Genomic DNA, 57,671 nt, shown 5'->3' with positions numbered 1-57,671 from the left:
CCGGCGGACCGCAGGCCTGAGGACCGCAGGCCCCCGGCCGGTCCGGCCACCGGTTCACCGCCGGGCCGCTCCGCCTGACCCATGGCGGGTGGTCCGCAAGCAGGCGGCCCGGGTTCGTCGGCCCACAGGCCGGTCGAGCCGTCAGGCCGGTGGTCCGCAGGTCGTCGGCTCACCGGTCCGGCCGTCCACGGTCGACCGGGCCACCAGCCCGGTGGTCTGCGGGTCCCGACGGCCGGTCGGCGGTCCGGCCCGGGGCGGCGACCCGCGGACCACCGGTTCGCCGGACCGGGGACCCTCCGCGACCTCGGTCCGACGTCCCGCGGCGCAGCCCATACCCGACCCGAAGTCGTATCCGCACAGCTCAGCGCAGCGCAACGGCTCGTCCGACCCTTCGCACCTCCATTTCTTCCGCTGCGGAAATAACCACCGCAGCCGCACCCAGGAGTCACCATGGCCACTGCCACCCGCACCGACACCACCCTCACCGTCACCAAGATCGGCGGCCGCATCGGCGCCGAGATCGGCGGCGTCCGGCTCGGCGGCGACCTGCCCGAGGCCGACGTCGCCGGCATCCGCGCCGCCCTCCTCGCCCACAAGGTCGTCTTCTTCCGCGGCCAGGAACACCTCGACGAGGCCTCCCACGAAGCCTTCGCCGAGCTGCTCGGCGCGCCGGTCGCGCACCCCACCGTCCCCTCCGCAGACGGCCGGTACGCCCTCGGCATCGACTCCCACCACGGCGCCCGCGCCAATCAGTGGCACACCGACGTCACCTTCGTCCCCGCCTACCCCGCCTTCTCCATCCTCCGCGCCGTGACCATCCCCCCGTACGGCGGCGACACCCTCTGGGCCAACACGGCCACCGCCTACAGCAACCTCCCCGAGCCGCTCCGCGTCCTCGCCGACGGCCTGCGCGCGGTCCACTCCAACGAGTACGACTACGCCGCCCTGCGGCCCGACGCCCTCCCCGAGGCCCTGGCCCAGTACCGCGAGGTGTTCACCTCCACCAAGTTCCTCACCGAGCACCCGGTGGTCCGCGTCCACCCCGAGACCGGCGAACGCACCCTGCTGCTCGGCAACTTCGTCCAGCGGATCCAGGGCCTCACCGGCCGCGACTCCCGCGCCCTGCTCGACCTGTTCCAGGCCCACATCGAGAGCCCCGAGAACACCGTCCGCCGGCAGTGGCAGCCCGGCGACGTCGCGATCTGGGACAACCGCGCCACCCAGCACTACGGCGTGGACGACTCCGACGACCACGAGCGCACCCTGCGCCGGGTCACCGTCGACGGCGACGTCCCGGTCGGCCCCGACGGAGTCCCGTCCCGCCTGCTCAGCCCGGAGAACGTCCCGGACCCGGCCTTCGGCATCGCCTCGGGCGCCTCCACCTCCGACGCCCCCGCCGCCTGATCCGGCAGAAGCCTGATCCGGCCGAAGCCCGATCCGGCAGAAGCCCGAGCCAGCAGAGACCGTACGCCGCCCAAGGAGCCACCGTGCCCAAGCTGCTCGCCCTCACCGGCAGCCCCTCCGCCCACTCCCGCACCGACGTCGTCGCCGACCACGCCCTGCGCCACCTGACCCGTTCCCACCCCGGCTTCGCGACCGCCCGCCTCGCCGTGCGCGAGCTCCCCGCCGCGGACCTGCTCGCCGCCCGCCGCGGCGAGCCCGAGATCCGCCGCGCCCTCGAAGCCGTCGCCGAGGCCGACGGCCTGATCATCGCGACCCCGGTCTACAAGGCCTCCTACACCGGCCTGCTCAAGGCCTTCCTCGACCTGCTCCCGCAGGACGGCCTCGCCGGCAAAACGGTTCTGCCGCTCGCCACCGGCGGCAGCCTCGCCCACGTCCTGACCATCGACTACGCGCTGCGCCCCGTGCTCGCCGCCCTCGGCGCCCGGCACGTCACCGCCGGCCGGTTCGTCCTGGACTCCACCGTCGAGCGCGGCTCCGGCCCCGACCGGCTGCGGCCCGAGGCGGAGCTCGACCTCCTCCAGGCCGTCGACGAGTTCGCGGACGCCCTGCGCACCACCGGCACCCCGCCGACCGCCGCCACTCCACTGACCCCCGCCACCGTGCTGACCGCCACCGACGCGCTCACCGCCACCGCCGCCCCGTAAGCCCGTCCCCGCCCCTCAAGAACCGCACCGACAAGGATCCGCCATGCCCGCAGCACTCACCTCGACCACCACCTCCCGGCGCCAGTTCCTGACCCTGCTCGGCATCTCGGCGGCCGCGGTGAGCTGCGGCACGGCCACCGCCGGCGGCGGATCCGGCTCCGGTTCCGCCGGCCAGGTCACCACCCTCAAGTACCAGGGCAGCGTGGGAGCCGTCACGCTCCCCGAACTCGCCGCCGACCTCGGCTACCTCGGCGACGTCAAGCTGGAGTGGATCGGCAACACCATCAGCGGCCCGCAGGACATCCAGTCCGCCGCCACCGGCCAGATCCACTTCGGCGGCGCCTTCAACGGCGCCGTGGTCAAACTGGCCGCCAGCAAGGCCCCGATCACCTCCGTCATCTCCTACTACGGCTCCGACCAGCACTCCTACAGCGGCTACTACGTCCTTGAGGACAGCCCCATCCGGACCGCCCGCGACCTGATCGGCAAGAAGGTCGGCATGAACACCCTGGGCGCACACGCCCAGGCCATGCTGGAGATCTACCTGAAGCGCAACGGGGTGTCGAAGACGGACTCGGCCAAGGTCGAATCCCTGGTGGTCCCGCCGGTCAACACCGAACAGGTCCTGCGGCAGAAGCAGATCGATGTCGCCGTGCTCGGCGGGGTGCTGCGCGACAAGGCCCTCGCCGCCGGCGGGATCCGCCCGCTCTTCACCGACTTCGAGCTGCTCGGCCCGTTCAGCGCGGGCAGCTACGTGATGACGAAGCGCTTCATCAAGGAGAACCCCGACACCGTCCGGACCTTCGTCACCGGAGTGGGCAAGGCCATCGAGTGGTCCCGCACCACCCCGCACGAGCAGGTCATCGCCCGGATGACGGAGATCGTCACCAAGCGCGGCCGCAACGAGGACACCGCCACCCTCAAGTACTGGCGCTCCTACGGCGTCGCGGAGGCCGGCGGCCGGATATCCGACAAGGAGTTCCAGGTCTGGCTGGACTGGCTCGCCGAGCGCGGCGACGTCAAGGAGGGCCAGCTGAAGGCCACCGACCTCTACACCAACGAGTTCAACGGAAACGGGAAGGGGTGACGACGGCCATGGCGAAGATCGTGTTCGAGGGCGTCCGCAAGACCTTCGGGGACTTCACTGCCCTCGACGGCATCGACCTGGAGATCCAGAGCGGCGAGTTCCTCGTGGTCGTAGGCCCCAGCGGCTGCGGCAAGTCCACCCTCCTGGACCTCCTCGGCGGACTGTCCACCCCGACGGCCGGCCGGATCCTGCTCGACGGCAAGCCGGTCACCGGGCCGGGCCTCGACCGGGGCATCGTCTTCCAGCAGTACGCGCTGCTGCCGTGGCGCACGGCGCTCGGCAACGTCGAGTTCGGCCTGGAGGCCACCGGCGTCCCGCGCCGCGAACGCAAGGCCCGCGCCCGGGAGTTCCTCGACCTCGTCGGCCTGACCGGCTTCGAGGACCGGCACCCGCACCAGCTCTCCGGCGGCATGCGCCAGCGCGTGGCCATCGCCCGCTCGCTGGCGTACGACCCGGACGTGCTCCTGATGGACGAGCCGTTCGCCGCCCTCGACGCCCAGACCCGCGAGTCCCTCCAGGACGAGCTGCGCCGCATCTGGCAGCGCACCGGCAAGACCGTCGTCTTCATCACGCACGGCATCGAGGAGGCCGTCTACCTCGGCCAGAAGGTGGCCGTCATGACCTCCCGGCCGGGCCGGATCAAGGAGATCGTCCCCGTCGCCTTCGGCGAGCGCCCCGGAACCGGAACCGGAATCGGCACGGGGACGGGCACCGCCATCGGCCCCCAGGGCGAGGAACTGCGCTCCAGCCCGGAGTTCGCCCGCTACCGCCACGAGATCTGGACCCTCCTCCACGACGAGGTGGCCCGCGCCCAGCAACTGGAGAAGGAGGAGGCCTCCGTATGACCACCGGAACCGACACCGCTGCCCCCGCCGTGCTGCCCGCCGCCCCGGCCCCCGCCGAGGAGGTACGGGAATCCGCGCCCCCGCCGCGGCCGGCGCCCGATACCGGGCACGCGGAACGCCCGGCCCGGCAGCCCCTCAGAGCGTTCGGACGCCGGCTGCGCGCCGTCGCCCTGCGGTCGGCCGCGATCCTCGCCCTGCTCGCCGTGTGGGAGGTCGCACCCCGGCTGGGCCTGGCCGACCCCACCTTCCTGCCCCCGGTCAGCGAGGTGGCCGCCGCCTGGTGGGAGCTCCTGCTCAACGGCCAGCTCGGCGAGCACACCTGGGCCAGCCTGGTCCGCTCTTTCGGCGGCTTCGCCATCGCCGTCGTCGTGGCCGTCCCGCTGGGGCTGCTCATCGGCTGGTACCGGCCGGTCGCCGCCCTGCTCGGCCCGCTGCTGGAGGTGTTCCGCAACACCGCCGCGCTGGCCCTGCTGCCGGTCTTCGTGCTCCTGCTCGGCATCGGCGAGACCTCGAAGGTGTCCATCGTCGTCTACGCCTGCGTCTGGCCGATCCTGCTGAACACCATCAGTGCCGTCGGGAACGCCGACCCCACCCTCGTCCGGCTGGCCCGCTCCATGGACCTGTCCACCCCGAGGCTCTTCCAGAAGGTGATCCTCCCGGCGTCCGTACCGGCCGTCTTCACCGGCGTCCGGCTCGCCGGCGCCATCTCCATCCTCGTCCTCGTCGCCGCCGAGATGATCGGCGCGAAGGCGGGCCTGGGCTACCTGATCAACGCCTCCCAGTTCAACTTCGCGATCCCGCAGATGTACGCGGGCATCGTCACCATCTCCGCCATCGGCGTGGCCTTCAACCAGCTCCTGGTCACGATCGAACGCCGCCTGAGCACCTGGCGCGTCCCCTCCTGACGCCCACCCGGCCCGCCCGGACGGACACGCACCGCCGCCCGGGCGGGCCGGCACCCCTTCCCACCCCACCTCATGCCACGCCACGACCCAGAACCACGAGGACCCGCCATGACCGCTCCCCGGACCCTCCACCTCAACGCCTTCCTCATGAACGCCGGGCACCACGACGCCGCCTGGCGCCACCCCGCCAGCGCACCCGAACGCGTCACCGACCTGAAGTACTTCCAGGAACTGGCCCGCACCGCAGAGCGCGGCAGGCTCGACTCCATCTTCTTCGCCGACGGGCTCGCCCTCTGGGGCAAGGCCCGCTACAACGCCCTCGGCGGGTTCGAGCCGCTCACCCTGCTCTCCGCCATCGCCGCCGTCACCGAACACATCGGCCTCATCGCCACCGTCTCCACCACCTTCAACGAACCCTTCAACCTGGCCCGCAAGTTCGCCTCCCTCGACCACATCAGCGGCGGCCGGGCCGGCTGGAACATCGTCACCTCCGGCACGCTCGACGAGGCGCGCAACTTCAACCGGGACGAGCACCTGGAACACAGCCTCCGCTACGACCGGGCCCGCGAGTTCCTCGACGTCGCCACCAAGCTCTGGGACAGCTGGGAGGACGACGCGATCGTCCTCGACAAGGAAGCCGGCATCTACGCCGACACCGACAAGCTGCACCCCGCCGCGCACCGCGGCGAGTACTTCGGCGTCGCCGGCCCGCTCAACGTCCCGCGCTCCCCGCAGGGCTACCCGCTGCTCGTGCAGGCGGGATCCTCCGAATCCGGGAAGGAGTTCGCCGCCCAGTACGCCGAGGCCGTCTTCACCGCCCAGCAGACCCTCGCCGACGGCCAGACCTTCTACAAGGACCTCAAGTCCCGCCTGGCCGCGTACGGCCGCGCCGAGGACGACCTGCTGGTGCTGCCCGGCATCGCCCCCGTCATCGGCTCCACCGAGGCCGAGGCGAAGGCCCTGGAGCAGGAGCTCACCGACCTCCAGGTGCCGGAGTACGGTCTCGCCCAGCTCTCCGGCATGCTCGGCGTGGACCTCACCGGCCTGCCCCTCGACGGCCCGCTGCCCGACCTGCCCGAGGAGCGGGACATCAACGGCAACAAGAGCCGCTTCACGCTCGTCGCCGAACTCGCCCGCCGCGACGGCCTCAACCTGCGCCAGCTGATCGCACGCCTCGGTGCCGGCCGCGGCCACCGCGTCTTCGCCGGCACCCCCGAGCAGATCGCCGACCAGCTGGAGCAGTGGTTCACGCAGGGCGCCGCCGACGGCTTCAACATCATGGCGCCCGTACTGCCCACGGGCCTGACCGACTTCGTCGACCAGGTCGTGCCGATCCTCCAGCGCCGCGGGCTCTTCCGCACCGAGTACACCGGCCGCACCCTGCGCGAGAACTACGGCCTGCCCCGCCCGGCCAACCGGTACGCGGGAGCCGCCTCATGACGGACCTCGCCACCGACGTCCTGGTCGTCGGCGGCGGACCGGCCGCCACCTGGGCCGCCCTCGCGGCGGCCCGGGCGGGGGCCGACACGGTCCTGGCCGACAAGGGCTACTGCGGGACGAGCGGTGCGACGGCCGCCGGCGGCACCGGCGTCTGGTACGTCCCGCCCGACCCGGCCGCGCGCGAGGCCGCCATGGCCGGCCGCGAGGGTCTCGGCGGCTACCTCGCCGACCGGCGCTGGATGGCCCGCGTCCTCGACGAGACGTACGCGCGCATGAACGAGCTGGCCGTCGGGGCCGGCCGGTACCCCTTCCCGGCCGGCCCCGACGGGACACCGCTGCGGGGCGGCCTCCAGGGCCCCGAGTACATGCGGCGGATGCGCATCCGGATCCGCCGCGCCGGGGTCCGCATCCTCGACCACAGCCCGGTCACCGAACTGCTCACCGACGCGGACGGCGCCGTCGCGGGCGCCGTCGGCCACCGCCGCCAGGCCCGCGAGGACTACCGTGTCCGGGCGGGTGCCGTCGTCCTCGCCACCGGCGGCTGCGCCTTCCTCAGCGGCGCGCTCGGCACCAACACCAATACCGGCGACGGGGCGCTGTTCGCCGCCGAGGCCGGCGCTGAGCTCTCCGGCATGGAGTTCTCCAACGCCTACGGGATCGCCCCCGAGGGCACCTCGGTCACCAAGACCGCGTTCTACTCCTTCGCCACCTTCTACCAGGAGGACGGCAGCGTGCTGGAGGGCGCGGCCAGCCAGGGCGGCCGCTCGGTCATCGCCCGCACGCTCCTCGACGGCGCCAAGGTCTACGCCCGCCTGGACCGCGCCGGCGAAGCCGCCCGGGCAGCGATGCGCCTGGCACAGCCCAACTTCTTCCTCACCTTCGACCGGCTCGGCATCGACCCGTTCACCGACCGCTTCTCCGTGACCCTGCTGGCCGAAGGCACCGTCCGCGGCACCGGCGGCATCCGGATCACCGGAGACGACTGCGCCACCGGTGTCCCCGGCCTGTACGCCGCCGGGGACGCGGCCACCCGCGAGGAGATCTGCGGGGGCTTCACCGGAGGCGGCAGCCACAACGCCGCCTGGGCCATCTCCTCGGGCAGCTGGGCCGGAGCCGGCGCGGCCGCCCACTCCCGCTCCCTCGGCCCGGGCCGGGCCGCCTCCCGGCCCGTCACCGGGGCCGGCGGAGCGGGCCTGCGCCCGACGGGGCGGCCGGCCGCGGCCGACGGCCACCGCGCGGCCGTGGAACTCGTACAGCGGGAGGTCCTCCCGTACGACAAGAACTACCTGCGCCGCGGCGACCGGCTGGCCGCGTCGCTGCGGGCGCTCGACGCCGGCTGGGCCGAACTGCGATCCGGCCTCCACGGCGAGGGAACCGACCTGGTCAGGGCCCGCCAGGCGGCGGCGATGACGGCGCACGCGCGGTGGATGTACGCGGCCGCGCTGGCCCGCCCGGAGACCCGCGGGATGGCCAAGCGCCTCGACCACCCGGACCCGGACCCCCGCCTGCACCACCGGATCCTGGTGGGAGGGCTGGACCGGGTGTGGACCCGGCCGGCTCCGAAGGCCGGGGTGACGGCGTGATCGAACTGGTCTCGGCACAGCGGTGCATCGCCTGCGACAAGTGCGTGGAGGTGTGCCCGACCGATGTGTTCGAACGGGGACCCGAGGGGATCCCGCTGCTCGCGCGGCAGGAGGACTGCCAGACGTGCTTCCTGTGCGAGGCCAACTGCCCGGTGGACGCGCTGTTCGTGGCGCCGCTGACCAGGCCCCTGCCCGACGAGCCGGCCGTGCACGACGAAGCCGGGCTGGTCCGCAGGGGGCTGCTCGGCAGCTACCGGCGCGACATCGGCTGGGGCGAGGGGCGCACCCCCGGGGCGCTGCGGGCGATCGGCCCGCCGCTGGGCTCGACGGCGGCGCCGATCACCTCCTGAGGCGTGCGGTGCCGCCGGAGTCCGGACTCCGGCGGCACCGCACGTTGCCGGCACCGGCGGGCCGAGGGTCAGACCGTCAGGACGATCTTGCCGCGGGTGCGGCCCGCGGCGCTCAGCTCCCAGGCCTTGGCCGCCTCGGCGAGCGGCAGCGCGTGTTCCACGTTCACCGCGAGCTTCCCCGCGTCGGCCAGCTCCGCGAGGAAGGTCAGGTCGGCGGTGTCCGGACGCACCCACAGCTGGTGGGCGCCCTTCGCGGCGGCCTCGTAGTCGGCGATGGACACCACCCGGTCGCGCCGGCGGACGAGCGACTGGAGGGTTTCGATGACGCCGTCCCCGAAGAAGTCCAGGCCCGCGTCCACGCCTTCGGGCGCGAGCTCGCGGACCCGGTCCGCCAGTCCCTCCCCGTACAGCACCGGCTCCGCGCCGAGCGAACGCAGGTAGTCGTGGTTGTGCGCGCCGGCCGTGCCGATGACCCGCAGGCCGAGGGCGACCGCGATCTGCACGCCGAAGGATCCCGTACCGCCGGCCGCGGAGTGGATGAGGACGCTCTCGCCGGCCCGGACGCCGACGCGGGTCAGCGACTGGTAGGCGGTGAGGCCGGCCAGCGGGAGGCCCGCGGCCTGCTCGAAGGTCAGCGCGCGCGGTTTGCGGGCGAGGGTGCGGACGGGGGCGGCGACCAGTTCGGCGTAGGTGCCGAGCTCCACCCATTCCTTGCGGACGTAGCCGTAGACCTCGTCGCCCACGGCGAAGTCGAAGGTGTCGGGGCCGACCGCTTCGACGACACCGGCCACGTCCCAGCCGGGTATGACCGGGTGGCGGACTTCGAGGATGGGGTCGAGGTAGCCGGCGGCGAGCTTCCAGTCGACCGGGTTGACCCCGGCGGCCTTGACGCGGACGAGCACCTCGCCCGGCCCCACCTTGGGCTGCGGGACGTCAACGACCGTGAGGGAGGCGGGAGTTCCGTATGCGCTGTATGCGATGGCCTTCATGATCGTCCCCAACGCGGCCCCCGCCCGGGGTATTCCGGACCGCTCAGGCCGGAAGCGTGTTGCGGTGCGAGCGCCTGCGCGCCGCGCTGAACAGCGCCTGGATCTGCGCGCCCGACTGCTCGACGTCGTCGAGGGGCGAGGGGAAGGGCAGCCGCACGTCGCGGTGGCCGCGCCGCTCCTCCAGCCGCAGGGTGATCCCGTAGCGGTCCATGGCCAGCGGCAGGGCGCGCACGACCGCGGCGGTGGGCTGCGGCTGGACCAGGCGCAGCAGCAGCGTGACGAGGTCGTGGTGGTCGTCGAGGAGGTGCGTGAGCATGCCCGCCTCGTGGGCGGCGAGCGGGTCGGGGCCGGCCTCGTCCAGCTCCTCCAGGCCGACGTACGCGATGCCCTCGGCGGTCTCGAGCTCGGCCCGCTCGAACTCCATGCAGGTGGACTCGGCGCCGGACCCGGCGGACAGGTCCGAGTAGGGGGTGAGCAGCCGGCCCAGCACGGTGACGCGGGCGCGCACGCGGTCCCGTACGGGGGTGGGTGCGACGTCGGTGAACTCCAGCCGGATCGCGGGCCGGTGCTCGGCGTGGCCGCCGGGCTCGGCGGGGTGCAGGTGCAGCCGGCCCATGGGGTCGCCGCCGTCGAGGTGGCGGACTTCGGAGCGCAGCCGGTCGGTGATCACCGTCATGGAGTGGGCGGCGGCCAGGATCGACCGGATCCGCTCGGCTGCGGTGGGCAGGGCGGCCGAGGTTGCGGGGTCACCGAACAGGCGCATGCGGATCTCTCCATCGTCCGTGTGGGTTAGGTATGCCTAACCTAACCCATCTTGGTCCCGGAGAGTACCCGGCACGGTTCGTGTCGTTGTTGGGCTGAACGGGTGAAACACGAGAGGATGGGGGGATGCACAAGAAGCGCGCGGCCGAGGCGGCCCGGTGAGCAGGTATGACGTCACCGACGAACAGTGGGAGGGGCTCGCGCAGGTGGTACCCCTGCGCAGTCGCAACGAATGGCCCTCCCGGGTGGACCACCGCACGATTCCCAAGTCGCCCGGGGCGACGGCGGCGGAGCAGCGGCGCTTCGTGGTGATCAGAGTCCAGATCTTCGCGGACGCGCGGGAGGTGGCCGAGTACCTGATCGCGCAGATCCCGGTCCTGCTCGACCTCACCGGCGCGGACAGCGAAGTGGCCAAGCGGATCCTCGACTTCAGCAGCGGGGTGGTCTTCGGGCTGGGCAGCGGGATGCACCGGGTGGACCGGAACGTCTTCCTGCTCGCGCCCGTGGGGACCGAGGTCGAGGGGATCGCGGCCGCGGCCGTCCCCCGATCGTAGGAAGGTTCGTACGAAGGAACGGTTCGCCGGGGCCGCGGGGGGCCCGGCGGCCCGTACCGTCCGCCGCATGGACGCCACCGACGTCGCGTTAGGCGACGCCCGTACCGATTCCCCCGAGACCGGACCGCCCGGCGGGCCCTCCGCCGACCCGCGACCGACCGAGGCCCAGGCTTCGGCCCCGGCCTCGGTCCCGGCCCAAGCTCCGGTCCAGGCCCAGGCCCAAGCCCCGGTCCAGGCCTCGGCCCAGGCCTTGGCCCCGGCCATGCCCGCGCCGCCCGGCGGGCCGGCCGCCTCCGCAGCTCCTGCCCCTGCCGTGCGGACCGATCCGGCAGCGGCGCTGCCTGGCCCCGGCCCGGCTTTCACAGCCACCGCGAGTACGGGTGCGGCGGCGCTGTTCACGGGCCCCGCCGCGGCTTCGGCGCAGGGCGCGGTGGCGGCCGGTTCTCCCGCCGCGCGGAGCGCACCGGTCGCCCCGGCAGCCGGCGCCGGGCCGGACCCGGCCGTGGCGACGCCCGCGGCCCCGGGGCTGGAGCCGCCGAAGCCTCCCGCGCCGTCGGCCGGTTCCACGAGCGGCGCGCCGTCCGCGCCCGCGCCCGGCGCGCTGCCGGCTCCCGGCGGGACGGACGTCGCGGCCCCAGGGGCACCGCAGACTCCCGCAGGGCCGGCCACCTCCCGGGGCGGGGTCGCGGACGGCTCCGGGCGGGCCGGTGCCGCGGCGGTGTCCGCGGTCCGGGCTGCGGGCGCCGCTCCTGCGGCACCGGCCGGGGCGGCAGGCCGGGAGGCCGTGCCGGCGCAGGCGGCCCGCCGCGGCAGCGCCCCTCCTGCCGAGCCCGCGCAGCGACACGCGCGCCCCGTGATCACCGAACTGCGGCTGTCCGCCTTCGGGCGGCACCGCGGCGCGGCCTTCCCGATCGGGCCCGTCACCCTCTTCGCCGGGCCGAGCGGCAGTGGCAAGTCCCAGGTCCTGGCCGCCTACGAGGCCCTGGCCGGGCTGGGCGCGGGCGCCACCCTCGACGAGGCCTTCCCCGACCCCGCCGCCCGCATCCCCGAACGGGCCGTCCCCGACGCGCAGCGGCGGCGCGGGTTCCGCCTCGGCTGTACGGTCGACGGCCCCGCCGGGCCGGTCCGGCTCGACCTCGCCGTCCAGGCCGAACCCGCCCTGCGAATCGCCGGCGAACGGCTCTCGCAGGACGGGCAGATCCTGTTCGCCACCGCCCTGCGCGACCCCGGCCGGCGCTCGGTGCAGGCCACCTGGCTGACCGGCGGCGCCGTCGGCGTCACCCGGGCCCCGCTGCCCGACGACCGCCTCGGCACCGCGCTGCTCCCGCTGCGGGTCGCGGGATCCACCGCCGGCCAGCGGAAGGTGCTGACCGCCGCCGAGCAGGTCATCGTGGCCCTGCGCTCGGTGTTCGCCTGCGACCCCCGCCCGGACCGGATGCGCGCGCCCGTCCCGCAGGGCGAGGGCCGGCTGCTGGGCGACTGCGCCAACCTGGCCGACGTACTGCGCCGGACCCGCCACGAATGCGGGACGCGCCACGCGCTGCTGGCCGAGGCCGCCCGTACCGGCTGTGCGGGACCCGTCGCCGCCCTGGACGTACGGGCTCCCGACGGCGGAACCGTCACCGCGGTCCTGGACCGCGGACCCGGCCGGCCCGCCACGGAACTGGCCCGGCTCGGCGCGGGCGAACTCCGCTTCCTGGCCCTGGCACTGGTCCTGCTCACCGGGCCGGGGGTGCTGGACATGGACCCGGCCGCCGAACTGCTCTCCGCGCAGCAGGCGCTGACCGTACTGGCCGACGGCCTCGACCGCGGCCTCGACGGCGGGCAGAGTGCCGAACTGCTGCGGCTGGCGCTGCTGTCCTGCGGCCGCGGCCACGTCCGGCTCGTGGCGGCCGTGGGGGAGGGGACCGCGGCCGCCGCCCGCCGACTCGAGGGCGTGTCGGTGGTAGACCTGTCGTCATGAACGAGACGCAGGAGCCCCGGCAGCCGGAGCGTCGGCCCGAGGAACGGCTGGACCTACTGCAGCGCAGGCTCGCACAGTTCGCGGCGGCGCGCGGCTGGGAGCCGTACCACACGCCCAAGAACCTGGCGGTGGCGCTGAGCGTGGAGGCGGCCGAACTGGTCGAGATCTTCCAGTGGCTGACACCGGAACAGTCGGCGAGGGTCATGGAGGAGCCGGGATCCGCCCACCGCGTGGCCGACGAGGTCGCCGACGTACTCGCGTATCTGCTGCAGTTCTGTGAGGTTCTCGGGGTGGATGTGCTGGATGCGCTCGCCGCGAAGATCGAGAGGAATGAACTGCGCTTCCCCGTAACGGGTGGTCCGACACCGAATCGTCACTCTTCGGAGTGATGGACTCTTCCACAATCACGTTTCTGTCCACATTTTCCGAATACCCCTGGCTTTACTGGCTCGTTGCCCTCACTCTGGGTAGTGGTGAGGACGGCGGGATGTCGTGCGGACGGGGGACGGCATATGGATGCGGTACGGCTCATCGCGGCCGGCCGGCACGCTCTGGCACAGAGTGGGGCTGCGTGGGACATCGTGGGCGAGGCCTGGCAGGCCCAGGCGCTCACACAGGGGATCGGGAGCTGGCTGGCGGTCACCGGGCCGCCGGAGCTGAGATCGGAGGCACGGGGACTGGGGGAAGCGGGAGGCAGAGGATGCGGGGTACTGGACCGGGCGGCCCTGCGCGGCGAGGGCAGCGCGCCCGAGTACCCGCCGCGAGCCGCACAGCTGAGCGTGGTGGCGGATGTCCGCCAGGCGCTGCTCGGACTCCAGGCACTGCTGGGCGAAGTGGGGATAGCCCTGGTCGGGGTGGCCTGCGGCACGGACGACGAGACCCTGTACTGGCAGTGCATAGAGTCGATCGACGCGGCTGACGAGTCGAGCGACCGGGTACGGGCGATCCTGCGCCGCATGGTGGTGCGCGAGAGGGGATCCGCCTCGGGCGTGGCCTGAGCCGGGCGCGGCCCGGTAGGTCGGCCGGGTGGTACGGGCGGCCGGGTGGTACGGAGAGCGGCACGGGGCCGGGTCCCGCCGTGCCCGACGGGACCCGCACGGTCAGGAGGACCGGTGGGACGGGCGCTCGCTCTCGGCGGTGCGGTCCGCTGAGGACTGGAGATCGGCGTCGAGCTGGGAGAGGTCGGCGTTCAGCGCGGCCATCAGCTCCTCCATCTGCTGCAGCAGGCCCTTCGGTGCGCCGCCGCTCGGGGCGGGCATCGCGGCGGACCCCTGCTGTGCGGTGTCGTGTGCTGCCTGTCCGGTCCAGCCGGTCTGTCGGGGGGTCTCCGGCACGGCCTCGTGGGACATGGCGGCCTCCTCGGCCCTGGCCCTTCCCAGGGGAAGGGGGCGGTGGACGCACCGGCGGGAAGCCGCCGGCGCGCGGGCCGGCGGTCCGGCTCCGTCCGGGCAAACGATCCCCGTCCGGGCCGGTCACTGGCGGCCCCGGGCCCCGACACGTCCGGTTGACGAAGATTCACCCCGGCGGGGCGGGAGGGGCAGGATGGGAGGTATGGATCTTCGCATTTTCACCGAGCCCCAACAGGGTGCGAGTTACGAGACCCTCCTGAGTGTCGCCAAGGCCACCGAGGACCTGGGCTTCGACGCGTTCTTCCGATCCGACCACTACCTGAGGATGGGAGCCGCCGACGGCCTGCCCGGCCCCACCGACGCCTGGATCACCCTGGCGGGCCTGGCCCGCGAGACCAGGCGGATCCGCCTGGGAACCCTGATGACGGCGGGTACCTTCCGGCTGCCCGGCGTCCTCGCCATCCAGGTGGCCCAGGTCGACCAGATGTCCGGCGGCCGCATCGAGCTGGGCCTGGGCGCGGGCTGGTTCGAGGAGGAGCACAAGGCCTACGGGATCCCCTTCCCGGCGGACCGGATGTCCCGGCTGGAGGAGCAGCTGGCCATCGTCACCGGGCTGTGGGCCACCGCGCCCGGCGCCGCCTTCGACTACGCGGGCGACCACTACCGCGTGGAGAACTCGCCCGCACTCCCCAAGCCCGTCCAGGCCAGGATCCCGGTCCTCGTCGGCGGCCACGGGGCCAGGCGCACCCCGCGGCTCGCCGCGCGGTACGCGGACGAGTTCAACATGCCCTTCGCGTCGATCGCGGACAGCGAGCGGCAGTTCGGCCGGGTCCGGGCGGCGGCCGAACAGGCCGGCCGGGGGCCCGACGACCTCGTCTACTCCAACGCCCTCGTGGTGTGCGTGGGCAAGGACGACGCCGAGGTGGCCCGCCGGGCCGCCGCCATCGGCCGGGACGTGGACGAGCTCAAGGCCAACGGCCTGGCCGGCTCGCCGGCCGAGGTCGTGGAGAAGATCGGCGCCTACGGCGCCGTCGGCTCCTCCCGCGTCTACCTCCAGCTGCTCGACCTCGACGACCTGGACCACCTGGAGCTGATCTCCGCCCAGGTGCTCTCCCAGCTCCGCTAGCGGCCGGGGGAAACGATGCCACGAGCAACCGGCCCGCTCGCCGAGGCCCTGGCCCAGCGGACCGTCGTCCTGGACGGCGGGCTCAGCAACCAGCTCGCCGCCCAGGGCTGCGACCTGACCGGAGGCCTCTGGACCGGCCGCGTGCTCGACGAGCGGCCGGTCCAGGTCGAGGCCGCCCACGCGGCGTACGCGCAGGCCGGCGCAGAGGTCCTGATCACCGCCAGCTACCAGGTCGGCTACGAGGCCTTCGCCGCGCAGGGCCGCGACCGCGACGCGACCACCGCCCTGCTGCACCGCAGCGTCGCACTCGCCGCCCGGGCGGCCGAAGCCGCCGACCACGACGTATGGGTCGCCGCCTCCGTCGGCCCGTACGGAGCGGTGCTCGCGGACGGCTCCGAGTACCGCGGCCGGTACGGCCTGGGCGTGCGCGAGCTCGCCGCGTTCCACCGCCCCCGCATCGAGGCCCTGCTCGCCGCGGGCCCGGACGTACTGGCCGTGGAGACCCTCCCCGACCCGGACGAGGCCGAGGCCGTGCTCACCGTCCTCGCGGAGACGGACGCCCCGGCCTGGCTCGCCTACACCGTGGCCGGGGGCCGCACCCGGTCGGGACACCCGCTGCCCGAAGCGTTCGCGCTCGCCGCGCAGGCCCCGCAGGTCATCGCCCTCGGGGTCAACTGCTGCGACCCCGCGGAGGTCCTCCCGGCCCTGGAGGCGGCGGCCGCCGTCACCGCCAAGCCCCTGCTGGCCTACCCCAACGACGGCTCCGTCTGGGAGGCGGCCACCGGCACCTGGCGGACACCCGGGGCCATGCCCCCCTGGCCGACGGCCGCCTGGCGCCGCACCGGAGCCCGCCTCGTAGGCGGCTGCTGCCGCATCGGCCCCACCCGCATCGCGGAACTGGCCCGCGAGTCCCGAGAGGATGACCGACCCGACGAATCGATCATGTGACTGGGTGTCAACTCAAGTCATTTGTCGATGAGTTCCAGTCAAAGACCACTCCATCCGCAGTCGCGGCGGCTGACAGGCGCCACCTGTGAGTGCACGATGCTCCGACACTGGACGGGGGGTCGGGATGAGCGCTGCCGAAATCGGAACGGAACTCGAAGACCAGGGGGGCCCGGGGGGCCGCGGAGACCGGGAGGGTGAGGGGACCCAGGGCGACCCGGTGAACGAGGCCGGAGCGGAGCTGGCGCTGCGCGTCTTCCGCGGGGACGAACGCTGGGGCTGGGAGTTTGTCCAGCCCCCCGAACCGCCGGCGCACCCCGAGGCCGGCAACCCGCCCGTCCACACCGAACCCTCCGACGCCGAAGTGCGCTCCGCGCAGGAACGCGCCATGAGCGGCCGCAACACCTCCGGCTTCGGCTGCCTGACCCTGATCGCGGGCGGCGCGGCGCTGATCGCCGCAGGTGCGGGGGCCGCGGCCGTCGTCGTGGCCCTCATCCTCGCCCTGATCATCGCGACCTCCCCCCAGGCCAGGCTGCGGGCCGCCCAGCGCCGCCTGCAGGCCGCCCGGGAACACGCCCGCCGCGACTACGAGGCCCGCAGGCGGGCCTGGCAGAACCGGCTCGAAGCCCACCGCGCCGAGCACCTGCGCCACAACGAGACGCTGGACACCTGGTACCCGATCTCCCTCGCCTCCGGCCCCAGCCGGATCGACGTCTTCGGCGGCACCGGCAACGGCTGGGCGAGCCTCCTCGCCACCCTCGGCGGACCGATCCTCGGCAGCGGCCGCCCGGTCGTCGTCCTGGACCTCACCCAGCAGGCCGTCGCCCTGGAACTGGCCGGCCTCGCCGCCCGGCGCGGAGTGACCGTCGCCCACGTCCCCATGCCCGGCGCCCTGCTCGGCATGGACCTGCGCGAGGAGTTCACCTCGGAGGAACTGGCGGAGACGTTCGCCGAAGCCCTCGCGAGCATGCGCCCGCCCGGCTCGGACATCGACCTCCACACCATCGACGTCGACGTGATCCAGACCGTCACCGACCTGCTCGAAGGACCGGTGACCCTCGCCCGCCTCGCCGCCGGACTGCGCGTCCTGCTCCGCGTCTACGATGCGGACCCGTCGTCGCCGGGCCTGCTCAGCCCTGCCGAGGTCGAGTCGATCACCCGGGCCATCGACCTCGTGGGCCAGAGCGAGCGCGTCCAGAACGAGCTCCGCTACGTACGGGCCCAGACGGAACTGCTGACGAAGGCCGAAGCGGCCGACATCACCGACACCCCCGCGTCCGCCTGGTGGAAGCCCGGCAGCCTGACCGTCGTCACCACGGAGGACCGCGTCCACCGGCGCAAGGACCTCACCGACCGCTTCATCTTCTTCCGCCTGCTCCACACCCTGCGGGGGCGCGCGGTCGCCGCCGGCGCGGGCACGCTCGTCGTCGCGGGAGCCGACCACCTGGGCCGCGAGGCCCTCGAAGCGATGGCTCGCCAGGCCCGGACCGCGGGAGTCCGGCTGGTCTTCCTCCTCGAACACCTTCGGGAGGCCGCCGTCCAGGTCGCCGGCGGCTCCGACAGCGCCACGGTCTTCATGCGCATGGGCAACGGCGAGGAGGCCAAGGCGGCAGCCCAGTTCATCGGCCAGGAACACAAGTTCCTCGTCAACCAGCTCACCCGGCAGATCGGCGAAACCCTCACCGAGGGCCGCGGCACCAGCTACAGCTACCAGCGGGGCGTCTCCGACACCGAAGGCTTCAACCGGGGCGGCGGAAGCAAGTCGGGCAGCAACTGGGGCAGTTCCAGCTCCTTCTCCACCTCGCTGTCCCGCAGCTGGCAGGACTCGACCAACACCTCCACCGCCCGGACCACCACGACCGGCGAGAACCTCAGCCGCGTCTACGAGTTCACCGTCGAGCCCACCCAGCTCCAGGCCCTTCCGGTCACCGGACTGGTCCTCGTCGAGGCCGGGCCGGGCGGCCGCCGCGTCGTCTTCGGCGACTGCAACCCGGGCATCAACTTCCTGCCTCGCCTCTCCACCCGACCGCGCCCGAGCCTGCCGTGACACCGGCCGACGGTGCCCCCGCCGGGCCCGCCGGGCTCCCCGCCCACCGCTTCCACCGGCTGCTCACCGTGCCCCGCCGGCCCGAGGACCCGCACGCGGACGACCGTACGGCCGCGCAGCTCACCGCTGCGGTGACCGCCGCCCACGCGGTGCTAGGCCACCACGCCGAAGGAGGCCCGACCGGCCTCGCCGCCGCCTGGATACGCCCGGGCCCGCACCGGCCGATGCACTTCCTCGTCGGCGGAGCCCCCTACTTCCCGCCCGCCGGGGACGCGCCGCGCGGAGCCGCGGCGCGCCCGCTCAGCTACCCGCCCGGAGCCACCGCCCAGGACGTCCCGTCCGGCGAGGTCGCCGCACTGCTGCAGGAGATGCCGTACTGGCTGCCCTGCCTCGGCTCCCACGACGCGCTGCGCATGGGCGACGACGAGCGCGCCCTGCCGTCGGAGCGCCGCGGCTCGTTCGACGACGCCGTGGCCCACCTGCCGGACGCCTTCGCCTGGCTGGTCCTGGCCGAGCCCGTCCCGTACGAGCGACTGGAACAGGAGCGCGCCGCACTGGCCGTACAACTCCCGCGGCTGCGGCAGCGGGAGAACTCCGCGGCGGACCGGGTGGCCGCCGAACGGGCCGAGGCCCGCTACCGCGAACTGACGCGGGCGCTCGCCACCGGCGTGTGGAACGTACGCGTCCTGGTCGGCGGACGCAGGCCCGAGTCGGCGCTCGCCTCGGCGGCCCTGCTCTGCGGCTCGGGCGACCTCGACGACCTGCCGTACGTCCTCGTACCGGCGCGGCGGCCCGTACCGCTCGCCGAGGCACTGACGGCCGCAGGCCCGCAGGGCCCCGGATCGCCCGGGGCATCGCCCTTCCTCGCCCCCGCCGAACTCGTCGCCGCGCTCGCCCGCCCCCCGGCGCGGGAACTGCCCGGCATCCGCACGGTGGCCCCCAACCGCTTCGACGTCACGGCCGACGACACCGGCTCGGGCTCCGACGGCTTCCTCATCGGCGACATCCTCGACGAGTCCCTCTCGGCCGCGGACCGGCTGCACGTCTCGCGCTCCACCCTCAACCGGCACGCCTTCGTCTGCGGCGCCACCGGCTCCGGCAAGTCCCAGTCCGTACGCAGCCTGCTCACCGCCCTGTCCACGCACGAGCGGCCCGTCCCGTGGCTCGCCATCGAGCCCGCCAAAGCCGAGTACGCACGCATGGCGGGCCGCCTCGCCGCGGCGGACGGGCCCGAGGCCGCGCGCCGGGTCACCGTCATCCGGCCGGGGGACGTGGACGTACCGCCGGCATCCCTCAACCCGCTGGAACCGGAACCGGGCTTCCCGCTGCAGAGCCACGTCGACCTCGTACGGGCCCTGTTCCTGGCGGCCTTCGAGGGACACGAACCCTTCCCGCAGGTGCTCGCCCGGGCCCTGTCCCAGTGCTACACCGACGCCGGATGGGACCTGGTCACCGGCGAGCCACGCCCGGCCCACAAACCGAAGTTCGTGCGGGACGAGCCCGACGAACCGCGCTCGGCGGTCTACCCCACCCTCGGGGCGCTCCAGGCGACGGCCCGCCAGGTCGTCGAGATGATCGGCTACGGCAAGGAGGTCACCGCCGACGTACGGGGCTTCGTCGACGTCCGCATGGGCTCACTGCGCGAAGGCACACCGGGCCGCTTCTTCGAGGGCGGCCACCCGCTGGACATCGCCGGCCTGCTCTCCGGCAACGTCGTCCTCGAACTGGAAACGATCACGAACGACCAGGACAAGGCCTTCCTCATCGGAGCGGTGCTCATCCGCCTCGTCGAACACCTGCGCGTCCACCACGGCGCGGGCGGGGTTCCGCTGCGCCACGTGCTGGTGGTGGAGGAGGCACACCGACTCCTGAAGAACGTGGAGGACGGCCCGGCGGCGGCAGCCGTCGAACTCTTCGCCTCGCTCCTCGCGGAGATCCGCGCGTACGGCGAAGGCGTCGTCATCGTCGAGCAGATCCCCAGCAAGATCCTCCCGGACGTCATCAAGAACAGCGCGCTGAAGATCATGCACCGGCTCCCGGCCGCGGACGACCGGCAGGCGGTCGGCGCCACGATGAACCTCCAACAGGACCAGAGCGAGAACGTCGTCGCCCTGCCACCCGGACGCGCCGCCGTCTCCTCCGACGGCATGGACAGGCCGGTCCTCACGGCCGTCCCGCACGGCGAACACGACGAGAGCACGAAGGAGGCGTCCGCGGAACCACCGCTGCTGGGCAGCCGCAGCCCCCTCTGCGGCGCCGCGTGCCACCGCCGGCCGTGCACCCTGCGCACGATGAACGACTCCCACCACCGCTCCCTGGAACCGCTCCACCTCATCTGGGTGGAAGCGGCCGCCTCCGCCCAGGCGATGGGCATGGTGGCTCCCGCCCCGGCCGCCGGCTTGGGGAAGGCCCTGCAGGCACTCGCCCCGCGCGACCTGGAGTGCACCCTGGTGTACGCGGTGGAACGCGCCGTCTCCGCGCGGGCCGCCCTCATGCGCGACGAGGTGGACCCGGCGGACTTCGCGGAACGCCTGCACGCCGTCCTGTCCGACCTGCTGCTCGGAGCGGAACCGCGGTCGGCGGACCGGCGCCGCTACACATACGCCAACTACCGCTTCCGGGACGTCCTGGAAGCCGTTCAGCGCGCACGCACGGCGGCCCCGGACGGCCCGCACACCTACCCGGAGGACCGGACGGCCGAGTGGGCGTCCCGCGGGCTGCTCCTGACCGGCACCTCGGGCGCCGACCACCGTCTCCAGGTCCGGGCCCTGCCCGGGTACGGGCCGGAGAAGGTCCACGCCCGGATTGGCGACGTCGACCGCAGCGGCCTGCGCGACGCCGTGACGGCCGTGACGGGAGGTACGACGGAGGAACACGTCAGGCGGGCCTTCGCCCTCGCGTGCGCGGAGGGCCCGAGGCTCCGCGCGGTGGTGGCGGAGACGGCGATGCGGGTGGCGCAGGTGTGCGCCGAGGGAACGGGGACACGCCGGTGAGCGAACTCCACGGCGCCACGGACGCGCCCCCACCTCCACCACCCCCACCCCCGCCGACCGATGCGCAGGCACCGTCGGACGGAGACAAGCCGGACGGCCCCGAGCGGACGGCGGAAGCACCGCAGGAGACCGGCCAGGAGGAGACGGACGGCGAGACCGAGCAGGACAAGCCGGAGCCGGAACCGAACGAACCGCTCCCGCCTGCAACCGAAGTCCCGGAGGACGGCGACGCCGCCCCGGACGGCATCCCGACGGACCCACCCGGCCCGCCGGACCCACCGAACGACGGGGGCGACCCGCCAAAGGGTCCGGAGGACGGAAGGGGTGACCCTCCGAAGGGCCCGAACGACGGCGGCGACCCGCCAAGGGGTCCGGATGATGGAAGGGGTGACCCGCCGAAGGGTCCGGACGGTGGGAAGGGCGATCCGCCGAAGGGTCCGGACGGTGGGAAGGGCGATCCGCCGAAGGGTCCGGACGGTGGGAAGGGCGATCCGCCGAAGGGTCCGGACGGTGGGAAGGGCGATCCGCCGAAGGGTCCGGACGGTGGGAAGGGCGATCCGCCGAAGGGTCCGGACGACGGAAGGGGCGGCCCTCCGAAGGGTCCGGACGACGGAAGGGGCGGCCCTCCGAAGGGTCCGGACGATGCAAGGGGCGGCCCGCCGAAGGGTGGGGACGACGGGAAGGGCGGCCCTCCGAAGGGTCCGGATGACGGGAAGGCCACGCAGCCCCAGGCGTCGGACGGTTCGAGGGGTGGTGACCAGCCGGCGCTCCGGCCCGAACGAGGAGGCGAAGGCCCGGCGGCACAGCGCCCGGAGGGGGCACCGGCCCGGGTCGAACAGCCGCAGGAGGGCGGGTCCGGCACGGCCGAGCGTCGGGAACCCGCAGCGCCGGCGGGCGCCGATCCCGCCCGTCCGGGGTCCGCCGACGCGCCGACCCAGCCTGCCCGGCCCGATCAGGCCCACGCACCCCGCGCCGCCGCGCAGCCGGACCGGCAGGCAGAGCCCGGCACCCCGGCCGGATCGGCGGCTCCGGGCTCGTCACCGGAGCAGCCGAAGGGAGACGGCCAGGACGCGCGGCCTTCGGGCCGGGACGGCCGGACGCAGACCGGGAGCGGCGACGGCAGTGGCGCGGCCAGCGGCGTCGAGAATCCCAACGACGAACTTGCCGACACCGTAGGCGTGTTGGCGCAGGGTGCGGTCAAGGTGGCCGAGGCCGCGATCGACGCCGCCGTCGACCTCGCTGGGCAGGCCGTGAACGCCGTGGACGAGGCCGCCGCGAGCGCGTCGTTCGACGCTCGCGCCGATGCCGTACGCGCCGGAGCGGACGGCGAGCGGATGCCGGATGCCCGGTCCGAGACCGGACAACAGCCTGGCAACGACACCCCATCGGGCGACGAATGGCAGGACGGCGACCCCCTGCCGACCGACGAGCCGGTCGGCACCGCCGAGGAGCGACCCGCCAACCCGTGGTTGAACCTCGGTCGTCCGTCGGCGGACGCCGGGACGGGTGGGCCGGACGGCCCCGATGACCCCGACGACCCGGGTGCGGCGGCTGCCGCGGACGATCCGGACCCGGACCCGGACGACGACGGCGGTACACGGGGCGACAACCCCTGGCTCAACCTCGACCGGCCCCCGGGAGCCGCGAACCCGACGGACACTCCCGACACCTACAGCAAGGAGCTGAAGATCAGGGGGCTTGAGCTAGAACCCGACGTCGATCGCATGCGTGCCGCCAACATGGCCAAAGCGGTCGAGGCCCAACAGGCCTACGAGGCCTCGCCGGAGACCCCGCAACAAGCCGGCGTCGACCAGGACCGCGGCGCCCGCCCGGAGACGGGCCCACGAGCCACCGAGGCGGCGCGCGCCGCGGACATCGCCGCCCAGGGGTTCACGAGCATCCGCGACGTGAACCGGGCCGACGTGAACCACGTGCGCAACGTGCCCGACGTGACACCGCGGCTGACGCAGGACCTGCGCCAGAACCTCGAACAGCGCCGAGGCCTGGGCCTCGGCAAGGACTTGAGCCTGTAGGGGGAAGCCAGACATGAACGGTGGGAACGTGCGGTCCAGGCGGCGTGGGCATGCGCCCGGCGGAGCGGGGAGGCGACGTCCATGAGTGAGGTCAACAACGTCTCCGACGCGCCACCACCCCCTCCGCCCCCACCGCCTCCGGCCGACGCACGGGCCTCCGGCGACGGGGACGTGCCGAACAGCGGCCCCGCGGACGCCGGTGCGCCGAACACCGGCGACCAGGGGCGCGACGAGATGACCGACGGGGACCTCCCGGAGCTCGAACACATCACGGAGGAACAGTCCGACACCCCCGCCGAAGACCTGACGGACGGTGACGTCGGCACGCAGGAAACACCGGCGGACCAGCCCGCAGCGGAACCGCTGCCCGCGGGACAGGCGCCTCCGGGCGGCAAGGAACCACCAAAGGGTCCGGTGACCCCCGCGGACCCGCCGGACACCCACGAACCAGCGGATCTGGTGGTCATCGAGGAATCCTCGCGCTCAACTCTGAAGACAGATACGAATCCTCCGCCGGAGTCGCCCATGGAGGTACAGGTACCGCCGGCCGAGGAACCCAGTCGGCAGGGGGCGGGCGCACAGAGTCAAGAGACGGAGCATTCGGAATCAGTCGAGGCCCATCAGGTGGGAAGTGGCACGGAACAGAGCCGCGATGACGAGCTGGGCGAAGTGGCGGGAGACCCTGCCGAAGGCAACGAGGTCGAGGCCGAGGCCGAGATCGGCACGGACCCCGTCGAGGAGGGTCCGAGCGGCGGCGTGGAGGAGACTGCCACCTTCGAGGCTGGTGACGAAGCTCTCTCTCCGGGCCCCGTCGACGGCAGACCGGCGGACGTGACCCCGGGCACCTTGGGCGAGGGCACTGACGCGGCGGATGAGGGGGCGTCGGCCGAGGTTCTCGCAAATGGGGTCGAGCAACCAGAGGTGGCGCCCGGTCGCCCTTGGGAAGCCCCGCTCACAGAGGAGCAGATTGCCGATCGCATCAGTGAGCTGGCGAACGAGGGGCATGCGACGGGACGTCATCTCGATGTCTCCGACGAGGCTCTGCAGAAGAGGCTGGGTGAGGTCCGCTACAAGGACGGCAGTCCTGTGATCTACGGCCCGAATGCCGACTACAGCGGTCTGTTCAAAGGCGTGGATCAGGTAGATCCGTTGACAGGTAACACCACGGACGGAGAGAACCCTGCGAAGAAGCACTATTGCGGCCCCTACTCCACGCGCTTCGACAAGGCGGAAGACATGGTGCGGGCAGATATGTATTTCCGGGTGAAGCTCGACGGTGGCGAAGACGTTGGGCCGACGGCGATCGCCGACATACTGGGACCCGACGCCCATCGCAACTTCACCGGCTTTTACCGTGATCCGGCAAACCCTGGAGAATTCAAGCCTGTTGATTTCGAGGGCGGAACGATCCGTCCCCAGTATCGTCTGGATGACGCTACCGGGGCGTGGAAGTTGCACACTATGATGATCGATCCCGCTCCACGTCGTCACCCGTAAAGGAGAAAGTGAATGGATGCGCGCTTCGAAGGATTTCTCAAGATGTATCTGGATGACGAGACGGGGCGTGATACCAGTGGATATCTGAGGTCGACGCTCAAGGGGTTCGGTGAGTCTTATGTCGAAGCCGTTCGTGAAGGCTTCATTCAAATTCTGGAAGACGAAGCGTTCGGGCCGCCGGATTACGAGCGTCTGACCAACGTCGACTTCCCGGACGCGGATAGCTTGCGTACCTACCTGCGCGACCTCTATGCGTACCTCTTTGAAGGGGCTCAGCAGCAACCTGAGCTGCCCGACTAGACCGCGTTGGAACGCGGGTGCCGCTGTCCGTCCGAGCGAAGGAGCAGGTGTGACTGGAGGGGGGCGCCGGGGTGGTGGAGATTCGGCCGACGGGGTGTTCGGGGGTGGGGAGCGGTGGGGGTGGGAGTTCGTCGTGCCGGCCGGGCCCGTTGCGCATCCTGCGAGCGGGAGTCCGCCCGTGTGGTTCGAGCCGTACTTCCCGGAGCTGGCCGAGCTGGAGAACCGGCGTGCGCTGCGGCTGACCGGGCCCCAGAGCGCGGGGGTGGTGCTCGTCATCCTCTTCTGCGGGTTGCTCACCGTCGGCCTGATCGGTGCGGCCGTTCTGGCCGTCGTGTTCGTGGCCGTCATGGCGGCCACCCATCCCGCGCGTCGGCGCGACCGGGCGCGGCAGCGGGTGCTGCGCGAGCACTGGCAGGCGGAGATGCGGCGGCGGGCCGCGGCCGACACCTGGTTCCCGCTGGTGCTCGGCTCCGGATCGGCCCGGATCGATGTCGTCGGCGGGACCGGCGACGGCTGGGCCGGTCTGCTCGCCACCTTCGGCGGGCCGGTGCTCGCCGGCGGGCAGGCGCTGCTCGTCGTCGACCTGACCGAGCAGGCCGTGGCCGTCGAGCTGGCACAGCTCGCCGGACTCCGCGGCGTCCCGGTCGGGCACGTGCCTTTCCCGGGGGCGGCGTTGCGGACGGATCTGGGTGACGAGTACGCGCCCGAGGACCTCGCCGACTCGCTCGCCGCGGCGCTCGCCACGATGAGGCCGCCGGGCACCGACACCGACTTCGTCACCATCGACGCCACGGTGATCCGTACCGTCGCCCGCCGCCTCGACGCCCCGCTCACCTACCCCCGGCTCGCCGCGGGCCTCGCCGTCCTGCTCCGCCAGGACGAACGGCACGCACAGGCGGCGGAGCTGGCGCCCCACGAGGTCGCCCGGCTCACGGAGGCCCATTACTCGGTGGGCCGGGGCGAACGCCGCCAGAACCAGCTGCACTACGTGAAGGACCAGCTCGACTCCCTCTCCGAGGGCGTGGGCGACTACGCACGGGACCGGCCGGCCGCCGAGTGGTGGCGGCCCGGGCAGCTCACCGTGGTCTCCACCGACGGCCTCGGTCCCCGGCGAAAGGACCTCGCGGACCGGGTCCTGTTCTTCCGGGTGCTCCATGCCCTGCGCACCCGTGCCTTCCCACCGGGCACGGGCACGCTCGTCGTCGCCGGCGCCGACCACCTGGGGCGCGACGCCCTGGAGGCCCTGGCCCGCCAGGCGCGCACCGCGGGTGTGCGCCTCGTGCTGCTGCTTGAGCACCTGCGCGAGGCGACCCTGCAGGTGGCGGGCGGATCGGGCAGCGCGATCGGGTTCATGCGCATGGGCAACGGTGAGGAGGCGAAGGCGGCCGCGGAGTTCATCGGGCACCAGCACACCTTCGTGGTCAGTCAACTGACCCGGCAGGTCGGCGAGACCCTCACGACGGGGCGCGGCAGCAGCTACGGAGAGCAGACCGGGGAGTCGCGCACCCACTCCTCGAACTCCGGCACGAACCAGGGGTCCTCGACCTCCACCGGCACCTCCTTCTCGCGCAGCTGGCAGGACAGTGTCAACGCTTCGCGCGCAACATCGACCTCGGACGGTGAAACCACCGCCCGTGTCTACGAGTTCACGGTGGAGCCGACGCAGCTGCAGGCGCTGCCCCCGACCGGGATCGTGCTGGTCGAGTCGGCAGCCGGGGGACGGCGCGTGGCCTTCGGGGACTGCAACCCGGCCATCGTCGCCATGCCCCGGGTCGCCTCCCGCCCCCGCTGACCGCCGATGCCTAGGATTCGCAGCCGACGCCGTCTCCGTCGCGGTCGAGGTGTCGGCCGTAGCCGGGGTCGCCGACGCGGATGGGGGCCGCGCCCGCCGCCCTCACGGCGGTGCAGTTCCGGTACGAGACATTGCCGCCACCGCCGCTCCCGCCCGCCTCGTCGTCGGGCGCCGGGTCGGCCGTGGGGGCCGCGGTCGTGGGGGCGGGCGCCGGGGCGGCCGGCCTCGGGCGCAGGTCCGTGCCGGGCGTGGCGGGGCAGGCGGTGCCCGGCGCCACCAGGTGCACGACCGGAGCGGCGCTCTGCGCCACGAGCCTGCTGCCGGCCGTGACGTCCTGGAAGCAGACGAGCCAGGTCCCGTGGTCGGCGGGGAGGCTGACGTCGGCGTAGGCGCTCAGCGCCTTGAGTTCGCCGTCGATCAGTTCCTCCACCGTCTTCTCCGCCTGCGCGTAGGGCCAGCCGACGGCTGAGGGCATCTGCGGTTCGGCGCTCGGTGTGGGCGTCGGTGCCGGCGGCGGACTGCTGCTCGGGGCGGGAGAGGCGGAGGCCGCCGCCGGGGCCGGTGCCTTGCCCTCGGCCCCGGTCTCCTTCGGCGGGTCCGACAGCAGCGGTATCAGGAACCAGATGCCGGACAGCACGGTGGCGACGATCTTCTGCGTCCGCTCCCACTGGCTCGTCCAGGCGAGCGCGATCCCCGCGGGCGGAAGGACGACGAGCGCCGTGATGATCAGGGCGGGGTGCTGCCACCAGCGGCGCGGCGGCTTGGGCACGGGCATGGGCGCTGGGGCGTGGGCGTGCGGGGGCGGGTACATGGCGCTCCTGGAGGCTGAACACGGTGCGGGGCGCGCGAGCCTATCCAGAAGGTTGAAGATCGTACTTGTTTTCGCTCGAAATCCGTTGGCCCGAGGATGATCCGGCCGTCATGCTGAACCGCATGTTCCTTACGATCACCACCACCGGGACCGCCGAGAATCCGGCGACTGACCTGGGCTTTCTCCTGCACAAGCACCCGGACCGGGTGCGCGTGGAGAACCAGTCCCATGGCACCGCCCACGTGTTCTACCCCGAGGCCACGGCCCAGCGGTGCACGGCGGCCCTGCTGTTGGAGGTGGACCCCGTCGCGCTCGTCCGCCGCGGGAAGGGCAAGGGCCGGGGCGGGGCGCCCGACGCCGCGCTCGCGCAGTACGTCAACGACCGGCCGTACGCCGCCTCCTCGCTGCTGGCCGTCGCGCTCAGCGGAGTGTTCCGCACCGCCCTCAAGGGCCAGTGCGTCCTGCGCCCGGAGCTCCCGGAACAGGCGCGCCCGCTGCGCATCGAGATCCCCGTGCTCCCCGCACGCGGCGGCGCCGCGATGGTGCACCGGCTGTTCGACCCGCTCGGCTGGGACCTCGTACGGGCCGAGGCCCTGCCGCTCGACGAGCAGTTCCCCGAGTGGGGCGACTCCCGCTACGTGCGCCTCGTACTGGAGGGCGAGCTGCGCCTCGCCGACGCCCTGCGCCAGCTCTACGTGCTCCTGCCGGTCCTCGACGACGCCAAGCACTACTGGATCGCCGCCGACGAGGTCGACAAGCTGCTGCGCGCCGGAGACGGCTGGCTCGCCGCGCACCCCGAGAACGCGCTGATCAGCTCCCGCTACCTGGCCCGCCACAAGAGGCTCACCCAGGACGCCATCGAGCGCCTGGAGCTGGTCCGCCTCGCCGAGTCCGACGGCAGCGAGGTCGAGGAGATCGACAACGCCGTGGACGAGACGCGCGACACGCAGGAGCGGCCCGTACCGCTCGCCGCGCGCCGGCGCGAGGCCGTCCTCGCCGCCCTGCGCGCCGCCGGAGCCCAGCGCGTGCTGGACCTCGGGTGCGGACAGGGCCAGTTGGTGCAGGCGCTGCTGGGGGACCCGGCGTACACCGAGATCGTCGGCATGGACGTCTCCGTGCGCGCCCTGACCATCGCCGCCCGGCGGCTGCGGCTGGAGCGGATGGGCGAGCGGCAGAGGTCGCGCGTCACGCTGCTCCAGGGCTCGCTCGCCTACACCGACAAGCGGCTGGCCGGCTATGACGCGGCCGTGCTGAGCGAGGTCATCGAGCACCTGGACCTGGAGCGGCTGCCCGCCCTGGAGTACGCGGTGTTCGGCTCGGCCCGTCCCCGCACGGTCCTCGTCACCACCCCGAACGTCGAGTACAACGTCCGCTGGGAGACCCTGCCGGCCGGGCACGTCCGCCACGGCGACCACCGCTTCGAGTGGACCCGCGAGGAGTTCCGCGACTGGGCCGGCTCCGTCGCGGAGCGCTTCGGCTACACGGTCGCGTACGTCCCCGTGGGCGACGACGACCCCGAGGTCGGGCCGCCGACCCAGATGGCCGTCTTCACCCAGGAGGCGGTCGGCGACACCGACACCGCCACCGGCGCCACGGCCACCGGAACCACCACCACCGACTCCCCGAAGGAGGGCGAGGCAGCATGACCACCGAGACCAAGCGCAGACTTCCCGTCACCGACCTGTCCCTCGTCGTCCTGATCGGGGCCACCGGATCGGGCAAGTCCACCTTCGCCCGCAAGCACTTCAAGCCCACCGAGGTCATCTCCTCCGACTACTGCCGGGGCCTGGTCTGCGACGACGAGAACGACCAGAGCGTGAGCCGGGACGCCTTCGACGTCCTGCACTACATCGCCGGCAAGCGCCTCGCCGCCGGCCGCCTGACCGTCGTCGACGCGACCAGCGTGCAGGCCGACGCCCGCCGCCAGCTCGTCGCGCTCGCCCGCGAGCACGACGTGCTGCCCATCGCCATCGTCCTTGACATGCCCGAACAGGTCTGCGCCGAGCGCAACGCGGCCCGCCCCGACCGGGCCGGCCTGCCCCGCGCGGTCATCCAGCGGCACCGCCGCGACCTGCGCCGCTCCCTGCGCGGCCTGGAGCGCGAGGGCTTCCGCAAGGTGCACGTGCTGCGCTCCGTCGAGGAGGCCGAGGCCGCCGAGGTCGTCCTGGAGAAGCGGTTCAACGACCTCACCCACCTCACCGGCCCGTTCGACATCGTCGGTGACATCCACGGCTGTTCCTCCGAGCTGGAGACCCTGCTCGGCAAGCTCGGCTACGAGGACGGCGTCCACCCCGAGGGCCGCACGGCCGTCTTCGTCGGCGACCTCGTCGACCGCGGCCCCGACAGCCCGGGCGTCCTGCGCCGCGTGATGGGCATGGTCAAGTCCGGCAACGCCCTGTGCGTGCCCGGGAACCACGAGAACAAGCTCGGCCGTTACCTCAAGGGCTCCAAGGTCCAGCAGACCCACGGGCTCGCCGAGACGATCGAGCAGCTCTCCCACGAGCCGCAGGAGTTCGTCGAGGAGGTGCGGGAGTTCATCCGCGGCCTCGTCAGCCACTACGTCCTCGACGGCGGGAAGCTGGTGGTCTGCCACGCAGGCCTGCCCGAGAAGTACCACGGCCGCACCTCCGGCCGGGTCCGCTCGCACGCCCTCTACGGGGAGACCACCGGCGAGACGGACAAGTTCGGCCTGCCCGTGCGCTACCCGTGGGCCGAGGACTACCGCGGCAAGGCCGTCGTCGTCTACGGCCACACCCCCGTCCCGAACACCGCCTGGATCAACAACACCATCTGCCTCGACACCGGAGCCGTCTTCGGCGGCCGGATGACCGCCCTGCGCTGGCCCGAGCGCGAACTGGTCGACGTACCGGCCGAGAAGGTCTGGTACGAGCCGGTCAAGCCGCTCGTCACCGAGGTGCCAGGCGGGAATGACGGCCGCCCGCTCGACCTGGCCGACGTCCACGGGCGCCGCGTCGTGGAGACCCGGCACCTGGGCAACGTGGGCGTGCGCGAGGAGAACGCGGCCGCGGCCCTGGAGGTCATGAGCCGGTTCGCCGTGGACCCGAGGCTGGTCCCGTACCTGCCGCCGACCATGGCGCCGACCGCGACCTCCCGCGAGGACGGCTACCTGGAGCACCCGGCCGAGGCCTTCGCCCAGTACCGCAAGGACGGCATCGACCGGGTGGTGTGCGAGGAGAAGCACATGGGCTCCCGCGCCACCGTCCTGGTCTGCAAGGACGCCGACGCCGCCCGCGAGCGGTTCGGCGTGGACGGTCCGACCGGTTCCGTGTACACGCGCACCGGACGGCCCTTCTTCCGCGACGCCGAGGTCACCGAGGAGGTCCTGGCGCGGCTGCGCGCCGCGGTCACCGGCGCCGGGCTGTGGGAGGAGCTGGGCACGGACTGGGTGCTGCTCGACGGGGAACTCCTGCCCTGGTCGCTGAAGTCGGGCGGCCTGCTGCGCAACCAGTACGCCGCCGTGGGCGCCGCAGCGCGCGCCGTCTTCCCGGATGCCGTCGGCGCCCTGGAGGCGGCGACCGCCCGCGGCGTCGACACCGGAGCCCTGCTGGAGCGCCAGCGCGGCCGGGCCGGCGACGCGGCGGCCTTCACCGAGGCCTACCGCCGCTACTGCTGGAGCACCGACGGGCTGGAGGGCGTACGGTTCGCGCCGTTCCAGCTGCTGGCCGCGGCCGGGCGGTCGCTGGCCGCCGTACCCCACGACCAGCAGTTGGCCTGGCTGGACCGGCTGGTCGAGGCCGACGACCCGGGCACCCCGGGCGGCACCGGCCTGCTGCGCCGCACCGGCCGGATCCTGGTGGACACCGGGGACGAGGACTCCGTACGGGCCGGCACCGACTGGTGGCTGGAGCTGACGGCGGCCGGCGGCGAGGGCATGGTCGTCAAACCGCTCCAGGCCTACGCCCGGGACGGCAAGGGCCGGCTGGTCCAGCCCGGCGTGAAGGTGCGCGGACGGGAGTACCTGCGGATCATCTACGGCCCGGAGTACACGCGTCCGGAGCAGCTGGAGCGCCTGCGGGAGCGGTTCCTCGGGCACAAGCGCTCGCTCGCGCTGCGCGAGTACGCGCTCGGACTGGAGGCGCTGGACCGGCTGGCGGCCGACGAGCCGCTGTGGCGGGTCCACGAGCCGGTCTTCGCGGTCCTCGCGCTGGAGTCGGAGCCGGTCGACCCGCGGCTGTGACGGCGACGGCGCCGGCCGCGGCGCCGGCCGCGGCGTAAAGGCGGAGCCCCCGTACGGCCTCGAATTAGGTCGTATGGGGGAACTTTCGCGGAGAACTCCGGGAAAACCACCGGCGGGATCGTTCATCCAGAGCAGCGGAACGACCGTGACCCTGGAAGGACGGAACATCACCTATGAAGATGACCGCGCGCGGAAGCATTGCGGCGCTCTTGACCTGTATGGCCGCGGCCGGCGTGGCCACCCCGGCCGTGGCCGACGGGGTGCCGGTGGGTGTGCCGCTCGAAGGTGTGGAGACCACGACGGGCCTGGACGTGCCGCGGATCGCCACCGCGGTGCCGCTGCCGGTCGTCGGAGCGCCCGAGGCTCCCCGCATGCACAAGGGGGACATGCTCCCCACGCCGCTGCTCCCGGCGGTCCCGATCGCCACCGAGCTCGGCGAGACCCTGGTGACCTCCCCGCTGCCGAACCTGGCGGGCCGGCCGGAGACGGACGGCCAGGGCTCCCTGGAGTCGCCCGCCACCACCGTGCGCACCCGTACCCCGGGCGCGGTCCTGGGCTCCCCGCTCACGATGCCGGACGGGTCCAACTCCGGGCTGCCGAACCTGACCACGCCCAAGCTGGGCCTGCTCACGCCGGAGATCACGGGAGCGCCGGAAGCACTTCTCGGTGTGGCCCTGCCCCGCTGAGCCGACGCCACCTCAAAAGGCCGCCCGGTCTGCGAACGTGTACGGCATGGGATTCCATGTCGACTCCGAGACCGGGCGGCTTCGCCGCGTCATCCTCCACCGGCCCGACCTGGAGCTGAAGCGGCTCACACCCGGCAACAAGGACGCGCTCCTCTTCGACGACGTGCTGTGGGTGCGCAGGGCCCGTCAGGAGCACGACGGCTTCGCGGACGTGCTGCGGGACCGGGGCGTGGAGGTCCACCTCTTCGGGGACCTGCTGTGCGAGGTCCTCGGGATCCCGGAGGCCAGGCGCCTCGTACTGGACCGGGTGTTCGACGAGAAGGAGTACGGCCCGCTCGCCACCGACCACCTGCGGTCGGCCTTCGACGGACTGGCCTCGGCGGAGCTGGCGGAGGCGCTGGTCGGCGGGATGACCAAGCGGGAGTTCCTGGAGCGGCACACCGAGCCGGTGTCCGTGCGCTTCCACGCCCTGGACCTGGACGACTTCCTGCTGGGGCCGCTGCCCAACCACCTCTTCACCCGCGACACCTCCGCCTGGATCTACGACGGGGTGTCGATCAACGCGATGCGCTGGCCCGCCCGGCAGCGCGAGACCGTCCACTTCGAGGCGATCTACCGCCACCACCCGCTCTTCACCACCTCCGGCGCCTTCCACTACTGGTCGCAGGGGCAGGCGGACTACCCCTCGACGATCGAGGGCGGGGACGTCCTGGTCATCGGCAACGGCGCGGTGCTGATCGGGATGAGCGAGCGGACCACGCCGCAGGCGGTGGAGATGCTGGCGCGGGGCCTGTTCGCCGCCGGGTCGGCGACGTCCATCGTGGCCCTCGACATGCCGAAGCACCGGGCCTTCATGCACCTGGACACGGTGATGACGATGGTCGACGGAGATACGTTCACTCAGTACGCGGGGCTCGGCATGCTCCCCTCGTACACGATCGAGCCGGGCGACGGTGGCAACGAGCTGAAGGTGACCGACCATCCCGCGGAGCACATGCACCGGGCCATCGCCGCGGCGCTCTCGCTCGACTCGATCCGGGTGCTGACCGCCACCCAGGACGTGCACTCGGCGCAGCGCGAGCAGTGGGACGACGGGTGCAACGTGCTCGCCGTCGAGCCGGGGGTGGTCGTCGCCTACGAGCGGAACGTGACCACCAACACGCACCTGCGCAAGCAGGGCATCGAGGTGATCGAGATCCCGGGCAGCGAGCTGGGGCGGGGCCGGGGCGGGCCGCGCTGCATGAGCTGTCCGGTGGAGCGGGACGCCGTCTGAGCAGGCAGACCTGCGGCCGGTCCGGGAGACGTCACACCGCCACTCTGTATATCAATACAGAGTATCGTATAGACTTCCAGCATCCCCTGTCACCGTGACGCTGGAGCGACCCCATGGCCCCCGACCTCAAAGGCCGCAGTTTTCTCAAGGAGCTGGACTTCACGGCCGCCGAGTTCCGCGGCCTGGTCGAGCTCGCCGCCGATCTGAAGGCGGCCAAGAAGGCCGGGGTCGAGCAGCGTCTGCTCCGGGGCCGGAACATCGCGCTGATCTTCGAGAAGACCTCGACGCGCACCCGCTGCGCCTTCGAGGTCGCCGCCGCGGACCAGGGTGCCCACACCGTCTACCTCGACCCGGCCGGCTCCCAGATGGGGCACAAGGAGTCGGTGCGGGACACCGCCCGGGTGCTGGGCCGGATGTTCGACGGGATCGAGTACCGGGGCGACAGCCAGGAGGCCGTCGAGGAGCTCGCCGCGCACTCCGGCGTGCCGGTCTTCAACGGCCTGACCGACGACTGGCACCCCACCCAGATGCTGGCCGACGTCCTCACGATGACCGAGCACAGCACCGAGCCGCTGCACCGGATCGCCTTCGCGTACCTCGGCGACGCCCGCTTCAACATGGGCAATTCCTACCTCGTGACCGGCGCCCTGCTGGGCATGGACGTGCGGATCGTCGCGCCCAGGAGCTACTGGCCCGCCGAGCACGTGGTGGCCGAGGCGCGCAGGCTCGCGGCGGACAGCGGCGCGCGCATCACCTTGACCGAGGAGGTCGCCGAGGGCGTCGCCCAGGCCGACTTCGTGGTCACCGACGTCTGGGTGTCCATGGGGGAGCCCAAGGACGTCTGGGACGAGCGGATCGCGGCACTGTCGCCGTACGCCGTCACCATGGACGTGCTGCGGGCCACCGGGAACCCGGACGTGAAGTTCATGCACTGCCTGCCGGCCTTCCACGACCTGGGCACCAAGGTGGCCCGGGAGATCCACGAGCGGCACGGGCTCGACTCGCTGGAGGTGACGGACGAGGTGTTCGAGTCGGAGCACTCCGTCGTCTTCGACGAGGCCGAGAACCGGCTGCACACCATCAAGGCCGTACTCGTCGCCACGCTCGGCCGTCCCGGCCCGGGGGACGCGTAGCCGTACGAGGGGCCTCAGGCGTCGGCCGGCAGGAGCCGCCGCGAGGGCAGGGTGAACCAGACCGCCTTGCCGTGCGGCGTGCGGCGGTGGCCGCAGGTGGAGCTCAGCGTCCGGATGAGCAGCAGTCCGCGGCCGTGCTCCTGCCAGGGGTCGGGGCGGGCGTCGTCCGGGCCGGCCGACAGCTCGCCGAGCGGCTGCGGGTCGCCGTCGTGGACCTCGACCTGGCAGCCGTTCGCCAGGAGCTCCACGACGAGCTCGATCGGGTCGCGGGCGGGGGTGTGCTCGACGGCGTTGGCGACCAGCTCCGCGGTCAGCAGCTCCGCCGTGTCGCTGTCGGCGGGCGCGTCGGCGTCGGCCAGCGCCGTGCGGACGAGGGCGCGGGCGAGGGGTACAGCGGCCGCCGAGTGGGGCAGGGTGATCCGCCAGGCGGGGTTTTCGGGCACTGCGGGATCTTCCTCTCCGTGATGGGCCGCATCGCGCCGGGGAGCCGGGCCGGGGACTCGCACGAGGGGTCCGTACCGGCCGGCTCGCGCCGGGGGGTGCGTGAGGGAAATGGGGTGTCCGGGCATGGGGGGAACTACCTCTTTCAACGATACGGAGTCGAAATTCGATCCCGTAGGGCACCCTGCCGCCGGCGGGGGGACCGAGGTCCCGCCTCTCGCGTTTCTCTGACGGTAGTCACGATCTGGTGATAACGTCGGTCGTGTGAGCCCCTTCACCGGTTCCACACCAGCGACCGAACGGTGGCACCACCTCCGGGTCACCCGGCAGGACGGCGTCGCCACCGTCACCTTCGACCGCCCCGAGAAGATCAACGCGCTCACCTTCGGCGCCTACGCCGACCTGCGCGATCTCCTCGCCGAACTGTCCCGCGAGCGTTCCGTGCGCGCCCTCGTCCTGGGCGGCGAGGGCCGCGGCTTCTGCTCCGGCGGAGACGTCGACGAGATCATCGGCGCCACCCTCGCCATGGACACCGCGCAGCTCCTCGACTTCAACCGGATGACCGGCCAGGTCGTCCGCGCGATCCGCGAATGCCCCTTCCCCGTGATCGCCGCCGTGCACGGGGTGGCCGCCGGCGCCGGCGCCGTCCTCGCGCTCGCCGCCGACTTCCGGATCGCCGACCCCACCGCACGCTTCGCCTTCCTCTTCACCCGCGTCGGCCTCTCCGGCGGCGACATGGGCGCCGCCTACCTGCTGCCCCGCGTCGTAGGCCTCGGCCACGCCACCCGCCTGCTGATGCTCGGCGAGCCCGTCCACGCACCCGAGGCCGAGCGGATCGGGCTGCTCAGCGAGCTCACCGAAGAGGGCAAGGCCCACGTACGGGCCGCCGAACTCGCCGCCCGCCTCGCCGCGGGCCCCTCCCTCGCCCACGCACAGACCAAGGCGCTGCTCACCGCGGAACTCGACATGCCGCTGGCCGCGTCCGTCGAGCTGGACGCGGCCACCCAGGCCCTGCTCATGAACGGCCAGGACTACGCGGAGTTCCACGCGGCCTTCACCGGGAAGCGGCCGCCGGAGTGGAAGGGCAGGTAGCGCCATGCCCCTCGGCAGCGCATTGCGGGTCGCCGTCGTCGGAGGCGGACCGGGAGGGCTGTACTCCGCCGCACTGCTGGCCCGCCGGGGCCACACCGTGGAGGTGTGGGAACGCAACGCCCCGGACGACACCTTCGGATTCGGCGTCGTGCTCTCCGACGAGACCCTCGGCGGCATCGAACGGGCCGACACCGTCGTCCACGCCGCCCTGAGCGCGGAGTTCGTACGCTGGGACGACGTCGACGTCGTGCACCGGGGGCGGCTGCTCACCTCCGGCGGTCACGGCTTCGCCGCCATCGGACGGCGCCGGCTGCTGGAGATCCTGCACGAGCGCTGCGCCGGACTCGGAGTCCGGCTCCGCTTCCGCGCCGAGGCCCCGGACACTGCCGAGCTGCGCGCCTCCCACGACCTGGTGGTCGCCGCGGACGGCGTGCACAGCGCCATCCGCGAGGCCGACGCCGCGCACTACGGGCCCACCCTCACCGCGGGCCGCTGCCGCTACATCTGGCTCGCCGCCGACTTCGCCTTCGAGGCCTTCCGCTTCGAGATCGCGGAGACCGAGCACGGAGTCATGCAACTGCACGCCTACCCGTACGCTGCCGACGCCTCCACCGTCATCGTGGAGATGCACGAGGAGGTCTGGCGGGCGGCGGGCCTCGACCTCTGCGACGAGGACGAATCGGCGGCCCGCTGCGCCAAGACCTTCAGCGAGGCCCTCCGCGGCCGGCCGCTGCACGGCAACCGCTCCGCCTGGACGCAGTTCCGCACCGTCGTCAACGAGCACTGGTCCCACGGCAACGTGGCGCTCGTCGGTGACGCCGCGCACACCGCCCACTTCTCCATCGGCTCCGGGACCAAACTCGCGGTCGAGGACGCCCTCGCCCTCGCCGAAGCGGTGGACGCCGCCGAAGGGGACGTACCGGCCGCCCTCGCCGCGTACGAGGCGGCCCGCCGCCCCGCCGTCGCCAGCACCCAGCGCGCCGCGGCCGCCAGCAGCCGCTGGTTCGAAGAGCTCGCCGGATACGTCGACCAGCCCGCCCGGCAGTTCGCCTTCAACCTCCTCACCCGCAGCCGCCGCGTCACGCACGACAACCTGCGGCTGCGCGACGAGCGGTTCACCCGCGCCGTGGAACGGGACTTCGGCTGCCCGGACGAGACCACCCCGCCCATGTTCACCCCCCTCACCCTGCGCGGCCTGACCCTGCGCAACCGGGTCGTCGTCTCGCCCATGGACATGTACTCGGCCGAAGAAGGCGTGCCCGGCGACTTCCACCTCGTCCACCTCGGCGCACGGGCCCTCGGCGGAGCCGGCCTGGTGATGACCGAGATGGTCTGCGTCAGCGCAGAGGGCCGCATCACCCCCGGCTGCGCCGGCCTCTACACCCAGGAGCAGGCCGACGCCTGGCGGCGCATCGCCGACTTCGTCCACGCCTCGGCACCCGGCGCCGCACTCGGCGTCCAGCTCGGCCACGCCGGCCGCAAGGGCTCGACCAAGGTCATGTGGGAGGGCATGGACGACCCCCTCCCGCACGGCAACTGGCCGCTGGTCGCCGCCTCCGCACTGCCCTACCGGCCGGGCGTCTCCGCGTTCCCGCGCGCCCTGGAACGGGCGGACCTGGCCGCACTGCGCTCCGACTTCGCGGCGGCCGCGGTACGCGCCGCCGACAGCGGATTCGACCTGCTCGAACTGCACTGCGCCCACGGCTACCTGCTCTCCGGCTTCCTCTCGCCGCTGACCAACCACCGCGACGACGCCTACGGAGGCTCCCTGGAGAACCGCCTGCGCTTCCCGCTGGAGGTCTTCGACGCCGTCCGCGCGGTCTGGCCCGAGGAACGCCCCATGACCGTGCGCCTGTCGGCCACCGACTGGGCGCCCGGCGGCACCTCGCCCGAAGAGGCGGTGGAGATCGCCGCCGCGTTCGCCGCCCACGGCGCCGACGCCATCGACGTCTCCACCGGCCAGGTCGTCGCGGACGAGGCCCCCGAGTACGGGCGCTCGTACCAGACCCCGTACGCGGACCGGATCCGCAACGCGCTCGGCGTCCCAGTCATCGCCGTCGGAGCCATCTCCTCCTGGGACGACGTCAACTCCCTGCTGCTGGCCGGCCGGGCGGACCTGTGCGCCCTCGGCCGCCCCCACCTCTACGACCCCCACTGGACCCTGCACGCGGCCGCCGACCAGTCCTACGAAGGCCCGGCAGCCCCCTGGCCCGCCCCCTACCGCGCCGGCAGCCGCAAACCCCCGACGGGCCGCGGCTGACGCTCCGACCGCGGGCCCGTTCAGGCCCGGACGATCCGGGCCCGGTCCTCCACCGGCCGGTACCCCAGCCGCAGGTAGACGCCGTTGCTCGTCGGGTTGGCCAGGTCGGTGAAGAGGACGACCTCCGCGGCGCCTGCCGCGTACGCCGCCTCGCTCGCCGCGTGCGTGACCCCGGCGGCGTACCCGCGGCCCCGGAGCCCGGGCGGGGTGTAGACGGGACCGATGCGGGAAGCGGAGCCGATCGGACGGGAGAAGGCGGCCAGCGAGACGCCGGCGCCGCCGTCCTCCCACACCAGGAAGCCCCCGTACGAGAGCCGGTCGCGCACCTGAGCCTCGGACGGGCCGGCCGGGATCTCCACCTCCGCGTGGAACGCCTCCAGCCATCCGACCAGCAGCGGCAGGTCTGCCTCGGTGGCGACCCGCGCCCGGCCGGTGGGGGCGGGCTGCGGGGCGACCAGTCCGGCCAGCCGGTACAGCCGGTGCTCCTCGGCGACGACCGTGGGCCGGCCCCAGGCCAGGGCCAGCGCCTCCGCGTCCGGGCGGCGGGCGTTGATCGCCCGGAGCCCGGCCAGCAGCGGCTCGGTGGTGAGCGCGTCGGCCAGCGCGCCGACCGCTTCCCCGGGCAGCGCGCCGAGCTGCAGCGGGTGCGGCGGGGTGCACACCAGGGCGCCGGAAACGGCACCGTCGGGACCGGTCCACCAGCCGAAGACGGGGGCCTCGGGGCCGAAGGCGTGGAGCCCGCGCCGTTCCAGCGCGTCGGCCACGCTCAGCAGCAGGGTGTTGGGGACGGGCCGCGCGGCCACGGCCGGGCCCGCCGCGGCCCGGTAGGCGGCCAGATCGGAAGTGAAGGTCCAGGTCATGGCTCATCCTGCCGCGGCGGCGTCACCACCCGCACCGTCATTTCACGCGGGCAGCCGACCCGGCCACCACGGCGGCACGTCGTCCGGCGTGACGCGCACCCCGCGGCCTACAGTTCCACGAACTCCGCCCCGATGTCCCGCAGCCGGGAGTGGAGTTCGGCGAAGACCGCCGCGGACCGGTCGCCCGGCCAGCCCGCCGGGAGCAGCTCGCGCGGCAGGCCCGGGTCGGCGTACGGCAGGCGGCGCCAGCTGTCCAGCGCGAGGAGGTAGCCGCAGTAGGCCTCCTCCGGCGTCGGCCGGGGGCCCGACTGCAGGGCGCGCAGGGCCGGCTCGTGCAGATCGAGGAACTCCTCGTGCTGCTTGGCCAGCGCGGCCAGGTCCCACCAGCGGGCCACCGCCTCGGCACCCGGCGCGAAGCCGAGATGGCTGCCGCGGAACAGCTCCACGTACGGCGTCAGGTGCAGCCGCTCCAGCGTGTGCGCGGTCTCCTCCGCGAGCCGGGCCGGGGCGATCCACACCCCCGGCGCCACCGCGCCGAAGCCGAGGCCGGCCAGCCGGGAGCGCAGCAGGTGCCGCTTGGCCCGCTCCTGCTCGGGCACGGAGAACACCGCCACCAGCCATTCGTCCGACGACTGCGGGCCGCCGTAGATGCGGCGGTCGCCGTCGTCGAGGAGCCGGCGCGCCTCGCCGGAGAGCTCGTACGCCGCCGCGCCGTCCGCGGCGCGCGCGGGCAGCAGGAAGCCGCGCCGCTTCAGCCGGGACACCGACGAGCGGACCGACGGGGCGTCGACCCCGGCTGCGCCCAGCAGGCGGACCAGCGCGGACACCGGGACCGGGCCCTCGAAGGCCCGCCCGTAGGCTCCGTAGAACGTGACGATCAGGGATCGCGGAGTGTGCTGCTCGACCACGGCTTCACTCTAGGCCGTCGGACCGGCCGGGCCCCGCTCCTTGATCGCGCAGTCGGAAGCGCTGGAGCTTGCCCGTGGCGGTCCGCGGCAGCGCCGGCAGGAAGACGAAGGAGCGCGGGCACTTGTGCGGGGCCAGTTCCGCCCGCATGAAGGTGCGCAGGGCGTCCTCCGTCAGGACCGCCCCCTCGCGGGGGACGGTGTAGGCCACGACGACCTGCCCGCGTCGCTCGTCCGGGCGGCCCACCACCGCCGCCTCCACCACGTCCGGGTGGCGCAGCAGGGCCTCCTCCACCTCCGGGCCCGCGATGTTGTAGCCCGCCGAGACGATCATGTCGTCGGCCCGGGCGACGTAGCGGAAGTAGCCGTCCGGGTCGCGCACGTAGGTGTCGCCGGTCAGGTTCCAGCCGTCCCGCACGTACTCCGCCTGCCGGGGATCGGCCAGGTAGCGGCAGCCCACCGGGCCGCGCACGGCCAGCAGCCCCGGCTCGCCGTCCGGGACCGGCCGTCCGGCCCGGTCCACGACGCGGGCCTGCCAGCCCGGCACCACCCGGCCGGTCGTGCCGGGGCGGATGTCCTCGTCGGCGGCGGAGATGAAGATGTGCAGCAGCTCGGTCGCCCCGATGCCGTTGACGATGCGCAGGCCGGTGCGCTCGTACCAGGCCTGCCAGGTGGCGGCGGGCAGGTTCTCCCCGGCCGAGACGCAGCGGCGCAGTGCGGACAGGTCGTACATGCCCACGTCGTACGGGCCGAGGGCGTCCAGCATCGTCCGGTAGGCGGTGGGCGCGGTGAACAGTACCGTCACCCGGTGTTCGGCGAGCGCGGGCAGCAGCCGGCGCGGCACCGCGTCCTCCAGCAGCAGCGCGGACGCGCCGGCGCGCAGCGGGAAGACGACGAGCCCGCCCAGACCGAAGGTGAAGCCGAGCGGCGGGCTGCCCGCGAACACGTCGTCCGGGCGGGGCCGCAGTACGTGGCGGGAGAAGGTGTCGGCGACGGCCAGCAGGTCGCGGTGGAAGTGCATGCAGCCCTTGGGCCGCCCGGTGGTGCCGGAGGTGAAGGCGATCAGGGCGACGTCGTCGGCGGAGGTCCCGGCGGCGGGGAAGGGCTTGCCGTCGTGCGCCCCGGCCAGCCGGAGCAGGTCGTCCGGGCCGGCGCCGCCGTAGGCGGTGATGCGCAGTCCCGGCACCTCGGCCTTCACGAGGTCGTCCAGCACGTCCGCGTGGCACAGGGCATGCCGCACCCGGGCCATCTCGCACACCGTCGCCAGCTCCTGCGCACGCTGCTGCGGCAGGACGGTGACGGCCACCGCGCCCGCCTTCATGACCGCGAGCCAGCAGGCGGCGAGCCAGGGGCCGGTGGGGCCGCGCAGGAGCACCCGGTTGCCGGGGACGACGCCGAGGTCGGCGGTGAGCACGTGCGCGAGGCGGTCCACGCGGTCGCGCAGTCCGCCGTACGTCCACACCTCGCCGGAGCCGTCGCGGAAGGCCGGGCGGTCGGCGCCCTCGGGGCCGAACCGGGCGATGGTGGCGTCGAGCAGCTCGGAGCCGCAGTTCAGCCGGTCCGGATAGGCCAGTTCGGGCAGGTCGAAGAGGAGCTCCGGCCAGGCGTCCGCCGGTGGCAGACGGTCGCGGGCGAAGGTGTCGATGTGAGCGGAAGGCTTGAGGTCCAAGGCGGGTTCGCCCCCCTTGCAGCGGTCCGGAGTGGGGTGGGGCCGGCCGTGCGGTCGTTTCTCCCGGCGACCGCCGGGAGGTACTCCTTGGAGCGTATCGTGATGGTGACGGCAGTCAACAGGACGCGATAGATGCGGGGACATTCGGATGACCGGATTCGCGCTCGGGGTGGACCAGGAGGAGTGGTGCGGGCGGTTGCGCGCACTGTCGGCCGAACGGCTGAGGCCGCTGGCGGAGAAGGGGGAACCGGGCCGGGTCAACCGGCCGCTGCTGTTGGCGCTGGGTGAGTTGGGGCTGCTGGAGCGGGTGTTCGCCTCGGGCGCGCTGGAACTGTGCCTGTTGCGGGAGTCCCTGGCCTACGGGTGTACGGAGGCCGAGACCGCGCTGGCCCTCCAGGGGCTGGGGGCGTATCCGGTCCTGCGGGCGGGCAGCGAGGCGCAGAAGGAGCGGTGGCTGCCGCAGGTGCGGGCGGGGCGGGCCGTGGCCGCCTTCGCGCTGAGCGAGCCGGGGGCGGGCTCGGACGCGGCGGCGCTGGCGCTGGCCGCGGTCCCGGATGCCGGCGGGGGTGGCGGGTGGCGGCTCAGCGGCGAGAAGTGCTGGATCTCCAACGCCCCCGAGGCGGATTTCTACACCGTGTTCGCCCGTACGGGTGAAGGGCCGGGTGCGAAGGGGGTGTCGGCCTTCCTGGTCCCCGCGGACCGCGAGGGCCTCACCGGTGAGCCGCTGGACATGCTGTCCCCGCACCCCATCGGGTCCCTCCGCTTCGACGGGGTCCCGGTCGGACCGCGCGACCTGCTCGGTGAGCGGGGGCGGGGCTTCCGCGTCGCCATGGACACCCTGAACCTCTTCCGGCCCAGCGTCGGCGCGTTCGCGGTGGGCATGGCCCGGGCCGCACTGGACGCGACGCTCGCCCACACGGCAGGACGTACCGCGTTCGGCGGAACGCTGAGCGACCTCCAGGCGGTGGCGCACCGGGTGGCCGAGATGGCCACCCGCACCGAGGCGGCCCGGCTGCTCGTGTACGCGGCGGCCGGGGCCTACGACCGGGGGGCGGCGGACGTGCCGCGGCGCGCGGCGATGGCGAAGCTGCTGGCCACGGAGACGGCCCAGTACGTGGTGGACCACGCGGTCCAACTGCACGGAGCGGTCGCCCTCCGGAGGGGCCACCTGCTGGAGCACCTCTACCGGGAGGTGCGGGCGCCGCGGATCTACGAGGGGGCGAGCGAGGTGCAGCGCACGATCATCGCGAAGGAGCTGTACGGGGCGTTGGAGGCCGGGCGATGAGCCTCCGGCGGATCAACCCGGCGGAGTTGTCGCCCGCGACGGGCTTCTCGCACGCGGTGGTGGCCACGGGCTCGCGGCTGGTGTTCCTGGCGGGGCAGACGGCACTGGACGGCGCGGGCAAGGTGGTGGGGGAGACCCTGCCGGAGCAGTTCGAGACGGCCCTGGCCAACCTGCTGTCGGCGCTGGCCGCGGCGGGCGGTGCGCCGGCGGACCTGGCCCGGGTGACGGTGTACGCGGTCGACGTGGCCGCGTACCGGATCCATGCGGCCGAACTGGGCCGCATCTGGCGGAGGCTGGCGGGCCGCGACTACCCGGCGATGGCCGTCATCGGCGCGGTCCGCCTCTGGGACGAGGCGGCGCTGGTGGAACTGGACGGTGTGGCGGTCCTCCCGTAACCCTTCGGCTCCCGTCGGGGTGGCCGGGTTTCCGCGGTGCGGGATGGTTCGGGTGGGGCGGTGCCGCTCGGCTCCCGCCGGGGTGGCCGGGTTTCCGCGGTGCGGCACCGGTGTGGTTCGGCTCCTGCCGGGGTTGCCGGGGTTGCCGGGTTTCCGCGGGGCGGGGTGGTTCGGGTGGGGCGGTGCCCCGCCGGAGTGTCTCCTCGGCTCGTCCCGTGCCGCTGGGCTCCCGCCGGGGTTGCGGGTTTCCGCGGGGCGGGAGCGTGTGGTGTGGGGCGGTGCCCCGCCGGAGTGTCTCCTCGGCTCGGCGCGTGCGGGCTGTCTCGGCTGTCGGGCGGGGGTTGCGCGCTCGTCCTGCGGGGACACTCCGCCGTGTCCCCACCCCACGCCTGTGCTCCGCCCGAAGGAGACCGGGCTTCCCGGAACCGGGCTTGTACTGCTGGAGCGGGGACGGTGAGGGTGTCCCCGCAGGACGAGGCGCGACCACCGGGTCACAGCCGAGACATCCCCGCACGCGCCGAGCCGAGGAGATACCCCTCGGCGGCACCGCGACCGGCCCCCACCGAGCCCGAATCCCGCCCGGCTCCCCGCGAGGGGTGCGGGCACCGGGCCCGGATCCCGCCCGGCCCCCCGCGAGGGGAACCGCACGGGGTCTGGATCCCGCCCAGCCCCCCCCGCGAGGGGTGCGGGGCCGGCCCGGATCCTGCCTGGCTCCCCGCGAGGGGCCCGGCTAGGGGTGCGGCCGGGCCATCGATGTGATCGTCAGCGGGCCCAGCCGGGTTTCGCGCAGGGGGGTGTAGCCGAAGTGGCGGTACAGGGGGACGTTCGACGGGTCCGCTGTCGTCAGGTAGTTGCCGTGGGCGGTGGTCAGGACGTGGTCCAGGAGGGCGCGGCCGGCCCCGTGGCCGGTCAGGTCCGGGTGGACCCCGATGAACTCCAGCGTCCCGGCCCCCGGCGGTGCGCCGCCCTCGGTGGCGCGCAGGTACCGCAGCGTCCGGCCGAGCGCGCGGGGCCCGCAGCGCAGTACGGTACGGGCCGCCCAGCCGGCCTGGGCGACGGTCGACGGGGCCGCGCCCGGAGGGGTGAGGACGGCCACCGCGAGGAGGCGGCCGTCCGGATCCACGAGCGCGGCCCGCCGGGCACCCGCACCGGCGAGGCGGGCGTGGGTGCGCAGGGTGCTGCGGAACCAGTGGGTGCGCGCGGAGGCCGAGTCGCCGCAGATCCAGGAGACGGTGGGCTCCCGGGCGAACGCGGCGGCGAGCAGGTCGGCGCAGGCGACCGGATCGGGGTCGGTGACGATCCGCCAGGAAGCCTCAGGCATCGCGCCGCTCCTCCAGCGGGGCCTCCGGTACGAGGTGGCAGACCAGCAGCTTGAGGAAGAACAGCGGTGCGAACCAGGTGAGTGCGGTCGCCACCGGCAGCCAGAACAGGTTGACCAGGACGGCAGCCATCAACACGGCCATCGCCACCGGCCGCCGCAGCCGGACGGGCGCGAACTCCACCGCCACCGCCCCGCCGAGGAGCAGCGCGGCGTTGCCCAGCGTCCAGTCGAGGTCGCCGTCCAGGACGAAGAGCCCCATCGCGGCGAGGTGGACCAGGTGCGCGGAGACGAACAGCAGCCGTGCGCGCCGGGCCGCGGGGTCGGCCCGGTGGTACCAGCGCTTGGCGGCGTTGGTGGCGTTGGTCAGCACCCCGCCGATCAGGTCGAGTCCGGCCAGGGCGACCACGACGAGTTGGGCCGTGGACCAGTCGCGCGCCGCCCCCGAGTTCCACACTCCGGCGGCCAGGAGCAGCGCGCATCCGAGGAGGCCGACGGTTTCCACCGCGTTCTCGGAGCGGGACTTCCCCGGGCCCATGAACCGTTCCAGGCGTCCGGCGAGGCCGGGCGGGGTGGCCGGTATCTCCCAGGAGATCCGCAGGTCAGAGCGCATGGTCGGGCTCCTGTCCGGTCGGCGCCGCGCCCCACAGGCCGCGCAGCAGGGTCCACAGCTGCCCCGACGGACCACCCGGGTCGGGGGCGGTCGCCCTACGGGCCAGCGCCCAGGCGTCGGCGGCGCGGATGACCGCCGCGGTCGCCGCGACCATCAGCGAGGGATCCACGTCGGTACGGATCAGCCCGAGCCGGCGGCCGTCGGCGACCAGGGCGCCGAACCAGTCGAGCCAAGGGCCGCCGGAGGCACGGCCGATGGCTGCGTCGGCGAGGGCCAGGTCCTCGGGGTGGCCGCCCAGGTGGGCGCCGAGGGCGGTGGCGCCCGCGGCGAACCGGGACTCGAAGTCGCCCTCGTCGCGGGCCGGTTCCCAGGGCCCGAGGGCGTCGAGCAGACGGTCGAGGACCCCGTCGAGGACGGCGGTGAGCAGGTCCTCCCGGCCGTCGAAGTAGTGGTAGGCGGCGGTCTTGGAGACCCCGGCGGCCTCGATGATCTTGTTGTAGGAGGCGCCTTCGGCGCCGTGTTCGGCGAAGTGCCGCCGTGCGACTCCCAGGATGTGCTCCCGGCGCTCGGCAGGCAGGCGGTCGAAACGAGGCAGTGGCATGTACTTATGGTACGCGCCGGTGGGGTGTACTGCTAGTACACCCTACGGTCTCAGGCGCGGCCGGCCTCCAAGAGGCCGGCCATCCAGGCCTCGATGCCGGCGACCGTGCGCGGCAGCCCGCCCGACATCAGGCGGGCCCCGTCCGCAGTGATCACCAGGTCGTCCTCGATGCGGACGCCGATGCCCCGCAGTTCGGCCGGAAGGGTCTCGTCGTCGGGCTGGAGGTACAGGCCCGGTTCCACCGTCAGGACCTGGCCCTCCTCCAGGACCCCGTCCAGGTAGGTCTCCGCCCGCGCCTTCGCGCAGTCGTGCACGTCGAGGCCCAGCATGTGTCCGCTGCTGCACAGCGTGTACCGCCGGTGCAGGTCGCCCTCCGCGTTCTTCAGGACGCCCCATTCGGCCAGGCCTTCGGCGATCACCCGCATCCCGGCCCGGTGGAAGTCCCCGAAGCTCGCTCCCGGGCGCAGTGCCGCCATGCCGGCCTCCTGGGCGGCCAGCACCAGTTCGTAGACCTGCCGCTGGACGGGTGAGAAGCGGCCCGACAGCGGCAGGGTGCGGGTGATGTCCGCGGTGTAGAGGGTGTCCGTCTCCACGCCCGCGTCCAGGAGGAGCAGCTCGTTGCCGTTCAGCCGGCCGTCGTTGCGGATCCAGTGCAGGGTGCACGCGTGGGCGCCCGACGCGGCGATCGTCTCGTAGCCGGTGCCGTTGCCCTCGGCCCGGGCGCGCAGGCCGAAGACCCCCTCGATCCAGCGCTCCCCGCGCGGGTGCGCCAGCGCGCGCGGCAGGGCGCGTACGACGTCCTCGAAGCCCGCCGCCGTGTGGTCGACGGCCAGCTGGAGCTGCTCGACCTCCCAGGCGTCCTTGACGAGGCGCAACTCCGATAGGGCGGCGGCGAGTTCCGCGTCGGTGGCCGCGTGTCGGCCCTCCGGTGCGCCGAGGGAGTCCAGGTGCGCGCAGCGGATGCCGGTGAGGCGCTCCGCCTCCGCCAGGTCCGGGCGGCGGCCCACCCAGAACTCCCCGTACCGGCGGTCCCGGTAGAACTCCCCGCCCCCGTCCGCCCGCGGTGAGCGGGGGCGCAGGTACAGCACGGCCTCGTGGGCGTGCGGGCCCGACGGCTCCATGACCAGGACGTGCCCGGCCTGGTCCTCGCCGGTGAGGCCGGTCAGCCAGGCGTACGCGCTGTGCGGGCGGAACCGGTGGTCGCAGTCGTTGGAGCGGACCTTCAGCTCCCCGGCCGGGACGATCAGCCGCTCACCCGGGAAGCGGGCCGAAAGCCGCGCCCGGCGGGCCGGGGTGACGTCGTGAGCCGCGACCCGTGCGGAGGCGGGCAGCGGGGAGGCGGCCCAGTCGCCCGCCATGAACCGGGACAACTCCGGTGACACCGGACGGTCGTGGCTGCCCGTGTTGAGGCGGGCGGGGGAGTCGGTCACGGGGGCTCCTTCACGGAAGACGCGAACTGGTGGGCGCACAGGTCTTGTCAGTGCAATTTCACATTACTATGTTACAGCTCACACCGCGGCACGTTAATCCCCGTCAAACGCCGCGTGACGCAGGGCAGTTCACGCACCACCCCCCACCTCACCCTCTCCGAACAGGAGTTCTCGGTGCTCAAGCACAGAGCTGTGCGCTCTTCCCTCCTCGCCTCCGCCATAGCGGTGACCCTCGTCGCCACCGCGGCACAGGGCACCACGCAGGCCGCCGAGTCCGCGGCCCCCGCCGCGTCCGCCGGCGCCCAGGCCGCCCCGTCCGCCGGCGCGGCCCACGGCCCCACGGGGAACCCGTTCGACGAGGTCGACCGCTTCGCCGACGCGAAGGACAACGCTCCCGCCCCCGCCCCGGCCCCGGGCGGACTGAACCTCTCCGGCCAGGTCCCCGGCGCGGCCCCCGCCAGCGCGCCCGCCCAGGAGCTGGAGAAGCGGGGCGGGGCGGCCAAGTCCGCCCCGACCGCCAAGAGCGTCGCCGCGGGCGTTCCCTGCACCCTCGACGGGATCACGAACCTCACGCCCGAGCAGTTCGCCGACTTCCTCGCCGACCAGGCCGTCACGGCCGACGGCTGCCTGCGCGGCCTGATCTGGACCTGGGACGCCCGCCTGGCCCCGGTGATGTCGGACGCGCACGTGCAGGCCGTGTCCCGGCGGATATCCGCCCTGGCCGCCGCCCACGACGGCCGCAACTCCTCCCACCTGGAGGAGATGTTCACCTACCTGCACGCCGTCGCCTACCACGACTTCTCACGCGACGAGATCGACGTCACCGACGCCCCGACCACCGCCGCGATACGCAAGGCCATCGACGACTACGGCAACGCGGCGCGGACCTTCGACGTCACCCCCACCAACGCCCGCACCCTGCGCGAGGCCCTCTACGCCGCCGGCCCCGGCCTGCGCCAGCACCAGCTCGGCCTGGTGAAGAAGGTCCTCGCCACGATGGACCCGGCCCACCCGGCCACCCACCTCGACCCCGCCTGGGCGGGCGCCGTGCTCGCCGCGCTCTCCACCAACTACCTCGGCGTCTACCCGGGCAACCAGGACACCGCCTTCCACGCCGCCGTGGCCGCCGACCCCGCCTACCGCGCCGCCTTCAAGGCCTTCGGCACGTACACGCACCTCAAGGGCACGGGCAACGCCTGGGTGGTGCGCGACGCGCTCAGCGAGTACGCCCGCTTCGGCCAGGTCGGGGGCCTGCGCGACCAGGTCGTCGGCGACCTCGGCGCGATGCTAGGGCCCGTGAAGGCCGGCTTCGGCGACGGCAGCGAGCCGTGGGCCAAGGTCGTCTCCTGGCTCAACTTCTACGAGGCCTGCAAGCCGTACGGGGTGTGCAAGGAGGACATCGAGAAGCAGATCTTCCCCTACACCTACACCTACGACAACGGCGCCATCAAGGTCCGCACCGGCCTGGACCGGGCCACCGTCGACCAGCTCTACTACGCGAGCAAGCAGGTCAAGGCCCAGTACCACCGCGTCCTCGGGACCGACCAGCCGCTCGCGGGCGACCCCAACGCCACGCTGAACATCGTGCTCTACGGTTCGCGCGCCGACTACGTCAACTACCACCCGATCCTGACCGGCTACGACACCAACAACGGCGGCATCTACATCGAGAACGGCGCCACCTTCTACACCTACCAGCGCCGCGTCCCGCAGGACTCCTCCCTCACCCTCGAGGAGCTCTTCCGCCACGAGTACACGCACTACCTCAACGGCCGCTTCGCCGTCCCCGGCTTCTTCGGCCAGGGCCCCTGGTACGAGGGCGACCGCACGACCGCCATGGACGAGGGCACGGCCGAGTTCTTCGACGGAGCCACCCGCGACAACGGCATCGCCGTCCGCAAGTCCCTCGTGAAGAGCATCATCAGCGACACGGCCGGCGGCGGACCGCGCATGACCGTCGAGCAGCTGCTGAACGCCACCTACGAAGGCGACGGCTTCCGCTTCTACAGCTACGCCGGCACCTTCTTCGAGTTCCTGTGGACCGAGAAGCCCTCGCTGCTGCGCGAGATGTACACCCACCTGCGCGCCGACGACGTGGCGGCGTACGACGCCTGGCGCCACCGGCTGGGCGCGGACACCTACCTCCAGCGCGACTACGACCGCTTCCTGAACGCGCAGATCGCCAAGGTCGACCAGCTCTTCGTGCCGAACACCACCTTCACCCCGAACGAGCAGCTGCGTGACTCGGCGCTCGCCTCGGTGAAGTCGGCCTTCGCCACGGCCACCTACAACACCCCGGACTGCGTGGAGAACGGCGACCCCGGCAAGCGCCGCTTCACCTGTACGGGCCGGATCACGGCAAACCTGAAGAACTGGCGCAGCGACGACCAGAACTTCAAGGACATGTCGGAGACGGTCGACTACTTCATCCTCGACCGGGCGGGCGCCGCCTCCAACAACCTCGCCGACATGAACTGCTCCTTCGGCCCGCCGGAGATCTGGAGCAACAAGGTCGCGGCGACCTCGAATTACAGCTGTGAAGGACCGCTGCGCAGCTGACGGACACCCGGACCGGTCCTGCGCCTGAGGAGGGCGCAGGACCGGTCTGGGCAGGCACTAAAGAATGTGACATATTACTGTCGTGCTCAAGAGACACTCCCTGGACGCCGTGATCATCGGCGCCGGCGTCGTCGGAGCGGCCTGCGCCTACTACGCGGCCCGCGCCGGACTCTCCGTGGCCGTGGTCGACCGCGGACCCGTCGCGGGCGGCACCACCGGCGCCGGCGAAGGCAACCTGCTCGTCTCCGACAAGGAGGCGGGCCCCGAGCTCGACCTCGCCCTGCTCTCCACACGGCTCTGGACCGACCTGGCCGCGGTCCTCCCGCGGGAGGTCGAGTACGAGCCCAAGGGCGGGCTCGTCGTCGCCCCGGACGAGGCCACCGTGAAGGCGCTGCGGACCTTCGCAGAGGGCCAGCGCGCGGCCGGCGTGGACGCGGTCGAGGTGCCCGCGCACGCCCTGCACGACCTGGAGCCGCACCTGGCCCCGGGCCTCGCGGGGGGATTCCACTACCCGCAGGACGCCCAGGTCCAGCCGGCGCAGGCCGCGGCCCGGCTGCTGGCCGCCTCGGGCGCCGAGACGTACCTCGGCGAGGAGGTGACGCAGGTCCTGCTGGACCGGGGCGCCGTACGGGGGGTCCGCACGCGGCGCCGCGAACTCCTGGCCCCCGCCGTGGTGAACGCGGCCGGTACCTGGGGCGGACACATCGCCTCGCTGGCCGGCACGGACCTGCCCGTCCTCCCGCGCCGCGGCTTCGTCCTGGTGACCGAACCGCTGCCGCGGGTGGTCCGGCACAAGGTCTACGCCGCCGACTACATCGCGGACGTCGCCAGCGGCTCCGCCGCCCTGCAGTCCTCGGCCGTGGTCGAGGGCACCCCCTCGGGACCGGTCCTGATCGGCGCCACCCGCGAACGGGTCGGCTTCGACCGGAGCCTGTCGACGCAGGCCCTGCGCCGGCTGGCCTCCCAGGCGGCGGCACTCTTCCCCGTACTGTCCGACGTCCGGGTCCTGCGCACCTACCACGGCTTCCGCCCCTACCTGCCCGACCACCTCCCGGCGATCGGCCCCGACCGCCGCCGCCCCGGGCTGCTCCACGCCTGCGGCCACGAGGGCGCCGGCATCGGCCTGGCCCCCGCCACCGGGCTGATGATCGCCGCCGCCCTGGCGGGGACCGAGCCCCCGCTGCCCGCCCACCCCTTCCGCCCGGACCGCTTCGGCAGCGGCCCGGCCCCCGCCGACACCCCCGAGGAGCACCACTGATGCGCAGCCCCCGCTCGCTGGTCGGCGGCAGCCCGGCGGCCGCGTACGAGATCACCTTCGACGGCCGCGAACTGCCCGCCCTGCCCGGCCAGAGCGTCGCCGCGGTGCTCTGGGGCGCCGGCGTCCTCGCCTGGCGGACCACCCGCGAGGGCGGCGCCCCGCGCGGGGCCTTCTGCGGGATCGGCAGCTGCTACGACTGCCTCGTCACCGTCAACGGCCGGCCGAACCAGCGCGCCTGCCTGGTCCCGGCCCGGCCGGGCGACGCCGTCACCACCCAGGAGGGAACCGGCCGTGCCGACCTCGCCGTCTGACCCCGCCGAGCCGCCTCGCTCCGCGGGGGAGCCCCGATCCGCGCAGCCACCGGATGCCGCCGGACCGCCGTTTCTGCCCGCGGAGGCGTGCGCGGCTGCGGAGCCGTCCCCGTCCGCCGAGCCGGCCGACGCCCCGTCCCGGTCCGTGGAGGCGTCCCGGTCCGTGGAGCCGCCCGCGGCCGCCGCTGCGCCTGCGCCCGCTGTGCGGGGCGGGTCCGGGGCGCCGGCCCGGTCGGTCGGCCCGGCATCGTCCGGCTCCGCCGCGTCCGCCGGGGCGGAGCCGGCCGATCTGGCCGTCGTCGGGGCCGGGCCGGCCGGGCTGGCCGCGGCCGTCACCGCCGCCGGGCTCGGGCTCCGGGTCGCCGTACTCGATGCGGGCGACCGCCCCGGCGGGCAGTACTACCGCCACCCCGCGCCCGGGATGGGCGCGGCCCGCCCCGAGGCCCTGCACCACGGCTGGGCCGAGTTCGCGACCCGCGAGGCCGCCCTGCGCGAGCACGCGGCGGCCGGCCGGATCACGTACCTCCCGCTCCACCACGTGTGGACCGTGACACCGTGCGAGGGCGGGTGGACCCTGCACGCCGTCGCCGGCCACGCCCCCGACGAGCGGGCCGCGGCCGTCACGGCCCGCGCCGTGCTCATCGCCACCGGCGCCTACGAGCGCCAACTGCCCTTCCCCGGCTGGACCCTGCCCGGCGTGGTCGGGGCCGGCGGGGCCCAGGCCATGCTCAAGGGCGGACTGGTGCTGCCGGGCAAGCGCGTGGTGGTCGCCGGGAGCGGCCCGCTGCTGCTGGCGGTGGCCGGGTCCCTCGCCGCCGCCGGAGCCACCGTGCCCGCCGTGGTGGAGGCGGCCGCCTACACCGCGTACGCGGGCCGGCTGCCCGTCCTGCTGCGCAACCCCGGCAAGCTCGTCGAGGCCGCCGTCCACGGCGGGGCCCTGGCCCGGTACCACGTCCGGCTGCTGACCCGGCACGCCGTCACGCAGGCCCACGGCACCGGCCGGATCGAGGCCGTCACCGTGGCCCGGCTCGACCGCGACTGGCGCCCGCTGCCCGGCACCGCCCGCCGGATCCCCTGCGACGCACTGGCCGTCGGCCACGGGCTCGTGCCCCAGCTCGAACTCGCCACCGCACTCGGCTGCGCCACCCGGCCCGGCCCCGACGGCGCCGTCGCCCTGGAGGTGGACGCCGTACAGCGCACCACCGTCCCCGGCATCTGGTCCGCGGGGGAGACCGGCGGCATCGGCGGGGCCCAACTGGCCCTGACCGAGGGCGAGCTGGCCGCGCACTCCGTCGCCGCGGCGCTGCGCCCGGGGCAGCCGGCCCCGGGCTCCGACCGCCACGTCACCCGCCTCGCCCGCCGCCGCGCCCGGCTGCGCGCCTTCGCCGACGCGATGGGCGCCGCCCACCGCCCGGGCGAGGGCTGGACCGGCTGGCTGCGCGACGACACCGTCGTGTGCCGCTGCGAGGAGGTCCCGGTCGGCCGGATCCGCGAGGCGGCCGAGGACCTCGGGGCGCGGGACGCCCGCACGGTCAAGCTCCTCACCCGGGCGGGCATGGGCTGGTGCCAGGGCCGCATGTGCGGACCGGCCGTCGCCGCCCTCGCCGGACAGGAGCCCACGGCGGACCGCCGCCCCTTCTCCTGCCCGGTCCCGCTGCGCGACCTCGCCGAACTTCCCGCCACCGACCGCTGATCAGGGGTGTCCCGGCCCTTGTGGCCGCGCCACACCCACTAGTAAAATGTCACACACCACACTAGGGAGCCTCTCATGACCAACGCGCACACCCCCGCGCCCCGCACCCGTCCCTGGCACGGAATCATGGTCGCCACCGCGCTCCCCCTGCGCGAGGACCTCACCGTCGACTACGACGCCTACGCCGAGCACGTGGCCTGGCTGATCGCCAATGGCTGCGACGGCGTGGTCCCCAACGGCTCCCTCGGGGAGTACCAGACCCTCACCGACGAGGAGCGGGCGCGCGTCGTGCGCACCGCCGTCGAGGCCGCCGGCGACGGCGACCGCGTGATGCCCGGCGTCGCGGCCTACGGCAGCGCCGAGGCCCGCCGCTGGGCCGAGCAGGCCGCCGAGGCCGGCGCCGGCTCCGTCCTCCTGCTGCCGCCGAACGCCTTCCGCGCGGACGAGGAGACCGTACGCGCCCACTACGCCGAGGTCGCCCGCTCCGGGCTGCCCGTCGTCGCGTACAACAACCCCATCGACACCAAGGTGGACCTGGTCCCGTCCCTGCTCGCGCGGCTGCACGCCGACGGATCCATCGTCGCCGTGAAGGAGTTCAGCGGGGACGTGCGCCGCGCCTACGAGATCGCGGAACTCGCGCCGGGCCTCGACCTGCTCATCGGCGCCGACGACGTCCTCCTCGAACTGGCCCTCGCGGGCGCCGTCGGCTGGATCGCCGGCTACCCCAACGCCCTGCCGCGGTCGTGCGCCACCCTCTACCGGGCCGCCGTCGCCGGCGACCTCGACACCGCGCTGCCGCTCTACAAGTCCCTGCACTCCCTGCTGCGCTGGGACTCCAAGACCGAGTTCGTCCAGGCCATCAAGCTCTCCATGGACCTGGCGGGCCGCCCCGGCGGGGCCACCCGCCCGCCGCGCTTCCCGCTCACCGGCGACACCGAGGCCGCCGTCCGCGCCGCCACCGAGAAGGCCCTGGCCGAGGGCCTCAACTAACCAGCTGGAGGGGACGCCTGATGCGCACGCGCCACGTCTACCACGCGGTGGACTCGCACACCGAGGGCATGCCGACCCGGGTCGTCACCGGGGGAGTCGGGGTGATCCCCGGCGCCACCATGGCCGAGAAGCGGCTCCACTTCATCGAGCACATGGACCACGTACGGACCCTGCTGATGTACGAGCCGCGCGGGCACTCCGCGATGAGCGGCGCCATCCTGCAGCCCCCGACCCGCCCCGACGCCGACTACGGCGTCCTCTACATCGAGGTGTCGGGCCTGCTGCCCATGTGCGGGCACGGCACCATCGGGGTGGCCACCGTGCTCGTCGAGACGGGCATGGTGCCCGTCGTCGAGCCGGTCACCACCGTCCGGCTCGACACCCCGGCCGGGCTGGTGAGCGTCGACGTACGGGTGGAGGACGGGGCGGCCACCGCCGTCACCCTCACCAACGTCCCCTCCTTCAGCGTCGGCCTCGACCTCAAGGCCGACGTCCCCGGCCACGGCACGGTCACCTACGACCTCGCCTACGGCGGCAACTTCTACGCCTTCGTCGAACTCGACGCGCTGGGGCTGCCCTTCGACCGTGCCCGGGGGGACGACCTGCTCGCCGCCGGGCTGGCCGTCATGGACGCGATCAACGCCGGCCCGGACCGGCCCGTCCACCCCGAGAACCCCTCCATCGCCGGCGTCAAGCACGTCTACCTCGCCGCGCCGGGCTCCGACGCCCGCCGCTCCCGGCACGCCATGGCCATCCACCCCGGGTGGTTCGACCGCTCGCCCTGCGGTACGGGCACCAGCGCGAGGATGGCCCAGCTGCACGCCCGCGGCCTCCTCGAACTCGGCGCCGACTTCGTCAACGAGTCCTTCATCGGAACCGAGTTCACCGGCCGACTGGTCGAGCGGACCACCGTCGGCGGCCTGCCCGCCGTGGTGCCGACCGTCACCGGCCGGGCCTGGATCACCGGCACCGCGCAGTACTTCCTCGACCCGTCCGACCCCTTCCCCGGAGGCTTCCTCCTGTGATCACCGTCCGAACGGTGGACTACCACACCGCCGGCGAGCCCTTCCGGATCGTCGACACCGCCGGCGCGGGCATGCCTCCCGTCCCGGGGGACACCGTCGCCGAGCGCTGCGCCACCGCCATCGGCCCGGGCGGATCGGGGACCGCGCCGCGCCGGGGAGCGCTGGACGACGTACGGCGGATGCTCGTGCAGGAGCCGCGCGGACACGCCGGGATGTACGGCGGGTTCGTGGTCCCCGCCGACGACGACGGGGCCCACTTCGGCGTGCTGTTCTGGCACAAGGACGGCTACTCCACGGCCTGCGGCCACGGCACCATGGCCCTCGGGGCCTGGGCGGTGGACAGCGGCCGGGTCCCCGCCCCGGACGACGGGGACGCCCCGGTGCGGATCGACGTACCGTCCGGGCGGGTCACCGCCACCGTCCACCGCGGCGGGGGCCGCATCACCGGGATCACCTTCCGCAACGTGCCGGCCCGGGTCGGCGCCCGCAAGGTGCCCGTCGCCACCTCGCTCGGACTGGCCGAGGTGGACATCGCGCACGCCGGTGCCTGCTACGCCTCCGTCCGCGCGCGCGACCTCGGCCTGGAGGTCTCGCGCACCGCCCTGCCCGCGCTGGTGCGTGCCGGGCAGGAGATCCGGGCCGCGCTCGCCACCCATCCCGCCACCTGGCACCCCGACGGCCCGCTGCTGTCCGGGGTCTACGGGGTGATCCTCCACGAGGAGCTGCCCGACACCCCGTTCGGGCCGCACCAGCGCAACGTGACCGTCTTCGCCGACGGGCAGGTCGACCGCTCGCCCTGCGGCTCCGGCACCTCGACGCGGCTGGCGCTGCTCGCGGAGGACGGACGGCTCGGCCCGGGCGAGGACCTGCTGAGCGAGTCCGTCACCGGCACCGTGTTCACCGGCCGGATGCTGGACGGCGGGGTCACCGAGGTGACCGGCAGCGCCTACCGCACCGGTGAACACGCCTTCTCCGTGGACCCGTACGACGCCCTCGGCACCGGGTTCCTGCTGTGAGGGGGATACCCCAGCTCGGCGCCGCGGCCATGGCCGCAGCTCTCGGTCCGGCCGCGGCCGCCGACGCCCTGGCCGCCGCCCTGCGCGGCGGCCTCGACCCGGAGGGCTGCCCGCCGCGCTCCGCGATCGACGTGGCTGGCGACGGCGAACTGCTGCTGATGCCGGCCGCGTCCGGGGCGTACGCCGGGGTGAAGATCGCCGGGGTCGCACCCGGGAACCCGGCCCGCGGGCTGCCCCGGATCACCGGCTCCTACCTCCTGCTGGACGGGCCCACCCTGCGCCCGCTGGCCCTGCTCGACGGCGCGGCCCTGACGGCCCTGCGCACACCGGCGGTCTCCGCCCTCGCGCTGCGCCACCTGGCGCCGGCCGGGCGGCCGCCCCGGATGGTGCTCTTCGGCTCCGGACCGCAGGCGTACGGGCACCTCGAAGCGGTCCTCGCCGAGCGGGAGTCGGCGCAGGTGGTGGTGGTCGCCCGGAACCGGGAGGGAGCCGAACGCCTCGCCGCGCACGCCCGCACCCTGGGGGTGCCGGCCGCCCGGACCGGCACCCCCGAGGACGTGGTCGACGCCGACCTGGTCGTCTGCTGCACCACCGCCCGCGAACCGCTCTTCGACGGGCGGCTGGTGCGGCCGGACGCGGTGGTCGTGGCCGTCGGATCGCACGAGCCGACCGCCCGGGAGACCGACACCGCCCTCGTGCGACGCGCGGCGGTGTACGTGGAGTCGCGTGCGGCGGCGCTGCGGGAGGCCGGCGACCTGCTCGTCCCGGAGGCGGAGGGGGCCATCGGGGCGGGGCACATCACGGGCACGCTCGCGGACCTGGTCGCGGGACGGCTGCCGACAGGAGGGGAGCGGGGTTGTCCACAGCTCTTCAAGAGTGTGGGCATGGCCTGGGAAGATCTTGCCGTGGCGGTCGCGCTGTACGAGGCCGCTGAAGTGTGAGCAGCGCAACGTGACATTGTACGCTGTTGCTCTGCTCGTCGGCAGGTGAAAAGGGTCTCGGAGGAAACGCAATGGGTGACCTGAAGCAGCACAGTCTCATCAAGGCCCAGGAACGACTCCGCGACCAGGTCGGGCACGCCCTCCGAGCCGCTCTGATAGCGGGTGAGCTGCGCCCCGGCAGCGTCTACTCCGCCCCCGGCCTCGCGGCCGAACTCGGCGTGTCGGCAACCCCGGTGCGCG

The 57,671-nt window shown here is 73.7% G+C and carries 50 protein-coding genes (1 of these 50 only partly in view); 38 read left to right on the top strand and 12 right to left on the bottom strand.

All coding sequences use genetic code 11. From position 1 onward, the window contains the following. Positions 1–450 precede the first annotated feature (450 nt). The 8 genes from OHA91_RS10120 (at position 451) to OHA91_RS10085 (ending at position 8,318) form a co-directional block, all read left to right on the top strand. A complete protein-coding gene (locus OHA91_RS10120; RefSeq protein ID WP_031150991.1) occupies positions 451–1,404 on the top strand; it encodes a TauD/TfdA dioxygenase family protein in 954 nt (317 codons plus the stop codon). An 83-nt stretch (positions 1,405–1,487) separates the two neighbouring features. Continuing rightward, on the top strand, positions 1,488–2,108 hold the full coding sequence (gene ssuE / locus OHA91_RS10115; RefSeq protein ID WP_051893168.1) for an NADPH-dependent FMN reductase: 621 nt from the start codon (positions 1,488–1,490) through the stop codon (positions 2,106–2,108). 43 nt (positions 2,109–2,151) lie between these two features. Beyond that, on the top strand, positions 2,152–3,195 hold the full coding sequence (locus OHA91_RS10110) for an ABC transporter substrate-binding protein (protein ID WP_031150995.1): 1,044 nt from the start codon (positions 2,152–2,154) through the stop codon (positions 3,193–3,195). An 8-nt stretch (positions 3,196–3,203) separates the two neighbouring features. After that, on the top strand, positions 3,204–4,040 hold the full coding sequence (locus OHA91_RS10105) for an ABC transporter ATP-binding protein (RefSeq protein WP_031150997.1): 837 nt from the start codon (positions 3,204–3,206) through the stop codon (positions 4,038–4,040). Continuing rightward, complete coding sequence (locus tag OHA91_RS10100) at positions 4,037–4,945, top strand: ABC transporter permease (RefSeq protein ID WP_031150999.1); 909 nt, start codon at positions 4,037–4,039, stop codon at positions 4,943–4,945. Before OHA91_RS10105 ends, OHA91_RS10100 begins: the two co-directional genes overlap by 4 nt. A gap of 108 nt (positions 4,946–5,053) precedes the next feature. Further along, entirely contained in the window at positions 5,054–6,385 is a 1,332-nt protein-coding gene (locus tag OHA91_RS10095; protein WP_328739096.1) for an LLM class flavin-dependent oxidoreductase, read from the top strand. Then, positions 6,382–7,968: an FAD-binding protein gene (locus tag OHA91_RS10090; RefSeq protein WP_328739094.1), complete on the top strand. Its 1,587-nt coding sequence runs from the start codon at positions 6,382–6,384 to the stop codon at positions 7,966–7,968. The genes OHA91_RS10095 and OHA91_RS10090 overlap by 4 nt, the downstream gene beginning before the upstream one ends. Continuing rightward, entirely contained in the window at positions 7,965–8,318 is a 354-nt protein-coding gene (locus tag OHA91_RS10085; RefSeq protein ID WP_328739093.1) for a ferredoxin family protein, read from the top strand. Before OHA91_RS10090 ends, OHA91_RS10085 begins: the two co-directional genes overlap by 4 nt. Positions 8,319–8,386: 68 nt before the next feature. Here the strand turns inward: OHA91_RS10085 and OHA91_RS10080 are convergent, their stop codons facing one another. Together OHA91_RS10080 and OHA91_RS10075 are read right to left on the bottom strand one after the other, a co-directional pair. Beyond that, positions 8,387–9,307 (bottom strand): NADP-dependent oxidoreductase, encoded by a 921-nt coding sequence (locus OHA91_RS10080; protein ID WP_031151008.1) that lies wholly within the window; start codon positions 9,305–9,307, stop codon positions 8,387–8,389. Between the two features lie 43 nt (positions 9,308–9,350). Continuing rightward, positions 9,351–10,070: a DUF2470 domain-containing protein gene (locus tag OHA91_RS10075; protein WP_031151010.1), complete on the bottom strand. Its 720-nt coding sequence runs from the start codon at positions 10,068–10,070 to the stop codon at positions 9,351–9,353. Positions 10,071–10,227: 157 nt separating this feature from the next. Here OHA91_RS10075 and OHA91_RS10070 point away from each other — a divergent pair, with 157 nt between their 5' ends. From OHA91_RS10070 to OHA91_RS10055, 4 genes are all read left to right on the top strand, one after another. Continuing rightward, positions 10,228–10,623 (top strand): cell division protein SepF, encoded by a 396-nt coding sequence (locus OHA91_RS10070; RefSeq protein ID WP_030651331.1) that lies wholly within the window; start codon positions 10,228–10,230, stop codon positions 10,621–10,623. A 784-nt stretch (positions 10,624–11,407) separates the two neighbouring features. Continuing rightward, positions 11,408–12,586: an AAA family ATPase gene (locus OHA91_RS10065; protein WP_408059232.1), complete on the top strand. Its 1,179-nt coding sequence runs from the start codon at positions 11,408–11,410 to the stop codon at positions 12,584–12,586. Continuing rightward, a complete protein-coding gene (locus tag OHA91_RS10060; protein WP_328739091.1) occupies positions 12,583–12,975 on the top strand; it encodes a nucleotide pyrophosphohydrolase in 393 nt (130 codons plus the stop codon). Before OHA91_RS10065 ends, OHA91_RS10060 begins: the two co-directional genes overlap by 4 nt. A 123-nt stretch (positions 12,976–13,098) precedes the next feature. Next, positions 13,099–13,584, top strand: coding sequence for a DUF6099 family protein (locus tag OHA91_RS10055; protein ID WP_031151016.1), 486 nt, complete (start codon positions 13,099–13,101; stop codon positions 13,582–13,584). Between the two features lie 102 nt (positions 13,585–13,686). On the opposite strand, the gene OHA91_RS10050 is transcribed toward OHA91_RS10055, so the two are convergent. After that, entirely contained in the window at positions 13,687–13,935 is a 249-nt protein-coding gene (locus tag OHA91_RS10050; protein ID WP_037632400.1) for a hypothetical protein, read from the bottom strand. 202 nt (positions 13,936–14,137) lie between these two features. On the opposite strand from OHA91_RS10050, the gene OHA91_RS10045 reads away from it, so the two are divergent. The 8 genes from OHA91_RS10045 (at position 14,138) to OHA91_RS10010 (ending at position 26,668) form a co-directional block, all read left to right on the top strand. Beyond that, the gene (locus OHA91_RS10045) at positions 14,138–15,061 is read left to right on the top strand and encodes an LLM class F420-dependent oxidoreductase (protein WP_266492546.1); all 924 of its coding nucleotides are present in this window, start codon (positions 14,138–14,140) and stop codon (positions 15,059–15,061) included. 15 nt (positions 15,062–15,076) lie between these two features. Further along, positions 15,077–16,009 carry a homocysteine S-methyltransferase gene (mmuM, locus tag OHA91_RS10040; protein ID WP_051893171.1) on the top strand — a complete coding sequence of 311 codons (933 nt, stop codon included), beginning with the start codon at positions 15,077–15,079 and terminating at the stop codon, positions 16,007–16,009. Positions 16,010–16,133: 124 nt separating this feature from the next. After that, complete coding sequence (locus tag OHA91_RS10035; protein WP_328739088.1) at positions 16,134–18,053, top strand: hypothetical protein; 1,920 nt, start codon at positions 16,134–16,136, stop codon at positions 18,051–18,053. Further along, the gene (locus OHA91_RS10030; protein WP_328739087.1) at positions 18,050–21,046 is read left to right on the top strand and encodes an ATP-binding protein; all 2,997 of its coding nucleotides are present in this window, start codon (positions 18,050–18,052) and stop codon (positions 21,044–21,046) included. The genes OHA91_RS10035 and OHA91_RS10030 overlap by 4 nt, the downstream gene beginning before the upstream one ends. 1,178 nt (positions 21,047–22,224) lie before the next feature. Continuing rightward, positions 22,225–23,079, top strand: coding sequence for a hypothetical protein (locus tag OHA91_RS10025; RefSeq protein ID WP_266492554.1), 855 nt, complete (start codon positions 22,225–22,227; stop codon positions 23,077–23,079). Between the two features lie 81 nt (positions 23,080–23,160). After that, positions 23,161–24,576: a hypothetical protein gene (locus OHA91_RS10020; protein WP_266492557.1), complete on the top strand. Its 1,416-nt coding sequence runs from the start codon at positions 23,161–23,163 to the stop codon at positions 24,574–24,576. Between the two features lie 12 nt (positions 24,577–24,588). Then, positions 24,589–24,876, top strand: a complete 288-nt coding sequence (locus OHA91_RS10015) for a hypothetical protein (protein WP_031151030.1) — start codon at positions 24,589–24,591, stop codon at positions 24,874–24,876. A 178-nt stretch (positions 24,877–25,054) separates the two neighbouring features. Then, complete coding sequence (locus OHA91_RS10010) at positions 25,055–26,668, top strand: hypothetical protein (protein WP_328739085.1); 1,614 nt, start codon at positions 25,055–25,057, stop codon at positions 26,666–26,668. Between the two features lie 10 nt (positions 26,669–26,678). Here the strand turns inward: OHA91_RS10010 and OHA91_RS39860 are convergent, their stop codons facing one another. Further along, positions 26,679–27,479: an excalibur calcium-binding domain-containing protein gene (locus OHA91_RS39860; protein ID WP_408059159.1), complete on the bottom strand. Its 801-nt coding sequence runs from the start codon at positions 27,477–27,479 to the stop codon at positions 26,679–26,681. Between the two features lie 122 nt (positions 27,480–27,601). Between OHA91_RS39860 and OHA91_RS10000 the strand changes: the two genes are divergently transcribed. From OHA91_RS10000 to argF, 5 genes are all read left to right on the top strand, one after another. Beyond that, positions 27,602–29,125 carry a 3' terminal RNA ribose 2'-O-methyltransferase Hen1 gene (locus OHA91_RS10000; protein WP_328739084.1) on the top strand — a complete coding sequence of 508 codons (1,524 nt, stop codon included), beginning with the start codon at positions 27,602–27,604 and terminating at the stop codon, positions 29,123–29,125. Further along, on the top strand, positions 29,122–31,677 hold the full coding sequence (locus tag OHA91_RS09995; protein ID WP_328739083.1) for a polynucleotide kinase-phosphatase: 2,556 nt from the start codon (positions 29,122–29,124) through the stop codon (positions 31,675–31,677). Before OHA91_RS10000 ends, OHA91_RS09995 begins: the two co-directional genes overlap by 4 nt. Positions 31,678–31,856: 179 nt before the next feature. Continuing rightward, a complete protein-coding gene (locus tag OHA91_RS09990) occupies positions 31,857–32,363 on the top strand; it encodes a hypothetical protein (RefSeq protein WP_266492571.1) in 507 nt (168 codons plus the stop codon). Positions 32,364–32,409: 46 nt separating this feature from the next. Continuing rightward, entirely contained in the window at positions 32,410–33,636 is a 1,227-nt protein-coding gene (locus tag OHA91_RS09985) for an arginine deiminase (RefSeq protein WP_031151041.1), read from the top strand. 113 nt (positions 33,637–33,749) lie between these two features. Further along, the gene (argF, locus tag OHA91_RS09980; protein WP_031151043.1) at positions 33,750–34,769 is read left to right on the top strand and encodes an ornithine carbamoyltransferase; all 1,020 of its coding nucleotides are present in this window, start codon (positions 33,750–33,752) and stop codon (positions 34,767–34,769) included. A 14-nt stretch (positions 34,770–34,783) separates the two neighbouring features. Here argF and OHA91_RS09975 read toward each other — a convergent pair whose 3' ends face one another. Then, positions 34,784–35,212: an ATP-binding protein gene (locus OHA91_RS09975; RefSeq protein WP_031151045.1), complete on the bottom strand. Its 429-nt coding sequence runs from the start codon at positions 35,210–35,212 to the stop codon at positions 34,784–34,786. 262 nt (positions 35,213–35,474) lie between these two features. On the opposite strand from OHA91_RS09975, the gene OHA91_RS09970 reads away from it, so the two are divergent. Together OHA91_RS09970 and OHA91_RS09965 are read left to right on the top strand one after the other, a co-directional pair. Continuing rightward, the gene (locus OHA91_RS09970; protein WP_030965287.1) at positions 35,475–36,302 is read left to right on the top strand and encodes an enoyl-CoA hydratase family protein; all 828 of its coding nucleotides are present in this window, start codon (positions 35,475–35,477) and stop codon (positions 36,300–36,302) included. A gap of 4 nt (positions 36,303–36,306) precedes the next feature. Then, positions 36,307–38,562 (top strand): bifunctional salicylyl-CoA 5-hydroxylase/oxidoreductase, encoded by a 2,256-nt coding sequence (locus tag OHA91_RS09965; protein WP_266492581.1) that lies wholly within the window; start codon positions 36,307–36,309, stop codon positions 38,560–38,562. Between the two features lie 20 nt (positions 38,563–38,582). Here the strand turns inward: OHA91_RS09965 and OHA91_RS09960 are convergent, their stop codons facing one another. From OHA91_RS09960 to OHA91_RS09950, 3 genes are all read right to left on the bottom strand, one after another. After that, on the bottom strand, positions 38,583–39,422 hold the full coding sequence (locus tag OHA91_RS09960; protein WP_031151050.1) for a GNAT family N-acetyltransferase: 840 nt from the start codon (positions 39,420–39,422) through the stop codon (positions 38,583–38,585). Between the two features lie 107 nt (positions 39,423–39,529). Then, positions 39,530–40,330, bottom strand: a complete 801-nt coding sequence (locus tag OHA91_RS09955) for a PaaX family transcriptional regulator (protein WP_031151052.1) — start codon at positions 40,328–40,330, stop codon at positions 39,530–39,532. Between the two features lie 4 nt (positions 40,331–40,334). Then, positions 40,335–41,996, bottom strand: coding sequence for an AMP-binding protein (locus tag OHA91_RS09950; RefSeq protein ID WP_031151054.1), 1,662 nt, complete (start codon positions 41,994–41,996; stop codon positions 40,335–40,337). Between the two features lie 148 nt (positions 41,997–42,144). Between OHA91_RS09950 and OHA91_RS09945 the strand changes: the two genes are divergently transcribed. Together OHA91_RS09945 and OHA91_RS09940 are read left to right on the top strand one after the other, a co-directional pair. Next, positions 42,145–43,281: an acyl-CoA dehydrogenase family protein gene (locus OHA91_RS09945; protein WP_031151056.1), complete on the top strand. Its 1,137-nt coding sequence runs from the start codon at positions 42,145–42,147 to the stop codon at positions 43,279–43,281. Next, positions 43,278–43,676 (top strand): RidA family protein, encoded by a 399-nt coding sequence (locus tag OHA91_RS09940; RefSeq protein ID WP_031151058.1) that lies wholly within the window; start codon positions 43,278–43,280, stop codon positions 43,674–43,676. Before OHA91_RS09945 ends, OHA91_RS09940 begins: the two co-directional genes overlap by 4 nt. A gap of 730 nt (positions 43,677–44,406) precedes the next feature. Here the strand turns inward: OHA91_RS09940 and OHA91_RS09935 are convergent. Genes OHA91_RS09935 through OHA91_RS09920 form a run of 4 tightly spaced genes read right to left on the bottom strand, consistent with a single transcriptional unit; the run spans position 44,407 to position 47,638 of the window. After that, on the bottom strand, positions 44,407–44,997 hold the full coding sequence (locus OHA91_RS09935) for a GNAT family N-acetyltransferase (RefSeq protein ID WP_328739081.1): 591 nt from the start codon (positions 44,995–44,997) through the stop codon (positions 44,407–44,409). Beyond that, positions 44,990–45,607 carry a hypothetical protein gene (locus OHA91_RS09930; protein ID WP_031151062.1) on the bottom strand — a complete coding sequence of 206 codons (618 nt, stop codon included), beginning with the start codon at positions 45,605–45,607 and terminating at the stop codon, positions 44,990–44,992. Before OHA91_RS09930 ends, OHA91_RS09935 begins: the two co-directional genes overlap by 8 nt. Further along, positions 45,597–46,208 carry a TetR/AcrR family transcriptional regulator gene (locus OHA91_RS09925; protein ID WP_051893174.1) on the bottom strand — a complete coding sequence of 204 codons (612 nt, stop codon included), beginning with the start codon at positions 46,206–46,208 and terminating at the stop codon, positions 45,597–45,599. The genes OHA91_RS09930 and OHA91_RS09925 overlap by 11 nt, the downstream gene beginning before the upstream one ends. Positions 46,209–46,258: 50 nt before the next feature. Beyond that, the gene (locus tag OHA91_RS09920; RefSeq protein ID WP_031151066.1) at positions 46,259–47,638 is read right to left on the bottom strand and encodes an aminopeptidase P family protein; all 1,380 of its coding nucleotides are present in this window, start codon (positions 47,636–47,638) and stop codon (positions 46,259–46,261) included. A gap of 174 nt (positions 47,639–47,812) precedes the next feature. Between OHA91_RS09920 and OHA91_RS09915 the strand changes: the two genes are divergently transcribed. The 9 genes from OHA91_RS09915 to OHA91_RS09875 all read left to right on the top strand — a co-directional run. Further along, positions 47,813–50,197: a collagenase gene (locus OHA91_RS09915; RefSeq protein ID WP_328741110.1), complete on the top strand. Its 2,385-nt coding sequence runs from the start codon at positions 47,813–47,815 to the stop codon at positions 50,195–50,197. Positions 50,198–50,279: 82 nt separating this feature from the next. Beyond that, a complete protein-coding gene (locus OHA91_RS09910) occupies positions 50,280–51,455 on the top strand; it encodes an NAD(P)/FAD-dependent oxidoreductase (protein ID WP_037632402.1) in 1,176 nt (391 codons plus the stop codon). Continuing rightward, positions 51,455–51,766 carry a (2Fe-2S)-binding protein gene (locus OHA91_RS09905; RefSeq protein WP_107064706.1) on the top strand — a complete coding sequence of 104 codons (312 nt, stop codon included), beginning with the start codon at positions 51,455–51,457 and terminating at the stop codon, positions 51,764–51,766. Before OHA91_RS09910 ends, OHA91_RS09905 begins: the two co-directional genes overlap by 1 nt. A 289-nt stretch (positions 51,767–52,055) precedes the next feature. Next, a complete protein-coding gene (locus tag OHA91_RS09900; RefSeq protein ID WP_328741108.1) occupies positions 52,056–53,459 on the top strand; it encodes an FAD/NAD(P)-dependent oxidoreductase in 1,404 nt (467 codons plus the stop codon). Between the two features lie 75 nt (positions 53,460–53,534). Then, entirely contained in the window at positions 53,535–54,449 is a 915-nt protein-coding gene (locus tag OHA91_RS09895; RefSeq protein WP_328739079.1) for a dihydrodipicolinate synthase family protein, read from the top strand. 20 nt (positions 54,450–54,469) lie between these two features. Further along, positions 54,470–55,474, top strand: a complete 1,005-nt coding sequence (locus OHA91_RS09890) for a proline racemase family protein (RefSeq protein WP_030651469.1) — start codon at positions 54,470–54,472, stop codon at positions 55,472–55,474. Further along, on the top strand, positions 55,471–56,490 hold the full coding sequence (locus tag OHA91_RS09885; protein WP_031151078.1) for a proline racemase family protein: 1,020 nt from the start codon (positions 55,471–55,473) through the stop codon (positions 56,488–56,490). The genes OHA91_RS09890 and OHA91_RS09885 overlap by 4 nt, the downstream gene beginning before the upstream one ends. A gap of 29 nt (positions 56,491–56,519) precedes the next feature. After that, positions 56,520–57,431 carry an ornithine cyclodeaminase family protein gene (locus tag OHA91_RS09880; protein ID WP_037632404.1) on the top strand — a complete coding sequence of 304 codons (912 nt, stop codon included), beginning with the start codon at positions 56,520–56,522 and terminating at the stop codon, positions 57,429–57,431. Between the two features lie 71 nt (positions 57,432–57,502). Further along, positions 57,503–57,671, top strand: partial view of a GntR family transcriptional regulator gene (locus tag OHA91_RS09875; protein ID WP_031151082.1) — the 5' portion only. The gene runs 542 nt beyond the window's last position; the window shows 169 of its 711 coding nt (coding positions 1–169); it begins with the start codon at positions 57,503–57,505; the stop codon falls past the right edge of the window.

Source organism: Streptomyces erythrochromogenes, assembly GCF_036170895.1.
Classification (GTDB): Bacteria; Actinomycetota; Actinomycetes; order Streptomycetales; family Streptomycetaceae; genus Streptomyces; species Streptomyces erythrochromogenes.
The sequence above is the reverse complement of the archived record's forward strand: the minus strand, read 5'-3'. Positions and strand labels throughout refer to the sequence as shown.

Coding starts and splice junctions, on each gene's coding strand:
- OHA91_RS10120 (WP_031150991.1), top strand. CDS start 451: ATGGCCACTGCCACCCGCACCGACACCACCCTCACCGTCACCAAGATC.
- OHA91_RS10110 (WP_031150995.1), top strand. CDS start 2,152: ATGCCCGCAGCACTCACCTCGACCACCACCTCCCGGCGCCAGTTCCTG.
- OHA91_RS10105 (WP_031150997.1), top strand. CDS start 3,204: ATGGCGAAGATCGTGTTCGAGGGCGTCCGCAAGACCTTCGGGGACTTC.
- OHA91_RS10100 (WP_031150999.1), top strand. CDS start 4,037: ATGACCACCGGAACCGACACCGCTGCCCCCGCCGTGCTGCCCGCCGCC.
- OHA91_RS10095 (WP_328739096.1), top strand. CDS start 5,054: ATGACCGCTCCCCGGACCCTCCACCTCAACGCCTTCCTCATGAACGCC.
- OHA91_RS10090 (WP_328739094.1), top strand. CDS start 6,382: ATGACGGACCTCGCCACCGACGTCCTGGTCGTCGGCGGCGGACCGGCC.
- OHA91_RS10080 (WP_031151008.1), bottom strand. CDS start 9,307: ATGAAGGCCATCGCATACAGCGCATACGGAACTCCCGCCTCCCTCACG.
- OHA91_RS10075 (WP_031151010.1), bottom strand. CDS start 10,070: ATGCGCCTGTTCGGTGACCCCGCAACCTCGGCCGCCCTGCCCACCGCA.
- OHA91_RS10060 (WP_328739091.1), top strand. CDS start 12,583: ATGAACGAGACGCAGGAGCCCCGGCAGCCGGAGCGTCGGCCCGAGGAA.
- OHA91_RS10055 (WP_031151016.1), top strand. CDS start 13,099: ATGGATGCGGTACGGCTCATCGCGGCCGGCCGGCACGCTCTGGCACAG.
- OHA91_RS10050 (WP_037632400.1), bottom strand. CDS start 13,935: ATGTCCCACGAGGCCGTGCCGGAGACCCCCCGACAGACCGGCTGGACC.
- OHA91_RS10045 (WP_266492546.1), top strand. CDS start 14,138: ATGGATCTTCGCATTTTCACCGAGCCCCAACAGGGTGCGAGTTACGAG.
- mmuM (WP_051893171.1), top strand. CDS start 15,077: ATGCCACGAGCAACCGGCCCGCTCGCCGAGGCCCTGGCCCAGCGGACC.
- OHA91_RS10035 (WP_328739088.1), top strand. CDS start 16,134: ATGAGCGCTGCCGAAATCGGAACGGAACTCGAAGACCAGGGGGGCCCG.
- OHA91_RS10020 (WP_266492557.1), top strand. CDS start 23,161: ATGAGTGAGGTCAACAACGTCTCCGACGCGCCACCACCCCCTCCGCCC.
- OHA91_RS10015 (WP_031151030.1), top strand. CDS start 24,589: ATGGATGCGCGCTTCGAAGGATTTCTCAAGATGTATCTGGATGACGAG.
- OHA91_RS39860 (WP_408059159.1), bottom strand. CDS start 27,479: ATGTACCCGCCCCCGCACGCCCACGCCCCAGCGCCCATGCCCGTGCCC.
- OHA91_RS10000 (WP_328739084.1), top strand. CDS start 27,602: ATGTTCCTTACGATCACCACCACCGGGACCGCCGAGAATCCGGCGACT.
- OHA91_RS09995 (WP_328739083.1), top strand. CDS start 29,122: ATGACCACCGAGACCAAGCGCAGACTTCCCGTCACCGACCTGTCCCTC.
- OHA91_RS09990 (WP_266492571.1), top strand. CDS start 31,857: ATGACCGCGCGCGGAAGCATTGCGGCGCTCTTGACCTGTATGGCCGCG.
- OHA91_RS09985 (WP_031151041.1), top strand. CDS start 32,410: ATGGGATTCCATGTCGACTCCGAGACCGGGCGGCTTCGCCGCGTCATC.
- argF (WP_031151043.1), top strand. CDS start 33,750: ATGGCCCCCGACCTCAAAGGCCGCAGTTTTCTCAAGGAGCTGGACTTC.
- OHA91_RS09965 (WP_266492581.1), top strand. CDS start 36,307: ATGCCCCTCGGCAGCGCATTGCGGGTCGCCGTCGTCGGAGGCGGACCG.
- OHA91_RS09960 (WP_031151050.1), bottom strand. CDS start 39,422: ATGACCTGGACCTTCACTTCCGATCTGGCCGCCTACCGGGCCGCGGCG.
- OHA91_RS09945 (WP_031151056.1), top strand. CDS start 42,145: ATGACCGGATTCGCGCTCGGGGTGGACCAGGAGGAGTGGTGCGGGCGG.
- OHA91_RS09940 (WP_031151058.1), top strand. CDS start 43,278: ATGAGCCTCCGGCGGATCAACCCGGCGGAGTTGTCGCCCGCGACGGGC.
- OHA91_RS09935 (WP_328739081.1), bottom strand. CDS start 44,997: ATGCCTGAGGCTTCCTGGCGGATCGTCACCGACCCCGATCCGGTCGCC.
- OHA91_RS09930 (WP_031151062.1), bottom strand. CDS start 45,607: ATGCGCTCTGACCTGCGGATCTCCTGGGAGATACCGGCCACCCCGCCC.
- OHA91_RS09925 (WP_051893174.1), bottom strand. CDS start 46,208: ATGCCACTGCCTCGTTTCGACCGCCTGCCTGCCGAGCGCCGGGAGCAC.
- OHA91_RS09905 (WP_107064706.1), top strand. CDS start 51,455: ATGCGCAGCCCCCGCTCGCTGGTCGGCGGCAGCCCGGCGGCCGCGTAC.
- OHA91_RS09895 (WP_328739079.1), top strand. CDS start 53,535: ATGACCAACGCGCACACCCCCGCGCCCCGCACCCGTCCCTGGCACGGA.
- OHA91_RS09890 (WP_030651469.1), top strand. CDS start 54,470: ATGCGCACGCGCCACGTCTACCACGCGGTGGACTCGCACACCGAGGGC.
- OHA91_RS09880 (WP_037632404.1), top strand. CDS start 56,520: ATGGCCGCAGCTCTCGGTCCGGCCGCGGCCGCCGACGCCCTGGCCGCC.